The 57671-nt window shown below is 49.9% G+C and carries 38 protein-coding genes (1 of these 38 only partly in view); 20 read left to right on the top strand and 18 right to left on the bottom strand.

Annotation, left to right across the window (positions count from 1 at the left end; genetic code table 11):
* Positions 1 to 14 precede the first annotated feature (14 nt).
* Positions 15 to 1499, bottom strand: coding sequence for a neutral/alkaline non-lysosomal ceramidase N-terminal domain-containing protein (locus GmarT_RS15815; protein ID WP_002643506.1), 1485 nt, complete (start codon positions 1497 to 1499; stop codon positions 15 to 17).
* Positions 1500 to 1765: 266 nt separating this feature from the next.
* Here GmarT_RS15815 and GmarT_RS15810 point away from each other — a divergent pair, with 266 nt between their 5' ends.
* A complete protein-coding gene (locus tag GmarT_RS15810; protein WP_002643507.1) occupies positions 1766 to 5071 on the top strand; it encodes a DUF4838 domain-containing protein in 3306 nt (1101 codons plus the stop codon).
* A 125-nt stretch (positions 5072 to 5196) separates the two neighbouring features.
* Here the strand turns inward: GmarT_RS15810 and GmarT_RS15805 are convergent, their stop codons facing one another.
* Positions 5197 to 5631, bottom strand: a complete 435-nt coding sequence (locus tag GmarT_RS15805; RefSeq protein ID WP_002643508.1) for a CBS domain-containing protein — start codon at positions 5629 to 5631, stop codon at positions 5197 to 5199.
* A 122-nt stretch (positions 5632 to 5753) separates the two neighbouring features.
* Here GmarT_RS15805 and GmarT_RS29750 point away from each other — a divergent pair, with 122 nt between their 5' ends.
* The 5 genes from GmarT_RS29750 to GmarT_RS15780 all read left to right on the top strand — a co-directional run bounded on the left by GmarT_RS29750 (position 5754) and on the right by GmarT_RS15780 (position 9237).
* Positions 5754 to 6155: a hypothetical protein gene (locus GmarT_RS29750; RefSeq protein ID WP_002643509.1), complete on the top strand. Its 402-nt coding sequence runs from the start codon at positions 5754 to 5756 to the stop codon at positions 6153 to 6155.
* Positions 6156 to 6323: 168 nt separating this feature from the next.
* The gene (locus GmarT_RS15795; RefSeq protein ID WP_002643511.1) at positions 6324 to 6857 is read left to right on the top strand and encodes an Hsp20/alpha crystallin family protein; all 534 of its coding nucleotides are present in this window, start codon (positions 6324 to 6326) and stop codon (positions 6855 to 6857) included.
* 396 nt (positions 6858 to 7253) lie between these two features.
* Positions 7254 to 7742 (top strand): hemerythrin domain-containing protein, encoded by a 489-nt coding sequence (locus GmarT_RS15790; RefSeq protein ID WP_002643513.1) that lies wholly within the window; start codon positions 7254 to 7256, stop codon positions 7740 to 7742.
* A 247-nt stretch (positions 7743 to 7989) separates the two neighbouring features.
* Positions 7990 to 8655, top strand: a complete 666-nt coding sequence (locus tag GmarT_RS15785; RefSeq protein ID WP_002643514.1) for a response regulator — start codon at positions 7990 to 7992, stop codon at positions 8653 to 8655.
* A 186-nt stretch (positions 8656 to 8841) separates the two neighbouring features.
* Positions 8842 to 9237 (top strand): rhodanese-like domain-containing protein, encoded by a 396-nt coding sequence (locus tag GmarT_RS15780; RefSeq protein WP_002643515.1) that lies wholly within the window; start codon positions 8842 to 8844, stop codon positions 9235 to 9237.
* On the opposite strand, the gene GmarT_RS30415 is transcribed toward GmarT_RS15780, so the two are convergent.
* Positions 9234 to 9614, bottom strand: coding sequence for a BON domain-containing protein (locus GmarT_RS30415; RefSeq protein WP_002643516.1), 381 nt, complete (start codon positions 9612 to 9614; stop codon positions 9234 to 9236). The genes GmarT_RS15780 and GmarT_RS30415 overlap by 4 nt on opposite strands.
* A gap of 428 nt (positions 9615 to 10042) precedes the next feature.
* Here GmarT_RS30415 and GmarT_RS15770 point away from each other — a divergent pair, with 428 nt between their 5' ends.
* Entirely contained in the window at positions 10043 to 11482 is a 1440-nt protein-coding gene (locus GmarT_RS15770; RefSeq protein ID WP_002643517.1) for a PAS domain S-box protein, read from the top strand.
* Between the two features lie 273 nt (positions 11483 to 11755).
* Here the strand turns inward: GmarT_RS15770 and GmarT_RS15765 are convergent, their stop codons facing one another.
* From GmarT_RS15765 to GmarT_RS15750, 4 genes are read right to left on the bottom strand one after another with little or no spacing between them, the layout of a single operon-like run.
* Positions 11756 to 13084: a sulfatase family protein gene (locus tag GmarT_RS15765; RefSeq protein WP_002643518.1), complete on the bottom strand. Its 1329-nt coding sequence runs from the start codon at positions 13082 to 13084 to the stop codon at positions 11756 to 11758.
* 20 nt (positions 13085 to 13104) lie between these two features.
* Positions 13105 to 15024: an alpha/beta hydrolase family protein gene (locus GmarT_RS15760; RefSeq protein ID WP_002643519.1), complete on the bottom strand. Its 1920-nt coding sequence runs from the start codon at positions 15022 to 15024 to the stop codon at positions 13105 to 13107.
* 24 nt (positions 15025 to 15048) lie between these two features.
* Positions 15049 to 16500: a DUF1501 domain-containing protein gene (locus GmarT_RS15755; protein ID WP_002643520.1), complete on the bottom strand. Its 1452-nt coding sequence runs from the start codon at positions 16498 to 16500 to the stop codon at positions 15049 to 15051.
* A 5-nt stretch (positions 16501 to 16505) separates the two neighbouring features.
* Entirely contained in the window at positions 16506 to 18941 is a 2436-nt protein-coding gene (locus GmarT_RS15750) for a PSD1 and planctomycete cytochrome C domain-containing protein (RefSeq protein ID WP_002643521.1), read from the bottom strand.
* A 239-nt stretch (positions 18942 to 19180) separates the two neighbouring features.
* Here GmarT_RS15750 and GmarT_RS15745 point away from each other — a divergent pair, with 239 nt between their 5' ends.
* From GmarT_RS15745 to GmarT_RS15730, 4 genes are all read left to right on the top strand, one after another.
* Positions 19181 to 21469: a sulfatase-like hydrolase/transferase gene (locus GmarT_RS15745; RefSeq protein WP_002643522.1), complete on the top strand. Its 2289-nt coding sequence runs from the start codon at positions 19181 to 19183 to the stop codon at positions 21467 to 21469.
* A gap of 200 nt (positions 21470 to 21669) precedes the next feature.
* Positions 21670 to 23349 carry a DUF1549 domain-containing protein gene (locus tag GmarT_RS15740; protein WP_002643523.1) on the top strand — a complete coding sequence of 560 codons (1680 nt, stop codon included), beginning with the start codon at positions 21670 to 21672 and terminating at the stop codon, positions 23347 to 23349.
* 43 nt (positions 23350 to 23392) lie between these two features.
* Positions 23393 to 24652 carry a DUF1501 domain-containing protein gene (locus tag GmarT_RS15735; RefSeq protein ID WP_002643524.1) on the top strand — a complete coding sequence of 420 codons (1260 nt, stop codon included), beginning with the start codon at positions 23393 to 23395 and terminating at the stop codon, positions 24650 to 24652.
* Positions 24649 to 25746 (top strand): WD40 repeat domain-containing protein, encoded by a 1098-nt coding sequence (locus tag GmarT_RS15730; protein ID WP_002643525.1) that lies wholly within the window; start codon positions 24649 to 24651, stop codon positions 25744 to 25746. Before GmarT_RS15735 ends, GmarT_RS15730 begins: the two co-directional genes overlap by 4 nt.
* A gap of 35 nt (positions 25747 to 25781) precedes the next feature.
* On the opposite strand, the gene GmarT_RS15725 is transcribed toward GmarT_RS15730, so the two are convergent.
* The 4 genes from GmarT_RS15725 to GmarT_RS15710 form a co-directional block, all read right to left on the bottom strand.
* The gene (locus GmarT_RS15725; protein WP_002643526.1) at positions 25782 to 27263 is read right to left on the bottom strand and encodes a DUF1501 domain-containing protein; all 1482 of its coding nucleotides are present in this window, start codon (positions 27261 to 27263) and stop codon (positions 25782 to 25784) included.
* A 35-nt stretch (positions 27264 to 27298) separates the two neighbouring features.
* Positions 27299 to 29929, bottom strand: coding sequence for a DUF1549 and DUF1553 domain-containing protein (locus GmarT_RS15720; RefSeq protein WP_002643527.1), 2631 nt, complete (start codon positions 29927 to 29929; stop codon positions 27299 to 27301).
* Positions 29930 to 30228: 299 nt separating this feature from the next.
* Positions 30229 to 30513: a hypothetical protein gene (locus tag GmarT_RS15715; protein WP_002643528.1), complete on the bottom strand. Its 285-nt coding sequence runs from the start codon at positions 30511 to 30513 to the stop codon at positions 30229 to 30231.
* Entirely contained in the window at positions 30510 to 32486 is a 1977-nt protein-coding gene (locus tag GmarT_RS15710) for a sulfatase (RefSeq protein ID WP_002643529.1), read from the bottom strand. The genes GmarT_RS15715 and GmarT_RS15710 overlap by 4 nt, the downstream gene beginning before the upstream one ends.
* Positions 32487 to 32798: 312 nt before the next feature.
* On the opposite strand from GmarT_RS15710, the gene GmarT_RS15705 reads away from it, so the two are divergent.
* The 7 genes from GmarT_RS15705 (at position 32799) to GmarT_RS15680 (ending at position 39037) form a co-directional block, all read left to right on the top strand.
* Entirely contained in the window at positions 32799 to 34223 is a 1425-nt protein-coding gene (locus GmarT_RS15705; RefSeq protein ID WP_002643530.1) for a sulfatase-like hydrolase/transferase, read from the top strand.
* A 107-nt stretch (positions 34224 to 34330) separates the two neighbouring features.
* On the top strand, positions 34331 to 35314 hold the full coding sequence (locus tag GmarT_RS15700) for a homocysteine S-methyltransferase family protein (RefSeq protein WP_002643531.1): 984 nt from the start codon (positions 34331 to 34333) through the stop codon (positions 35312 to 35314).
* Positions 35315 to 35376: 62 nt separating this feature from the next.
* Entirely contained in the window at positions 35377 to 36855 is a 1479-nt protein-coding gene (locus tag GmarT_RS15695) for a neutral/alkaline non-lysosomal ceramidase N-terminal domain-containing protein (protein ID WP_044235892.1), read from the top strand.
* A gap of 20 nt (positions 36856 to 36875) precedes the next feature.
* A complete protein-coding gene (locus GmarT_RS15690) occupies positions 36876 to 37901 on the top strand; it encodes a sialidase family protein (RefSeq protein ID WP_002643533.1) in 1026 nt (341 codons plus the stop codon).
* A gap of 171 nt (positions 37902 to 38072) precedes the next feature.
* Positions 38073 to 38558 carry a T6SS immunity protein Tdi1 domain-containing protein gene (locus tag GmarT_RS15685; protein ID WP_002643534.1) on the top strand — a complete coding sequence of 162 codons (486 nt, stop codon included), beginning with the start codon at positions 38073 to 38075 and terminating at the stop codon, positions 38556 to 38558.
* Positions 38559 to 38587: 29 nt separating this feature from the next.
* On the top strand, positions 38588 to 38755 hold the full coding sequence (locus tag GmarT_RS29550) for a hypothetical protein (RefSeq protein ID WP_002643535.1): 168 nt from the start codon (positions 38588 to 38590) through the stop codon (positions 38753 to 38755).
* A 48-nt stretch (positions 38756 to 38803) separates the two neighbouring features.
* Positions 38804 to 39037, top strand: coding sequence for a hypothetical protein (locus GmarT_RS15680; RefSeq protein WP_002643536.1), 234 nt, complete (start codon positions 38804 to 38806; stop codon positions 39035 to 39037).
* Positions 39038 to 39205: 168 nt separating this feature from the next.
* On the opposite strand, the gene GmarT_RS15675 is transcribed toward GmarT_RS15680, so the two are convergent.
* From GmarT_RS15675 to GmarT_RS15665, 3 genes are all read right to left on the bottom strand, one after another.
* Positions 39206 to 42982, bottom strand: a complete 3777-nt coding sequence (locus GmarT_RS15675) for a tetratricopeptide repeat protein (protein WP_002643537.1) — start codon at positions 42980 to 42982, stop codon at positions 39206 to 39208.
* 394 nt (positions 42983 to 43376) lie between these two features.
* Positions 43377 to 45332 carry a PQQ-dependent sugar dehydrogenase gene (locus tag GmarT_RS15670; protein WP_230682486.1) on the bottom strand — a complete coding sequence of 652 codons (1956 nt, stop codon included), beginning with the start codon at positions 45330 to 45332 and terminating at the stop codon, positions 43377 to 43379.
* A gap of 700 nt (positions 45333 to 46032) precedes the next feature.
* Positions 46033 to 47754, bottom strand: coding sequence for a thioredoxin domain-containing protein (locus GmarT_RS15665; protein WP_002643540.1), 1722 nt, complete (start codon positions 47752 to 47754; stop codon positions 46033 to 46035).
* 304 nt (positions 47755 to 48058) lie between these two features.
* Here GmarT_RS15665 and GmarT_RS30235 point away from each other — a divergent pair, with 304 nt between their 5' ends.
* The gene (locus tag GmarT_RS30235; RefSeq protein ID WP_002643542.1) at positions 48059 to 48181 is read left to right on the top strand and encodes a hypothetical protein; all 123 of its coding nucleotides are present in this window, start codon (positions 48059 to 48061) and stop codon (positions 48179 to 48181) included.
* 55 nt (positions 48182 to 48236) lie between these two features.
* Here the strand turns inward: GmarT_RS30235 and GmarT_RS15660 are convergent, their stop codons facing one another.
* The 4 genes from GmarT_RS15660 to GmarT_RS15645 form a co-directional block, all read right to left on the bottom strand.
* Positions 48237 to 50252 (bottom strand): CehA/McbA family metallohydrolase, encoded by a 2016-nt coding sequence (locus GmarT_RS15660; RefSeq protein WP_002643543.1) that lies wholly within the window; start codon positions 50250 to 50252, stop codon positions 48237 to 48239.
* Positions 50253 to 50308: 56 nt separating this feature from the next.
* Positions 50309 to 50680 carry an STAS domain-containing protein gene (locus GmarT_RS15655; protein ID WP_002643544.1) on the bottom strand — a complete coding sequence of 124 codons (372 nt, stop codon included), beginning with the start codon at positions 50678 to 50680 and terminating at the stop codon, positions 50309 to 50311.
* A gap of 341 nt (positions 50681 to 51021) precedes the next feature.
* Positions 51022 to 55020 carry a serine/threonine protein kinase gene (locus tag GmarT_RS15650; RefSeq protein WP_002643546.1) on the bottom strand — a complete coding sequence of 1333 codons (3999 nt, stop codon included), beginning with the start codon at positions 55018 to 55020 and terminating at the stop codon, positions 51022 to 51024.
* 127 nt (positions 55021 to 55147) lie between these two features.
* Positions 55148 to 55756: an ECF-type sigma factor gene (locus tag GmarT_RS15645; protein ID WP_002643548.1), complete on the bottom strand. Its 609-nt coding sequence runs from the start codon at positions 55754 to 55756 to the stop codon at positions 55148 to 55150.
* A 323-nt stretch (positions 55757 to 56079) separates the two neighbouring features.
* Between GmarT_RS15645 and GmarT_RS15640 the strand changes: the two genes are divergently transcribed.
* Positions 56080 to 57671, top strand: partial view of a hypothetical protein gene (locus tag GmarT_RS15640; protein ID WP_002643549.1) — the 5' portion only. 2530 nt of this gene lie beyond the right edge of the window; 1592 of the gene's 4122 nt are visible here — the first part of the coding sequence; it begins with the start codon at positions 56080 to 56082; its stop codon lies off the right edge, out of view.

The raw sequence follows: 57671 nt of genomic DNA, 5'->3' as shown, positions 1-57671 counted from the left end.
TTGTCAATTACCAGTTACTTGACCTGTGTTGAGAGCTGCCTGTCTTTAAGCGATTGAAAAAGGTCCAGCAATGTTGATACGATTTTTGTGGATGCATCCTTTTCGACATAATTGGTTCCCAACCAGGTTTCATAACCACCCCAGCGATGTTGTTCTGGAGTTGGTAAATAACCGAAGGAGCCATTTGCCAGTTCGATCGTGAATGTTTCCGCGAAAGGACTGCGTTCTTTGAGTTCCAGACCTGTTTCCGTAAACGTTTCGAACGGAATCGCAGCGATGCCAAGATCACCAATTCGAATGACCTGCAGGGGGATCTTAATTTCATCCGGAGCATCTTTCAGGCCGGCAATTCGTTCTGCATAAATTTCTTCCCGTGAGTGTCGCGTGCGTGTCTTGTCTTTGGGAGCGGACATCACTTTGGCAAAATGTTCCTGCATTTCGGGAGTCGGTTTTCTGAGCTTCAGAGGCAAACTGGCGGTGGTTGCGGCAAGGGGCACCCAGTCATGAAATTTGATATGGGCATGTGCTTCCTGAACCCGGCTGGCCACCTTTTCAGCAACTTCCTGCATTTTTTCATACTTTTTGTAGCGACGTCCGTTTTTCTGAGTAAAGTTGATGTTGTTGACATCTCCACTGGTTCCATTGGATAAAATTCCGACAAACGGCGGGTGTTGATTTTCCGCATTCAGCTTTTTAGTGATGATCCGGGCAAAGTAACCAAAATAATCGGCTGAAACTTCTCCCGATCGCACTCCCCCCACATAATGCAGTGAATAATTGGCGAGTAAAGCGATGGGACGCTGATCCAGACTTTGAATTGAGATAAAGCTGATTTCCGGGTCTGTAGGGCCCGCTGGGCGATCCAGTGATTTATGAGCCCGCGGGGGATTCATCCTTACCCGATCGATGCCTCCAAACGGATTGGTCAGAAGGCTCGTATCATTCACAAACCAGCGGCGATTGTGAAGTTCCGATGGTTCCTCTGCCTTGCCCCAGCCAATCCGTGCCGGTTCCAGTTGAAATAGAGCGCGCCGAATACTATCGGAAATTCGGTTTGCCAGAAACTTCTGGTATTCAGTGAACTCAGTCTCTCGAATGACCTTGGAAGGCCCTCGCGCGGTGGTAGCAGAATGCGTGTGCGTTGAAGCCAGCAGTATGTGAGATTTGGGAATTCCGGTGGCTTTGTGTGCCTGATCTTTAGCCAGGTCAAAAACGGATTCCGGGATACCGACATTATCGCATAAAACGATGGCCAACCGGGTTTGACCATCATCAAGAACGATGCTTCGTGCGTGCAACTCATCATGGACCTGGGTGGCCGGGATTGGTTTCCAGCCCCCGACGATCAGTTGCCCCAGCGGAGGAGTGATATTACTGGTTGCTGCGCCTGCTTTAAAAACAGCCTGTTTTTCAGCAGCGAAACCGGATGCCGCAGTTGTCAACCAGAATAAGGAAATCAGTATGATGAATGAATTGTGTTTTAAATTAGGTCTGGTCATGAGGCGTCTTTCACAGAAACAGGAAATACTTATGAGTGGTTTTCACTCTGTGCAGGTTTACTGACTTAAGTGGGAAGGCTGGCTGCTAAATGCAATGAAAAGTATTGTAAACAACCACGCACCAGCTTGCCAGATTCAGAATGATTTAATACACGCTTTCCGGGCCAGCCTGGTATCCGAAACAAATTACTTGTGTTTTAACAGGCTGAACTACAGAATGAAAAGCAATGATTTAACCTCCCTGCAAAAAACAGATAGGAATTTCCATGATCAAAAACGGTCTCTTTTCTGTGCTCGCTTTTCTGCTGTCTTTCCCGATGCCACTTCTGGCCGCAGATGCATTTCTCATCCAGAATGGTCAGCCACAAGCGGAAATTGTGATATCAAAAAAACCTTCCCGGACCACACGTCTGGCGGCCCAGGAGATGCAGACTTACCTGAAAAAAATATCGGGTGCAGAATTAAAGATCGTTGCTGAGCCAACCGCGGAAGTTCCGGTTAAAATTTATATAGGCAGCAGTACTCACACGAAAAGACTGGGGATCACTTCAGACAATATGAAGTATGGTGCCTATCGCATAGTTTCTGGAAAGAACTGGCTGGCGCTGATCGGCGATGATACCGATTTTGTTCCCATTGAGCCCTGGCCACGAAGTAATAATGATATTGTCAGTGGCAAAATGCAGGCTGCCTGGGATGAAATTACGGGTGAGCACTGGGGGTATCCGCATTCTCAAATGCGCAAGCATTACACGGGAGCCGCCAGTCTGTTCGGCACTCCGCGTGAACAGAAAGTCGATAAAGACGGAAACGTGAATGTCTGGGGATTCGACGAACGGGGGTCTTTTAATGCTGTTTGCGGATATCTGCGAAGTCTGGGGGTGCGATGGTATCTGCCCGGAGACTCAGGTGAGATTGTTCCAAAGCTCAAAACGATCGCATTGCCCGAGATTGATCAGACGGTCGAACCTGATTTCCCCCTGCGGACATTGAATTTCCGGTTCGCTGTTTACGGGCGTGAAGCGGCGATGTGGGGCATGCGGCTGGGGCTTCGAGAGCCCTACGGCAGACAGGCAGCGCATGGTCTCGATCATATGACTCATAATGAGTATACGTTGAAAAACCATCCGAACTGGTTTGCTTTGTATGGTGATAAACGAGACACTCAGCCAGGCAAACGTCTGAACCAGTTGTGTTACTCGAATGAGGAACTCTTTCAGGAGACAGTGCGATCTGTACGTGCCCAGTTCGATCACTTCCAGATGGATGAGGTCTCGGTCATGCCTCCTGATGGATATACGGCAATCTGTCAGTGTGAACTCTGTAAAGGTAAAGATACACCCGAGCGGGGTTATCGTGGTGCCTTCTCAGACTATGTCTGGGAATTTGTAAACCGCGTCGCAAAAGAAGTTCGGAAAACGCATCCTGATAAACGGATATCCAATTGTGCGTATGGGACTTATACACAACCGCCTCTTAATATTGACAAGCTGGAACCGAACCTGCAGGTCATCATAGTCGGCGGACGCAGACCAACGGGCGAATCACGAGAGGAACTGATGCAATTGCGTCAGGACTGGGCGAAGAAAACCGATCGCCCCGTGATTATCTTTGAAAACTACCCCTTTACCGGACGAGGTTTCTATCTCCCGGCTTATATCCCGCAAGTATTAGGGGACAGTATCAATGCCACGAAAGGGACGTCGTCGGGGGAAGATATCTGGCTGACCATGGATTTTGGAGAAAATGCGATTGGATATAACCATTTCCTGATTTACTTCACTGCGAGAATGTACTGGGGCGGTAAGGATCAGAACGTTGTGGAGATGTTTGATGAATACTGTCGGCTGTTTTACGGCCCGGCCGCTCCCGCGATGCGCGAATTCTTTTCGTACTGTGAAAACCACTGGCGCGAAATGGAAAAAAAGAGGGAACAGTCAGAACATGCTCTGCTGTTGTTTGAGGCAGCGAAATCAAAGGTCGACGAAGATTCTATCTATGGGCAACGAATTCGTCTGGTTGATCTCTATCTGAATGGGCTGCGAAATAAGAGTAAGCAACTGGCTCAGAAACGGGGACCGGTTCCCACTCTGAGACTGGTGGGAGATCCACTCGGCGATATTCAGATCGACGGTAAACTTGATGATAAGCTCTGGGAGAAGCTGCCCACTGCATCAACCGGTCGGTTACGCGAGCTACAGACAGGCCGGCAGCCCATCTACGGTACGTCGATCAAGAGTTGCTGGATTGGGAGAGATCTGTATTTTGCGATTCGATGTGAAGAAGCCCCGGGACAATCGCCAGTCAGCACGACAACGAAAAAAGGAGATCAGGCGATCTGGTACGGTGATGCGGTCGAAATACTGCTGAATACGGAGTCACACAGTTATTATCAGATCGTTGTGAACCCGGCAGGAGCATTGATCGACCTGGATCGCGGAACGGACAAAAACAACTGGTTCCGCTGGGATTCCCAGGCGGAAGTTGCGACTCAGGTTGGCGATGGGTACTGGACTGTTGAGATCCGGATTCCCGTCGTGTCGGATGAAAACGATCCGCTGCATCAGGTGATCGGCCATAAACCAACCCGGAGTCTGCCTTGGTATGTTAATATCTGTCGCCAGCGGATTCGCGAAAATGGTTCTGAATATTCTGCTTTTGCTCCCACAGGTACAGCTGGTTTCCACGAACCGATGAAGTTTGCACATTTCTACCGTGGGTTATCACATCAGTTTCCGGCAGATGAGAGTGTAACCGATTATTTGATTGCGGAACGGGTGGCAAATAAATTGATGAGAAAACGTAAATATCAAGCTGCTGAAGCCGCTTATGTGGCTTTGAGCGAAAATAAAAACATCACTCCCATCCAGAAGTCGACTGCTCTGGAGAAAGCATCAGATTGTGCACGTGCGCTCAAAGCGTTTGATCGTGCCGGCCAACTTACTGATCAGATTCCGGTGGAGTCAATTCAAAAAACAGCCCGGATGGAAAATCTGTTGAGCCAGCGAAACTATCAATCCGTTATCGATCAATATGGAGATGAAGACCTGGCGCAGTGGCCCTTCTGGCAGGCAGGCGCTGGTGCATTTGTCCGGGCCCGCGCCTATTTGAGAGTAAAAGACGGGAAGAAAGCAGAAGCGGATTTGCAACAGGCGCTGGCGTTAACTTCTGAACCCCGTCTCAAGTCCAGTATTCTGGTCATGATGGGCCACAACAGGGAAATGAATCTGCAGGATGATAAATTGGCGCTGGATGCATACCAGCAGAATTATCTTTCCGCAGGGCATATCGGTTCGGCAGATCAGTTTCGTTCCGTGCAGGGAGCGATACGGATTCTGATACGACAACAGAAATACGGCGAAGCATCCAAGGTTTTGAGCCTTGTGAAGACCGGAGACCTCAAAGGATTCTGGCGCCACGAGATGATGCTGTCACAGGCAAGTCTGTTGTCTGCGACAGATCAGATCGATCAGGCGCTCAACGTCTATCGTGAACTCCTGAAAGATCCATCTGTGTCAAAAGGTCATCGCCAGGCAGCGGAGGCTGCACTGGCTGAATTAAATCAAAAATAAATATCGGCTCTAAGAATTGGCTCAGAAAGTGATCGAGAGGGCATCATCGTTAACCATAGAGTCTTTCGATCGAAAATACCCGGTCCAGATGTCTTTAGAGACGTTATTGTAAAGCTGGTCACAGTCTAACCTGCCAGACTGGTCGGGCTCTCCTTTTTTATCAACCTGCCGATTTCTGTGAATTCGGTACTGAGCAGTTCCAGAATATCATCCAGTGTCAGCACGCCAACCAGTTTTCCCTCATTATCGACTACGGGAAGTTTGCGAAATCCGCCTGCCCTCATTTTTGAAAGCGCCAGCTCAATGGTCGTCTCTTCGTTGACGTTATCAGGAAATCTGGTCATCACTTCGGACACCAGGGTTTGAATGGAATCCCGTGCCTTTCCGACAATACGCAGAGCGAGGTCGCGATCCGTAATCATACCAATGGGATGCGATTCCTCATCCAGCACAATCAGAGTCCCGACATTGCGGGAATTCATCCGATCTGCAGCGACCTGTACTGATTCATCGGCGTCAATTAAATCAACTTCTCTTGAGCAGATACGACCTACTGTCATGTTATCTCTCCTTTTCTGATTGATGAGTGTGCAACATACTGCCTGCAGAGCAGTGTTTTGAAACAGATAACCAATCTGTTTCTAACTTACATTCACCTCCAGGGGTTGTAAATCCATTCTAAATGGTGAATGAACCGACTGCTTTTATAGGGGAAATCCCTATCCATGAATCACAATCCCCCCTGATTCTTTTAGTAACTGAGACTTTATATTTTCAGTGTAAAGTGGTTGTTTTTATTTCTTCAAAAATCAATCTGAAAAAGGAGTGCATGATGACAATGATCGCCGAACAGCAAATGGAACATATTGGTGAAACAAAAGGATGTGCCGACCATGATCATGACATGATTCATGAGTTGAGTAAGAGATTGGACGCTTTGTGGCGCTGTGATCAATATATTGCCAATGCCGAAGGGCATGCGGATCTGAGACGATTTTGGAAAGAAATCAAGACTCAGGAAGAAGCGAATATCTCTCGACTGAAAAAACTATTGTCAAAACATATTCAGAACAACTGCTTCTAAGCGGTATTCCGAAGTGGTACCTGGTAAGTCGGATACGAAAAAATCCGCATCAGGATCAGAGCAATCAGTTCTGTTTGTAATGCAGTGTGATACGAGATCTTCCCGTACCAATACTGAAAATTAAGCTGTGTTTTCTGAATCAATTTATTTTTAAGGAGAAAATGAGTTATGGCAACTACAGTGTCATCAGAAAAAAAGAAACCAGAACAATCCACTAAGAATGAAGTAAAGACCAGGCCGCTGTCACGTTTTTCGCAGGATTTGTCATCTTTTATGGGGCGGGCGCCGTTTTTATCGTTCCGGAATGAGATGGATAACCTGTTGAATCGTTTTTCAGACGATTTTGGCAACGGATGGCTGACACAGGGGTATACTGCGAATCTCGATTTGTCTGAAACGAACAACCACATTGAAATCAGAATGGATGTTCCCGGAATCCAACCTGAAGAAATTGACGTGGAAGTATCCGGCAATCTCCTGCGAATCACGGGAGAACGTAAGGAAGAGCATGAGGAAAAGGGAAAGATGTTTCATCGTATGGAACGTCGTACAGGCAGTTTTTCCCGCTCAGTCACGTTGCCTTGCGATGTAGAAGAAGATCAGGTCGAAGCAAATTGTGAAAATGGTGTTCTGACAATCACACTACCGAAGTGTGAATCAATGAAGCCACATAAAATTAATGTAAAACCTGTCGCAAAATAATTCTACTGGAGTCTGTTTCAGAAATACATGAAAGGTGTGTCACTGATCATTTATTTGTGGCACACCTGCTTTGTCATTCAACCTGGGAAAAATAGAGACTTTTAAACAGTTGCTTCAGAAGAATCAGCTTAAGCACCTTATCTTCAACTCGGAGCAATTGAGAGTGTACTGTGAGTTTGACGAATCGATTTCTCATTGCAGCGTTATTACACATAGATCACCGTCTCAGATAGCTCTCAGATATTTAAACCCATACAGTGAGACGAATTTGACTCAGCGAAAGTGAACCGCATCATATTTAACCATAGCGTCTCTCAAACTATGTACTTCGGTTCAATTTACCTTTGAGACGTAATAGGAAAACTGGAGACTGTCTGGAGAAAGGAGCACACCAACATGAAACAACAAGGTAAAATGGATCGTCCGGTGGAATCCATGATCAACACACATGAGCATTTACAATATCTGCTCGATGAGCATGAACAGATTCTGTCTCATATTAAGGATTTGAATCAATGGTGGACTGAACTGGATGAGCACGGTTTGCCGAAGTATGGTGAAATGGGAATCCGGATGGAAGGATTGCGGGACCTCCTTTCCAGGCATTTCAATGATGAAGAACAGGAGGGGTATTTTACACCACTTATGGATGAGGAACCCGGGTTTTGCATCATGGTGCCTGATTTTCGGGAGCAGCATAATGAATTTCTCACCAGACTTGATGATTTCAGCGCCCGTCTCAAGCAGCCTGTGCCTCCGTTTAAAAACTGGAATGAAGCCTTAGAGGAACTTAAAAGTCTCCTGGCTCAATTACGCACCAATGAAAAGCGTGAATTTGAACAAGTTCGTGAGGCATATCAGAAATCTTCTCTCCCACCTGATTAAAGCTCGTTTTCAGTCATGGAAACGGATTGTGCGGCTGAACTATCAGTATTTCCTGCCTGAGACAATTACTTCGAGAACTGAAATAACGGCTGGTACTGAACTTCCCGAAATGGCGAGCTAATAGTTATACTCATTCATGTCGTAAGGCACGATGGGATGCAGTATGTCTGATAGTCAAGGGATTGGAAGAAATAACGACTTCGCGTCTTCCTGTATCAGTTCAGGAATTGATTTTAGAAATCAACATATGAGCCAGGTAAATCAGCAGAAGACAAAGGTGATGATCGTTGACGATCATCCGATTGTCCGGGAAGGCTATTCACGCCTGATAGAACATCAGGACGATTTACAGGTCTGCGGGGAAGCCGACAGTAAAGTAGATGCGATCAGGAAAATCATGGAGAATCCTCCGGACCTGATCATCGTCGATATTTCCCTGAAAGATGGTAGCGGTCTGGAATTGATCAAAGATGTCAAAGCACAGTTCAGCCAGATCAAAATGCTGACCGTATCCATGCATGATGAAACATTATTCGCAGAACGTTCTCTCCGTGCCGGAGCTTTGGGATATGTAAACAAGCAACAGGCCCCAGAGCAGTTGATTAAAGCGATTTACCAGGTCTTAAAAGGAAAAGTATATCTGAGTGCCGCGGTGACGGAACGCATGATCTGTCGCTCAATCGGCTCAGATAATTATTCAGACCAGTCTCCGATCGAAAGTCTGTCCGACCGAGAGCTGGAAGTGTTTGAACAGATTGGTGAAGGTGAAACGACCCGTTCAATTGCTCAGAAATTGAATTTAAGTTCTAAAACTGTGGAAACTTACCGGGAAAATATCAAACACAAGCTGAATCTGGAAAATGCGACTGCATTGACCCGACATGCAATTCAATGGGTCCTGGAGAAGAAATAAATGATTTGCTGAACTGAATGTTGAAAAGTGCCTCACTCCGAGACAGAACAGTTTCAGTAGGGTATTCCCCGATAAGGTCATTCGAATATTACCCGATAGATATCATCTGCTGCAGGTTGTTACATTCAATACTTCATCTGGGAGTCTCTTGAAGCATATGACTATTGTTGACAGGATCTGATATCGATGGTGACTATCAGTAGAAATGAATTACGGGAGCTTCTAGAGACGTGCTCGGGCCTGACGCTGGTCGAAGTTTTGCCCGCGGTTTCTTTTCTGGAATATCATCTGCCAGGTGCCATCAATGTACCTTTGAGTGATTGCTTTAATGAGCGCGCCCTGATTCTGGTTCCTGAACGGAGTCAGACAATTGTGGTTTATAGTCTGAACTTTGAATGCCGCCAGTCGGAACTGGCAACTCAGTGTCTTCTGGAACTGGGGTATCAGAGTGTCTTCGATTATGAGCCGGGAAAGATTGACTGGCGGGCTGCAAAACTCCCGATTGAATTTGGTCCGTCGATATTGGAATATTATTCGCAACCAGACACCTTCGAGTCTGTAAAAGACAATCCCCGGTCTTAAATTATCTCAGAAGAGACATCGACATTTTCTGGTCGTTCACATTGATCAGTCTGTGATACTTTCCGAGAAATGTTTTCCAATGAATGGTCCTGATCTGGGAACAATTTTACTTCAGACTGCGGCTCCGGTGCGTCCACTCTTAATAAATTATGAACTTTTCTGACTTCGTCGAATGTCAGAATCAGAACTTGCGCCATCTGCTTCATGAAATAAGAAGTAACAGTTCCCTCCAGATATACTTCTCCCTGGTGGACTTCAATTCGAATCGCGTTCAAAACTGCATATCCCTGGGCATGCAATGCTCTTCTGATCCGTGATCTGAGCTGCCGATCCGGACTGGGGTTGAAATCAATTCTTGCTTTGTTCTGCAGTTTCACAGCGTTCTCCTAAATTTGTCCTGTTGAATCTGACAAAGAAAACAGACTATCCTGATGTTGTGTGGTATATTCAGGCGAGATTGCTTTAACAGCCTTATTGTCACAACTTTTATTAAGTTCCTGTTTCGGCTGTATGAATAGCAAAGTAACGTGCGATAATGACTCCAGTAATCGCAGTGGGATGTTCTGATTACTTGGATAAAATGCTCGCGATCCTTCCGGTTTGATGCAGGATGTCAGTAGAAATCAGCTTATACGACCAGAAGCATAACAGTAATCGGAAAATCAGCTGTAGTTTCATAGGGGAAATCCCCAGAAGGGTTCCGTGTGTCCATTCGATCATTCTTATTTACAGCGTTACGGAAAATGAGTAGCTTTTCAGTGGCTGACCTGGCGGTTTCACCGTATTTGCTCTGAGGGACAGGACTATGTCAGACAGAAAAAGATTTCCAGTACTGCTGGTCGAACCTGATCCGGAATCCCGATTACAGATCATGCAGATTCTCTCGCTAGAAGGTTTCCAGGTCGATACCGTGGAGACCGTCGCGCAACTGATGGACCGCGATAACTGGTCAGATTACTTCCTGATCATTCTTGAGCATGAATTACCTGATGGTAGAACGGATGAATTACTTCCCCGGATACAGCATCTGGCGAAGGATGCCGAGTTAATCATAATTACTTCTCGAACAGAAGTTCAAAATATGATCCTCGCCTTCCGAAACGAAATTGCGGATTATTTTATCAAACCGGTTGATAACGAACTTCTCCGAAAATCGCTTCAGCGGATTCGAGCAGAGCAGGTTGTATCCAGCAAGTTACGCCAAACGCAGGCCCAGTTAAACGCGATAGTCGAGGCGGCCATCGAAGCGGTGATTACGATCAACCGCCGGGGGATGATCCATTCCTTTAACCCTGCCGCAGAAAAGATGTTTGGTTATACCGCGAGTGAAGCGATCGGTCAGAATGTCAGCATGCTTACGCCTCAGCCGATTCGGGAAAATCACGATCATTATATTGCCCAGTATCTGGAAACGGGGATTTCAAATATCGTCGGAGCACGGCGTGAACTGCAAGCCTGCCATCGCAATGGCACTTTGATTCCGATTGAACTGTCTGTCACCGATCTGCCTCAGTTTGAAATCTTCGCCGGTATTATTGTCGATATCAGCGAGCGAAAGCAGGCTGAACAGAAGCAGGCCGAACTGACGCGGGCAGTTGCTGTCGCTGCACAGCGGGAGCGTCGCCAACTGGCCAATATACTGCACGATCATCTCCAGCAGTTATTGATCGGGGTACGCATCCACCTGGGAATTGCCAGGAAGGAAGCGCACTCTGAATCAGAAAATCTGACACTGGCGCGGGCAGATGAACTGTTAAACCAGAGTCTTGAAGTCACGCGTTCACTGACCGCAGAGTTGAATCCGGTGGTTCTGCATGAGGAAGGTCTGGCGTTGGCGCTCGAATGGTTAGCGCATAATATGCTGGAACGATACAATCTGACAGTGACACTGGAACTGGATCATGCTGTCAGTCCGCAGGCAGAACTGACAAAAATCGTACTCTACGAATGTATTCGTGAGGTGCTGTTTAATGTTGTTAAACATTCTCAGGCCACACATGCCCATGTCTGTATGCATCCTGTTTCAGACCAGGATGTGGAAATCACGGTTACCGATGAGGGAGTTGGTTTTGATCCACAACACCTGGAAACACATCAGTCGGATGCAGGGGGGATGGGGTTAAGCAATATCGAGTTTCGTCTTTCGCTGATCAAAGGGAAATTTCGTCTGGAGTCGGAAATTGGTAAAGGAACCGTCGCTCATATCATTGTATCAAAAGACGCTGGCGAACCAGAATCTCAGTGACTCAAAGTAATTCAGGTATCAGCGACGAATCCCGTCTATGGCAATGGCCGTCATATCTTTAAAGTCGAAAATTAATCTGGCGGAAACGATCAGTAATCTTACGATCTCCGGCTTTACTATAGCGTCTCAAAAACTATTTGGATTGTGTCTAATAGTTCGGGAGACGCTATGGTTAAGTCTGGCGTGCTCTAACACAACTTCGTTTCAGATTCCTGAAGACAAACGCTGAATCTTCAACGCTCTGAAATACCTGTCAACTGGTCTACAGGCGATTTAAGGTTGTGTGAGGGGGCCCTGCAGTTCACGGAGAACTTTTGTTAGTTCCGCATGGTTCTGCTTTGCTTCTCCGGTCAGCAGGTCTGCTTTCAGGGACGATTTTTCTCCGGGATCCTGCTGCAGGTTGTAAAACCTCCCGTCTCGGTATAACTTCCAGTCCGGGGAACGCACGCAGCTTTTATTACGGAGCTCAATGTAAATCCATTCCCGCGTTTTTCTGTGATCAGGTTGACCGAACAGGACAGGAGCGAAACTGATACCATCGCGGGGGACGTCCGCTTCTTTTAACCCCGCGATTTCTGCGACCGTGGGCAGGTAATCGCTCATGTCAACCATATCGTCTACCTCGGTTCCGGCTTTGATGTGACCGGGCCAGTTGGCGATGAGAGGCACGCGTGTACCGGTGTCGTCAAGTTTCCCTTTTCCACCAGGGACGATTTTCCCGTTTTGTACCGAGACGACTTTGGGACGCACCATTTTTCCATTCTCATTCACAGTCAGATAACTGGCAGCAGGAGTGCCATTATCGGTGGTGAAAATGATCAGGGTGTTGTCGCGCACGCCCATCTCATTCAGGGAGGCGACGACTTTGCCGACCATATCATCCATGGAAGCAATCATCTCACCGTAGGTCATCCAGCGGCCATATTTGTAGTAGGCGACGTGTTCGTCCTTCAGGTCGTCTGTTACGTCGTGGCAAAGCGCCATCGGGTAATAGGCAAAAAATGGTTTGCCGGCGTTATGGCTGCGTTTCATGAAATCGATCAGGAAGTCAGCATAAACTTCAGGTCCGTACAGACTGGATGCGTCGTCTCGCAGTGATCCGTTCTGATAAATCAGGGGATGATGATAGCGGCCCCCTTCGTGCCACCCGAACAGACACCATTCATCAAACCCCACGCGGCTGGGGTGCTGTTTGTCGTTTTTCATCATGCAGAGTTGCCATTTACCGGTGACAGCAGTGGCATATCCGGCCTGTTGCATGCGGTTGCCGATGGTAATCCCTTCGGCGTCACGGGGAAAATCTCCCCATTTTGATCCGGCTTTTCCAAAGCGGAACGGATAACGACCGGTCATCAGACAGACGCGCGTCGGGTGGCAGACCGGCATGGCGTAAGCGTGATTGAATTTCATACCTCCCTTTGCAAGGGCGTCAATGTGTGGCGTGGGGTAACTGCGGCCTCCGTAACAGCCGATGGCATCGCTGCCTACATCATCCGCCAGAATGAGCAGTATGTTCGGTTTACTCTCAGCCGCAAACAAACAGGCTGGTATAAACAATGCAATGCCGGTTACAAAGCAGCGGGCAACGTCGATGAAATTCATGGATGTATCCTCGGAGAAAATTATTTCTTGGATCTTAAAGTATCAAGGTCAGTTAAATCATAATAAGACAGTCCATTCTGAACGGCCATGTGCAGGTGATGAAATGCGTTACGCGATGTCATCAGCTCGTGCCACGAATTCAGAGTTTCTTTCAATTTCAGTTCAGAGATCAGCGCCGGTTCGAGTGTCGCAGCATGCAGCGCAGCGGGGCCGAGCTCTCCCTCCGTCTGGAGTTCCACTGATTTGTCTTTGTTTTGTGACTGAAGCCAGCGTGCGGAAATCAGTAAATCTTCCGCCTGCATAGCCAGCCAGCAACGTCCCAGCATGTGGGCAATGTAATAATCTGCACCAGGAAAACGCCAGGTTCTGGTTTTCGTTTCTCCCGTATCGCGTACTTCGACAACCAGTACGGGATGCCCCTGGGCATTAAGTTGTTGCGCTGTTTTGAGGCTGGAATTCATTCCAGCGGAGGGAGCCATCAGAACAGGCGTCGCTTTTCCGTCAGGCCAATAGAGGGCAGGAAGTGAAATACCAGGTTCCGGAATGATGATGAGACGCTGGGGAGAGATCGACGATTCTTTGCTATCCAGAAGTCTGATACCGGGGTCTGGAAGATCTTTGAGGTTACGAATTCCTGTGACCTGGCGTATGATCTTGCGTGTGAGAGGGGGGCGATTCTCAGCCAGCTGTTGTTCGTAGTTGGTGAATAGGTCAAACAGACTGCGTTCGTTCTTCAGACTGAGCACCTGCCCCTGGGGAGTGACCTGCAGTTCCTGATCGGTCAGCACGGGAGTGTCCTCCGTTTCGAAAACTTCCAGTTGTCGTCCCTGAAGCCAGCGGGCAAAGAAGCGGACGGCACCTTCACGCAGGCGCTGGCCGAATCCATGCTTGTCATTGGCTTCGATCAGATTAACGCGTTCGGGAAAACCGAGCTGTGTATAAACGCGTTTGGCTTGACGGTACGCATCCCAAGTGCCCTCGATGGGGACGAAATCTCTGGTCGCAGCGAGGATCAGCGTTGGACTGGGAGCACGCGTCAGAATGTAATCGGGATGATCGAAGCCAGCTCCGATTTGCCCATACAGGTTCTGTTCTGCGTCGCCGGGACCGGGACTTTCGTTTTTGAAGCGATGTGTCGTCATGAAACAGCCGGGGGCTGCCGCCACGATGCGATCGTCAAACGCCATCAGGTAACTGGTCAGGTTGCCGCCACCTGAGTTCCCGGTACAGCCGATTCGCGATTGAACCACGTCGGGACGACTGCAGAGATAATCGATGCCGCGGACACCGTCCCACAGCATATAGGTTCCCAGGCTGCGTCCCAGCAGGATCGGGGCCACGCCCAACTCCTGATGCTCATGACTTCCCCGATGATGCGGCGTTCCTGTTGCATCGAGGATCTGTTTGCGTTCTCCCTGACCGATGGGATCAAAGCAGAGTACGATAAAACCATGTTGGACCAGCAGACGATTGGCTCGCTGATACGATTCGTAGGCTTTACCGTTTTCGCTGTGGCCCACCGGATGCAGAATCGCGGGGAACGGACCGGCTCCTGCGGGGCGATAAAGGTTGGCAGTCACATGAAAGCCGGGCTGACTCTCATAGAGAATCTTTTCAATGGTGAATCCGGGCTGCTGGATGGTTCCCAGCGTTTGTGCGTGGAGCGGTGTGCGTTCGGGGAGTGTTCCCAATGAATCCACTAATGCTGTGCGTCGCTTCTGCTGATATTCGAAAATCCCTTTGTCTGATTTCAACGCTGCTTCGAGTTCACTGCGTCGTTTATCCATGGCAGCATGGACCTGTTGACGCAGATAAGACCGCATCATCTGTTGTGTTTTATCAGAGTTGAAATCACGCGGCAGGACGCGGTATTCAGTCTGTGCCTGCAAGTTGGTAGCACCACTGAATAATAGAATACAGAATAGGAAGAATTCTCGCATGAAGGCGGTCCCTGCTGTCTGACACTATGCCAGGAGTTGTTCCACGATGTTCCCTGAAACATCGGTGAGTCGGAAGTCGCGACCCTGGAAGCGGTAGGTCAGTTTTTCGTGGTCCAGACCGAACAGTTTGAGGATTGTGGCATGTAAATCGTGGACATGCACGGGATCTTTCGTGACCCCCCAGCCAATTTCATCCGTTTCACCGATTACCTGTCCCCCCTTGATGCCACCGCCTGCCAGCCACATGCTGAAGGAGTAGGGATGGTGATCGCGACCGGTGACTTTCTTGAAATTGACTCGATTCTCTCCCAGCGGTGTTCTCCCGAATTCACCGCCCCAGACGACCAGTGTTTCATCAAGCAGCCCCCGCTGCTTCAGATCTTTCAGCAATGCGGCAATTGGCTGATCTGAAATCTTTGTGTACCGTTCCAGTCCACTGTTGAGGGAACTATGATGATCCCAGGTCGAGAGGAACAGGGAGACAAACCGTACGCCCCGTTCCACCATGCGCCGTGCCAGCAGGCAGTTGCGGGCATAGGAACCCATAAAGCCGGAAGTACTGCTTTTGGAAGCTTCTTCGCGTGTGACGCCGTACTCTTCTAATGTGTTTTTGGTTTCGCCTGAAAGATCGAGGAGTTCAGGCGCTGTCTGCTGCATGCGAAAGGCAAGCTCATACGCTTTGATGCGGCTGGAGATTTCCGGGTTCCCAATCTGTTCGTAACGCAGGCCGTTTAATTCGTTAATCGTCTGCAGACTGCGCATCTGGGCTGATGCTGAAATTTCGGGTGGGTTCGCCAGATTAAGGACCGGGCTGCCCTGGTTGCGAAACAGCGTGCCTGCATATTGCGAAGGTAGAAAACCACTCGACCAGCTGGAGGCGCCTCCCGGTAAGCCTCGTCCCAAAGTCGCCAGTACCACGTAGCCCGGGAGATTTTCAGATTCACTTCCCAGACCGTAGTTCAGCCAGGAGCCGAGCGTCGGACGGCCCTGCAGATCCGAGCCGGAGAGCATCATCAGTTGACCGGGCAGATGATTGAACTGTTCACAATGCATGGAGCGGATCAAGGCGATATCGTCAACACAGGTACTCAGGTGAGGCAGCAGATCGGAGAGTTCCATCCCACATTCACCATAGCGTTTGAATGTACGCGGACTGCCCATGATGCGGGCTGCTTCTTTCTGGATGAAGGCGAACTTGATGTCTTTCAACAGGGACTCGGGCATCGGCTGACCGTCGAGTTCATTCAGACGCGGTTTGGGATCAAACAGATCCATCTGGCTCGGGCCACCTTCCATGAACAGGTAGATGCAGCGTTTCGCGCGGGGGGCAAAATGGGCCAGTTGCTGTTCAGCCCCCAGCAGTCCATCCTGTTTCATCAGCGATGCCAGGGCGAGTGTACCCAGTCCGCTGGCACCGGTAGCGAAAAAGCGGCGCCGGTTCAATGCGATAAGATCATTGTGTTGCGGTAATTGCATGGTGGTCAGTCTCGCGTGATAAATTCATCCAGGTTCATGATAATTCGCGCCAGTTGAATCATCGCGGTCAGTTGCGCAGGCTCTGCTGGTTGTGTTTTCGGTTGATTATTTTCCGCCAGGTAGAGCAGGTCAGCATACGCTGCATTGAGGTATTCCTGTTCGCGGGGGGCAGGAGGGCGGGAAAAACAGCGCAGGAACATCTCTTCTGTCGCAGCCGGCAGATTATCCTGATGCTGTTCCCACATGAGTTTCCCCAGTGCCTGCGCGCTTTCGAAAAACATCGGCCCGTTGAGCAGGGTCAGTGCCTGGAGTGGTGTGTTTGAGCGTTCGCGGCGGCTGCAGGAAACTGTGGCATCCGGTGCATCAAATGTCATCAGCATCGGGTAGGGGACTGTGCGTTTAAAGACGATATACATGCCTCTGCGATAACGTGCGCTGCCTTCCGAGGCAGGCCATTTCACACTACGACCAACATCGGTGACAAAGGCGGGCAGAGGAGGACGTATTCCCCGCCTGCCAATCGTGCGGTCCAGTAATCCACTGGCGGTGAGATGTATATCCCGGACAATTTCTGCTTCGACACGATAACTGTTCTGCCGCCAGAGTAACTGGTTGTTCACATCGTGTGCCATCTGTCGAGCATTCGCTGCGGATGACATACGGTAGGTCGATGACATGACGATCAGCCGAATCATCGCTTTGCGACTCCAGTTTTGTGATTTGTATTCTGCTGCCAGCCAGTCGAGCAGCAGCGGATGTGTAGGCGGTTCTCCTTTGGTGCCGAAGTCATTGGGAGTCGCGACCAGACCGCGTCCAAACAGATGCTGCCAGATGCGATTGACGGCAACGCGGGGGGTGAGCGGATTATTCTCTTGAAACAGCCAATGTGCCAGATCCAGGCGGTTTGTTAACGGTTTCCCTGCATTGAACTCGGGGAGGACTGCGGGTGTGCCCGGGTTAACTTGTTCGCCATGCTGATTGTAGATCCCCCTGACATGCACGAACGTGTCGCGGCGGTCTTTCGTTCGTTCTTTGAAGGTGGGAGCCCTGATTGACGGCGGGGAAGGGCGGGATTTCAAAAGTTTTTCCAGCTGAGAATAAAGTTTGTCCCAGCCTGGCTGTTTTGTCTGATAGTGAGAGGTAATCTTTTTGAGGTCGGATGATTTCCTGTATTTATCCAGTATTGTGGTGATTTCTGCTTTCTGTTCCGCGGTGAGATTGGGCTTCTCAAACTCTTGCAATGAATCCAAAACTTTATCATATGCTGGCTGCCATTGTTTCTGTTTAGACTGGTATTCCGCTTTGTCCCAGTCTCGACTGACTTTCACGCTGGAATCGTCGGCGTTATTGAAGAATGAATAAAACTGGTAGAACTCTTTCTGTGAGATCGGATCGTGTTTGTGATCATGACATTCGGCACATCCCAGCGTAAATCCGAGCCAGATCATGCCAGTGGTATTCACGCGGTCGACGAGTTCTTTCGTGCGATATAATTCGAGATCGACGCCCGCTTCCGTATTGCTCAATGTGTTGCGATGAAAGCCGGTGGCGATGAGTTGGGTGTCTGTTGGTTTTTCCAGCAGATCTCCTGCCAGCTGTTCGATGGAAAACTGATCGAAGGGCATGTCTTCATTGATGGCCTGGATAACCCACTCACGATAGACCCAGGCATGGGGTCGGATACTGTCTCCGAGATACCCGTCACTGTCTGCATAGCGGGCCAGGTCCAGCCAGAAACGACCCCAGCGCTCACCAAAATGAGGAGATGCCAGCAACGTGTCAACCAGCTTTTCGTAGGCGGCAGGATCTTCGTCTGCAACAAATACAGCGACTTCTTCTGGAGTCGGCAGTAAACCGGTGAGATCGAGATAGAGACGGCGAATGAGTGTTCGTTTCGATGCCTGTGGTGCGGGTTGAACTTTGGCAGACTGATGTCGGGCAGCGACGAACGCATCGATTGGATTGCGAATCGGGAACTCTGAAGATGGTTGTGAGATGGCAGGGACTTGCGGACGCTGCAGAGATTTCAGAGACCATAATACGGGAGGCTCCAGTACCAGGTGATCCGGCCAGTGAGCACCCTGTTTGATCCAGAGTCGAAATGCCTGTACTTCGTCTTCTGTCAGAGGTGCAGCGTCCTGGGGCATCTCTGCGGCTCCGTCATGTGGAGTGATCAGGTCCATCAGGTAACTGGAATCGGGGTCACCGGGGTCAATAATCTCTCCGCTTTCGCCTCCTTTGTAGATCTCCACTGCGGAGTGCAACGCAAGTCCCCCCTGGCGAACACGGTCCTGATGACAGCCCAGGCAGTGCTTTTGCAAAATAGGGGCGATGTCCCGCTGGAAATCAATTATTTTATCAGCGGCAGAAGTGCGCGAAGAGATCAGCAGCAGGGTTATCAGAATCGTCGTCAGAAAGGTGCGATATCCCTGATCAGTCATATTGCAGGCAGGCTTTCCATCTGTGAGCACAGTGAATGTTTCGTTTGCGATTCATGTCCGTCTCAGCAACTGATGTCGTAATAACGGTACATGAACCTGCGCGAAAGTCGTGGCAGGTTTAATAAAGTAGACTTACTATTCTAATGATCTGTTCCCCCCGGTTACAAGTCTTTGATTCGGCGAGGCCTGAATTTTCAGAGAGTAGAGTCGCCTTTGCCTTTCCGGTCAGTTACAGTGTTATGCAGGCATCCGCATCAGGAAACAGCGGTTTGCATCCAATTACCGGCATGAACGGAAGAGCCGGAAGTTTCAAAACTCAATTCAGCGAATCTACAGCCATGAAATTAATCCTGCATCTGACTGTACTGTTCTTTGTTTCATTCGGTTCTCTGTATGCAGACGATAAACCGAATATCGTCTTTTTCTTCGCCGACGATCAGACAACCAGCACTTTAGGCTGTTACGGCAATCAGGTTGTCAAAACTCCTAATATTGATGAGCTGGCCGTCCGGGGAACCCGGTTTTCGAATGCCTGCGTCAGTCAGGCGATCTGCTGGGTGAGCCGCACCACAATTCTGACCGGCTTAACGGGGCGCAGTTATGGTACGCCCGCTAATCCAGAGATGACTCGTCCCGATGCTGTCGAAACCCTGTATACAGATCTGTTGCGGGAAAACGGATATCGTGTCGGTTTCTATGGAAAATGGCATGCGAAGATGCCGAAGGAGTTTCAGAGAGAAAAGCACTTTGATGAATTCGAAGCGATCAGCAGAAATCCGTATTACAAAAAACAGCCGGATGGCAGTCTGCGTCATGAGACCGAGCTGATCGTAGACCGGGGCATCGAATTTCTGAAAACACAACCAAAGGGCAAACCGTTTGCTTTGAATCTGTGGTTTAATGCCTGTCACGCGGAAGACAGTGATCGTCGCCCGGGGATTGGCCATTTTCCCTGGCCACGTGCCGTAGATGGAATGTATGAAGACGTGACGATTGCGCCGCCCCGCTTGAATGCACCAGAGATCTTTGACGGGCAACCTGATTTTCTCAAGACAACGATTAATCGGGAACGTTATTTCTGGCGGTGGAATACGGACGAGAAATACCAGACCAATATGCGGGCCTACTACCGAATGGTGAGTGGCATCGACGGAGCCATCGGTCGATTCCTGGCAGCTTTGAAAGAAGCAGGCCTGGATAAGAACACGATTATCGTCTATTCAGCAGACAACGGCTATTACATGGGGAATCGTGGCTTTGCCGGGAAATGGTCGCATTATGAAGAGGCGTTGAATGTTCCATTGATTGTCGTCGATCCCCGCGTTGCCGCAGCTCAGCGTGGTCAGGTTGCCAGCGCCCCCGCGTTAAACCTGGATCTGCCTGCGACTTTTCTTGACTGGGCGGGAGTAAAAGTTCCTGAGCGTTACCAGGGAAAGAGCCTGCAGCCGATCGTAGCGGGAAAGACACCTGACAACTGGCGAAAAGAATCATTTCACGAACACTTTGCAGTCCGCAATCGTATTCCCGCTTTTGAAGGTCTGCGGAATGACCGCTTCAAATACGTGCGGTATTTTGATCATGGTGGTCATGAGTTTCTGCACGACCTGAAACAGGATCCCGATGAACTTGTGAATCTTGCAGGGCATCCACAGTTTCAGGACACATTAAAAGAAATGCGTGAGCGGACGACATCGCGTGTGAACGAACTGGGCGGGCCTCTCGATCCCTTAAAAGGGAAATTTACTGATTCCACGGTTCCCCATCCCGCTGCCTCTGCAGCGGTGGGGGCCAGACCTGATTCCGAGGGCTTTGTCTCTGTATTTGATGGCAAGAGTCTGCGTCACTGGAGCGGTGATCCGCAATACTGGTCTGTTGAAGAGGGAGCTCTGACAGGAAAGACTGACGGTACCCTGAAGATGAACCGGTTCATCACGTGGAAGGATTCCACGATTCGCAATTTTGATCTGAGAGTTAAAGTCAAAGTGACTGCCGGCGGAAACAGTGGCCTGCAATATCGAGGAACTTCACGTCCCGATCTAGGTCTGGATATTGTGACCGGCTATCAGTGTGATGTGGTGGCGAATAACCCGAATTACAACGGCATGCTCTATGAAGAGAAAGGGCGGCGGATTCTTTCACATACCGGTGAGAAGGTCATCATCGATCCTGAAGGGCAGCCCTGGGTTGTGGGAAAAATCGCAGTGAAGCCATTCGCACCTGATCAATGGCAAGAGTTCCGGGTACTGGTAGCAGGCAATCATCATCAGCACTGGATAGACGACCATAAGACGGCAGATTTGATTGATCTGGATGAAAAAGGACGTGCTTTGGAAGGCGTACTGGCGGTGCAGGTTCATGTTGGGCCGCAGATGAAAATTCAGTACAAAGACTTCAAGATCAAGCATTTGCCCGATGATCTGCCACTGCATACAGCCAAAGAGAATCCGATTCCCGCTGACGCCTATGGCGTGCGACCACAGGGACGACTGCCCAGAGGCTGGACACCCCCCGTCTATGGCAAGCGTTGATAAAGCAGGCAGTTTAGACGTTTTTCGGGAAATCACTGATTTTCCCTGAGTTCACTGTGGTGATCGAACTTCCCGAAAAATGTCAGGTTATGCAGAAAAATATTGAATGTGCGACAGGGCTAAGGTATCATATGAATGCCAGTTGATGCATGGTGTCCACTGGTCCCTCATGTTACTTCCTGCCTGAATCGCGTGATCTTATGAGCTTACGTTCCATCCCACAACTGCTCACGTATTCTGCGATCCTGATCGCTGTATTTGCAGTACCGGTGTCTGCACAACCGCCTCTTCATGAGCGGATTGATGCCGCTCTTAATAACGGTGACCCGCAGTTTAAAAAACAGGCGGCCGCTTCCGCCGATGATGCGACGTTTTTACGGCGCATTACACTCGACCTGACCGGAACAATTCCGCCGGCAGAGAAAGTGAGGGCGTTCGTTGCTGATTCCGCCACTGACAAACGTGTTCAGGAAATCGATCGACTGCTGGCATCTCCCGAATATGCCCGTCGGATGCAATATGTGTTTGACACAATGCTGATGGAACGTCATCCCGATAAACATGTCCCGGCAAAGGACTGGCGGAATTATCTGCGCCTGTCGTTTCTGGAAAACCGGCACTGGGATGATCTGGTTCAGGAAATGCTGACCGTTGATGGCACGGATGAGAAAACCCGACCGGCTGCCAAATTTCTACTGGATCGGGAATTGAAAGCGGAGCAGGTCACTCGGGATCTGGGGCGTCTGTTCCTGGGGCGGGATTTAGAGTGTGCCCAATGTCATGACCATCCGAATGTGAATGATTATCTGCAACGCCACTACCATGGGCTGAATGCGTTTTTAAGTCGCAGCTATCTGTTCAGAGATCCGAAAACAAAAAAAACGTCGATCGGTGAAAAAGCGGAAGGGCAAGTCGCATTTACCTCAGTCTTCACGAAAGAAGAAGGCAAGACGGCGCCGCGTGTGCTGGATCTGCCTGAGATACCTGATCCCAAGATTCCTGAAGAACCTTACAAAGTCAAACCGGCCAGGAACGTGCGTTCGATACCGGTTTACAGTCGTCGGCTGCAACTGGCGGATGCGATTACCAGCACGGAAAATCAGGCGTTCCAGAATAATATCGTCAATCGACTGTGGGCGTTAATGATGGGGCGTGGCCTGGTCGAACCGCTCGATATGTGGCATTCCGATAATCCACCGACTCATCCGGAAGTCCTCAAGCTATTGACAACCGGGTTACAGGAGCAGGACTACGATTTGCAGTATCTGATTCGAGAGCTGGCGCTGACAAAAGCCTATCAGCGGAACAGCCACCAGAAAGCAGATGCGAAATCGACTGACAAACCCGATTATCGTGTCGGTCTCTTGAAACCGTTGTCACCGGAGCAGTTGGCCTGGTCGATGATGCAGGCGACGGGAATAACAGAAAGAACACTGAATGGCCTGAAAGCAAAAAAAATTAAAGATGATCCCCAAAAGGGACCCAAGTTGACAGCAGATGCACGCTGGCAGGAAGAAGCATTGCATGATGCACTGTGGAGAAATGTCGATTCCTTTACAGTTACGTTTGGCACTGTGGGAGCGCAGTCGTCCCGGTTTGATGCTTCCGCAAATCAGGCGTTATTTCTTTTGAATGGGCCCTTAATCCAATCCTGGCTGGTTCCCGGAGGAAACAATCTGACAGCGCGGCTGAAGAAACTGGAATCTGAAAAGGAAATTGCCGAAGAATTGTATCTGGCCGTCTTTTCCCGCTTTCCTGACGAGTCAGAAATAACACAGGTGGTCGAGTTTTTGAAAGTGAGTCAGCAGGAAGCTCACAAGGGAATCCCTGAACTGGTCTGGGCAGCGCTGGCTTCAGACGAATTCCGGTTTAATCATTAATCTATCAACCCCTTATCAACCTCACTCAACAGAAAGACCAACGATGCAACGAAATCAAGGCTGTCAGCAGCTTGATCACCAGGTAGCACGACGTCAGTTTCTGGCGGGAGCTGCGGGGGGAACACTGGCATTCAGTTTGTCAGGCTCACCGGCAGTTGCAAAACAGGTCGACGGGCAGCATAAACGGATTTTGCAGGTCTATTTGCAGGGAGGCGTGAGCCAGCTGGAATCGTGGGACCCCAAACCGGGGACGGAATTCGGAGGCCCCTTCCGTGCGATTTCGACTTCCGTTCCGGGAATGCATATTTCAGAACTGCTGCCTTACACGGCGCAGCGGATGCATCACCTTTCGATTGTTCGTAGCATCAATTTGAAAACCAACGATCACAGGCAAGGTCGCCTGTTTATGGAAAAAGGGAGACGGGCTGGCGAATATCCCTACGTGGGGTCCATCGCTTCGAAATATCTGGCACCTGAGAAAGCGGAGTTGCCTGGATACATTCATATTTCGACGCGGGGTTTATCTGACAGTACCTCAGCGTTTCTGGGTGCCCGACATGCTCAATTGAAATTTCAGGGCGTCACTCCACCAAAAAATCTGTCATTACCAAAAGGACTGGCGCAATCTGCGGCGACACGACGAATGGAACTGCGTCAGCAGTTCAACCAGCAGTTTCAAGCCGGCCGTGGTAAGGCGATGACAGAAACATTCGATGCCTCATTTCAGCAGGCGGAAAAGTTAATGTCGCGTAAAACCTTCTTTGAGAAAGCGCCGGCAGACATCGATCTGGAGCGTTATGGTAAGCATGATTTCGGTAGAAACTGTCTATTGGCACGAACACTGCTGGAGAATAATGCGACGTGTGTGAAAGTCACTCATCACGGTTATGATTCGCATGCTGAAAATTTCAATTTTCATTTAGAACAGCTGGGCGAGTTCGACAAGACATTCTCGATGCTGCTGGACGATCTTCATGAGCGGGGCATGCTGGAAAGTACGCTGGTCATGGTCTATTCGGAATTTGGACGCACCCCCAAAATCAATGTGCGTTATGGACGCGATCACTGGGGGACGGCCTGGTCGATTGCATTGGGCGGTTGTGGAATTCAGCCCGGTGCCATCATCGGAAAGACCAATGACAAAGGGACGGCGGTCGCAGAGCGTGAAGTCGATGCAGGGCATCTGTTCCATACCTACCTGCAGGCTTTGGGGATAGATTCGACGAGAGATCACGAGATCGCAGGTCGCTCGGTACCCATTGGGGATCCCGCCGCGTCGCCCATCAAGGAGTTGTTAGCATGAGTGTCAACAGCAGTAAAGCTGTCGCAGCCAGTAAGCCGGTTCTGGATGGGCCAGTAGAAGCACAGAAACCAGCCGTCGACTATGAAGCCCTCGATCCTGTGAAAACACACATGGTGGCCGAACTCAAGCATACGGTACCGCTGACTTCCTGCAGAGTCGATCCCACCAGCCGCTTTATTGTCGCTGGTGCGGAAGACCTGGATGTCCATGTGTGGGATTATAAAACAAAAGCCAAGCGAACCTTGACCGGTCATACAAGCTGGGGCAGGTCATTTGATTTCTCTGCGGACGGTAATACGCTGTATTCAGCCTGCTGGGGCGGAGATATTAAAGTCTGGGATCTACGTGAAGCTGAACCGAAAGCCAAAATGACAATTCCGGCCCACAAAGGGTCGGCACGCTGGGTTCGTGTTTCTCCCGATCAGACTAAACTGGCGACTTGTGGAAATGATCTGCTGGTCAAAGTCTGGGATCTGAAATCCGGAAAGCTGCTGCAGAGCTTCTCCGGTCATGAACGACACGTGTATGCGGTTGATTTTCATCCACAGGGAAAACAACTGGTGTCCCAGGATCTGATGGGGGTAATCTATATCTGGGACCTGGAGACCGGGAAACAGACACGCAATATCGATGCGAGTGTGATGACCGGTTACGACAAAAAGTTTGCCGCCGACATGGGAGGTGCGAGAGATCTGCAGTTCAGTCCTGATGGAAGTGAACTGGCAACAGCCGGGATAACCAACGTAGTGAATTCTTTCGCGGGTGTCCAGGATCCCATTATCATGTTGTTTGACTGGAAATCCGGTCAAGAGAAAACAAGGCTCAAGCCGGATAAAACGTTTCAGGGAATTGCCTGGGGCGTGCGGTACCATCCCGATGGGTTTCTGATCGGCGCCGGTGCCAACCGGAGTGGTAAAGGAGAGCTATGGTTTCGGAAGCTGGAGGAGAGTGAGTTTTTTCATACGATGAAACTGCCAACGGCTGCCCGGGGGCTGGACCTCTTGAGCGATGCCCGGCATCTGATCGTGGCACACTCTGATAAAGCCGTTCGCGTCTACCGGATGACAGAAGAAGAGAAAAAGAAACAAGTCTGAAGAAACTGGCGTCCTGGCTCTCTGCTCTGCTTGAATCAGCCGATAATATCGTGGATGACTTCGCCGTAATCCCGTTCGAGCCGTTGTCGACCCGGATAATTCAGGCGGGTCGTGTCGAGTCCCATCTGATGCAGTACCGTCGCATGCAGGTCGGTCACGTAATGCCGATTTTCGACTGCATGGAAACCAAGTTCGTCCGTAGCGCCGTGAACATGACCACCTTTGATGCCACCTCCTGCCATCGCGATACTGAATCCATGCGGGTGGTGATCGCGGCCAGAACCGGCAACGGTCTTATTGCTTTCGCGGTATTCGGCACCCGGAGTACGTCCGAATTCGGAACCAATGACGACCATCGTTTCATCCAGCAGACCACGCAGTTTCAGGTCTTTGATGAGACCGGCAATCGGCTGATCCACTTCTTTAGCAAGCTTTGAATGCAGGCGTTTAATATCACGATGGGAATCCCAGGCACCGGCGTTTCCACGATAGCCGTGGAACAGCTGGATGAAACGGACTCCCTGTTCGCTCAGACGTCGTGCTGCCAGACACTTTTCACCGAAAGCTTTTGTGGAAGAGTCGCCGAGACCATACAGGTCCTGCACGTATTGGGTTTCTTCCTGAAAATTCATGACATCAGGGACGGCGGACTGCATCTGGAACGCCAGTTCGTAAGATTTGATTCGTGCCTGCAGGTTTTTGTCATCAGGATAATGAATGCCTGTCTGGCGATTGAGTTTTCCGAGGAGGCCGAACATTTCCTGTTGTTCAGTGGGCGTCAATGATTTATCTGCAGAACGTACAAAAGAGAGTGGTGCTTTGGGATCGACTTTCAGACGAACGCCGGCATGTTCTGGTCCAAGATAAGAAGAACCGTGTGTCCAGGCGGCTCCACAGCAGTCAGCACTGGGATTTCCCAATACGACATAATGTGGCAGGTTCTGATTGGCTGTACCCAGTCCATAACTGACCCAGGATCCGACGGTTGGGAAAGCGCCTTCCGTAATCTTACGACCGGTGTGATAAGTGAGCTGCGCACCGTGGTTGTTATCGATGGTCCACATGGAGCGAACCAGAGTCAGGTCGTCGGCACAGGAACCCATGTGCGGGAACCAGTCGCTGATTTCGAGTCCACTTTCGCCGTACTTTTTAAAGCCGGTCTGCAGCGGCATCAGCGATTTATAGATCTTTCGTTTCTGTTTGGAAGGATCAAGCAGTACTTTATTGATTTTGTCTTTATTGAGAACCGTTTCCGCAAACGGAGTTTCTTCGATTGATTTTCCAGAATACTTGTTGAGCGCCGGCTTGGGATCGAAGCTTTCCAGATGGCTGAGTCCGCCAATCAGAAAAATCCAGATGACTGATTTGGCGCGGGGAGCCAGGTGGCGACCTTCTCCGGGAGCAGAAGCCTGCAGTTCGCCTTGTTGAAACAGGAGTGAGGTCATGGCCATTCCGGTCATACCCATTCCGGTGTCGGTTAGAAAGCGACGGCGATTTGTGTGAGGCATGTGTGACATATCAATGTCTTTCTGTTATCAGTCAACGTCGATCCTCAGCGGATCGTAACGAAATCATTATGGTTGAACAGGACGGTAACCAGTTGCTGAAACTGGTCTGTTGATGGTTTGATGTCGCTGGATTCAGAAGCATGAGTCAGGAATTCACGGCACATTTTCTGTTCTGCGACATCGGGATGGCGGGATAAAATGCTGAGGAACGCCTGTTGGATAAAGTCATCAAGTTTGCCTGATGTCTGTTTGAGCAATTTTTGTGTCAACGCTTCAGTCGCCTGAAAAGTCAGTCTGCTATTCGCCATGGCGAGTGCCTGATGAGGCTGAACGCTCATGTCGCGCATATAGCATTCAGTGACACTGGGACCATCAAAAATCTGTACGAATTCCACCAGCTTTTCATGGGCGTGTCTGAGATAGATACTTTTGCGAACGGAATCCTGGGCCTGGGTATTATCGATATCAGGGCCGCCAAGCTGTGGGTCCAGACGACCGGGAATATATATCAGATTGTCGCGGACGATTTCCCCTTCCATCCGCATGGCAGATTTTTTCCAGTAGTATTTATTGTCAGGATCAATTTTGTGGTTTTCCTCAGATCCTGTACCCGCCATCCGATAAGTGGAACTGGTGACAATCAAGCGGTGCATTTCTTTCATACTCCAATCCTGCTTAACCAGTTCTGCTGCCAGCCAGTCGAGCAGAGCAGGGTGGGTCGGTCCACGTCCGTTCCCGCCGAACTCGTTGACGGTGGGAACAATCGGCTGGCCGAAGTGACGCAGCCAGATATGGTTCATGGCGACACGTGCTGTCAATGGGTTTTTGCCGTCTGTCAGCCAGCGGGCGAATGCGAGCCGACGGCCTGAACTGGACCTGGGATAGACGGGCTGCTTGCGCGGTGTGTATTTGGTGGTCAGCTTGGCCTTGGAATCTGTTTCCGCTTTTTTAAGAGCCGTCTCTGCGGTTTTGTGCTGTTGCTCTGCTTTTTTCAACCGTAGTTTTGCTTTGGTAATGACGGACTTTTTCTTTTTGGCTTCCGCGTTTTCCAATGCCTGTTGGGCCGCTTGCTGTTCCTGTGTTGCGGAGATCAGATTCCATCGGGCATTTTCGAGGGCTGACTGTCTCTGCAGTTTGACCAGATTTAGAGCGGCCTCTTTCCATGTATCGGATTTCTTGTCGCCTTTCGCTACCATTTCCTCAATGGCAAACTGAGCTTCCAACACTGCCAGTTCGCTTTCCGCAGCCACACGCTGTTCTTTCGCTTTGGCTTGTTCCATCATTTTTCTGGCGTGTGACAGCAGGTCCCTTTTGACCGTTTCACGTCGTGCGGGTTGACTGGCAACCATCGGAAGCGAAACGGGGCTGACTTTAAATTCTCCGCCCAGGAAGGTAGGAACCCCGGGAGGAATGGCTTCCTCTTTGACGGGGCGGCGTTCATCCCCTTTCTCAAATAACCAGGTTTTGGCGGTTAATGATTTGTCGTAAGCACGGGGGATGCCGTTCTTGGCTGTGTCCAGCACACCTTCGACACGGTCGGTGCGCACATGGTACGTCTCAAAAATGGCCCGCATTTCATAGTATTCACGCTGTTCAATCTCGTCATACATGTGATCGTGACATTTCGCACATCCGACGGTGATTCCCAGGAATGCCTGCGAAGTATGTTTGACGACATCGTCCATCCATTGATCGCGTTTCGAGTGATAATTACGTGCCAGGTAACCGGTGGCGCGGAGGGTATCCCAGTCGTCTGGTTTGAGTTCATCGGCAGCCAGCATTTCAACCAGCATCTGATCGTAGCCTTTGTCGGCATTGAGCGATTCGATGATCCAGTCTCGCCAGTGCCAGATATGACGCTGGCTCTCTCTGAGAGCTTGTTTGTATCCTGCCCAGTCACTGTACCGCCAGACATCCATCCAGTGACGCCCCCAGCGCTCGCCATAAGCAGGGTGGTTCAGCAGGCGTGTGACAACGTCTTCGTAAGCCTGTGGATTGGTTTTCTGTTCCTTGAGGAAATCCTGAATCTCAGCAGGAGTCGGATTGAGTCCGATGAGGTCGAGATAGACGCGTCGTAACAGGATTTCCGGACTGGCTTCTTTCGCGCGTTGCAGTCCTTCCTGTTCATGACCAGCGGCGATGAATTGATCAATGGGATTGCGGGCCCAGTCCGCGTCTTTGATCAGCGGGACTTCGGGGCGATTCACTGGCTTGAATGGCTTCCAGGCATAACGGCTTTTATATTCGGTAAAATCAGCAGTCAACCGCTTCAGCTTTTCGGCTGCCTTGGCATCCGGGAATTTAGTTTTGTCGCCGGGAGCAGTGCCAAACAGAATTTCCTGCAGATTGGAAAACCCGTCGTTGTCGGCGTCTGCTTCGGACAGCAGTTTGAGCCGCAAATCAATTTCAGGATCACGCTCCGCTTTGAGTAGTTTGTCGGCTTCCAGTCGCAGCTGGTTTCCGAAAGGGTTGTGAGGGAAATCTTCGAGTGATTCGGCGCCTTCCGCATGCGCTCCCACGTGACAGACGCTGCAGGAATTCAGATTCGCAGGCAGGTACTCCCCGAAGTAGCGGACAAAGGCCTGGCGATTCGCCGGGTTGGCGCAGACGGGACTGGGGATCAGAATGCCAGTCAACAGCAGGCAGATCGAAAATAGTTTCTGAAATCCGTTCATGGTATGACCAATTAAGTTCTGCGCGATCGCAAAATGAATGAACGCTGGTGGAATCAGGATTGTAAAACATTAGATGTCGTGAGTGTTTCACACACGCATCCGGCGAGAGTTAAGGCAGGAAAAAGTACCCTCTGTAAATCGTTATCTGGTAATTCAAAAAGATACTTTATTTATTGTAGCAGAATTAGACGAGAATGCCAGAAGAATTGATGAAGTCTCGGGTTCACATCAGACAAAAATAGTATCTGCCTGTATGGTACTTTGGAGAAGTAGTCGCCGTACAAATACAGGACTGGAATTTATTTTTCAGCCTGGATTTTCAGTTTTCTGAACTCGATCGCGCCTGCTTTTTCTTCGGCAGCGCCTCCGGAATTTCCTCCGAAACCAAAGTTCTGTTTCGTTTCGTGGATGGCGGGATGTTTTACAGTCCAGGTTCCCAGTCCCCCAAACCAGTCTTTGGTGAGTGGCGTCTGGAACGTTTCCTCCAGTATGGTTTCTACAGCGGAGACAGAAGCGTTTTGTAATTCAAGCATCAGGCAGAATGAGAACAGTCGTAGAGATGAGATGAGTCGTGATTGAATCAAGGCTTGACTCTGCTGAAGTCCCAGGCACTAATGTTTTTCTTTGTTTTCGCTGTCTGGAATTGAATGGATTGAATATCGAGCGGTCCTGATTTGACAGGTAAGTAGAGTCGCACAATGCCAGTCTTCCCGGTGACGGGCAAATGGAGCTTGACCTCCTGCCAGTCTTTACTCGCAGCGAGATCGAATTTTACCGTCTGTCCCTGCCTGGGGAATTCGGTCTGTTCAGCTGTCTTCCAGGTGATGTTTCCTGCCCCCCCTTTCGAACTGCGCAAACGCATCGTCAGTGTGAGCGGACCTGTCTGTTTCACCTGTGCCGTACCAAGGAATGGCTTGCGACCATCGGCTTCCATTCTCAGTGCACCATCTATCAGTGTGATTTTCGAGAATTTAGGAACCAGACCCCGCTCTGGATCTCTCCCCTTGTTGTCAATATTGCCGGGACGCGGTTTATAAGCAGGGTTGGGTTGTGGATAGAGCGCGCCGGTCTCCTTAACGAATTCGTCGATCAACGCATCGAGTTCACGAACTTTGTCTGGCCGTTGACGGGCCAGATTGTCTGATTCAGAGATATCCGCTTTCAGATTATAAAGTTCTCGTATCTCAGGGTAGAGACGATGTGGTTCGAAGCGACGGATCAGCTTCCAGTCTCCCTGTCGCACAGAGACAGCGGGGATCAGATGCGGAAACCAGGTGAAGTAAGCGGTTCGTTCGAGTTCACCCGTCTGTTCCAGAACTGGTAAAAACGATTTCCCGTCAATAATCTGGTTTGCCGGCTGACTCAGCTTCAATGAGTCAAGGATGGTCGGATAGAGATCAATGGGACCCACAATCGCATCAGAAGTGGTACCTGGCTGGATATGGCCGGGCCAGCGGACCATGAGGGGCACGCGCTGGCCTCCTTCATAGATTCGCCCTTTGCCTTCCCGCAACGGTGCATTGTTCGTTGGTGGTTCGCCGCCCGCCCATTTGCGATAGCTATTAATGGTTTTATATAGAGGATGTTTGTCGGTGATCTTCTTTAGTTTCGGATCATCGCTGCTCCAACTGTGGGCATTGCCGCCGTTGTCGGAATAAAAAATGAAGAGGGTGTTGTCAGCCAGTTTCAGTTCATCCAGTTTCTGCAAGATGCGTCCCAGGCTTTCATCGACGTTACGCAGCATGGAGGCCATCACGGGATTACGCTGCTCCTTACGCGGGTCCTGTTTCTTTGCAAATTCGGCTGTGTATTCTGCTTTATGTTGCCAGGGGCCATGTACCGAATAGTGCCAGAGATTCAGAAAGAAGGGTTCACTGCGATGTGCTTCCATAAACTGGATGGCTTCACTCGTCAGGCGATCGGTAATGTGTTCGCCGTCTGGTCCGTCAGTGATGTTTCCTACCCGGTGTTGAGCCGTCGGTTTGCCAGTGGGAGTAACGCCATACGGAGAAAAGTAGCTCGGCGGACCAGGATCGGGTGCGCAATGCCAGACGGTTTCGAATCCCTGTTTGTCGGGACGATGCGGTGTTGTCAGACCCAGGTGCCATTTTCCGAAGTGGCCCGTGCGATAGCCGGCGTCGCGTAACGCTTCGGCAAGCGTGTATTGATTCGGTTCGAGATAGTTTTTACTGACAGGCATACGTAATTTCTGGTTCGGGGGCGCGGCTGTCGGCAGGAACTCGAAATTTTCAGCTTGCGGGGGGCGATGTCCTGTGGCGCTGGTGATACCATGTCGGGATGGGTACTGACCTGTCAGTATCGACGCCCGCGTGGGGGAACAGAGCGGCGTCGCATAAGCGTTGGTGAAACGCATCGACTGCTTAGCGAGTTTCGACATGTTGGGCGTTTCGTAATAGCGGGAACCATACGGTTCACTGTCCATCCATCCCATGTCATCGACGAGGAACAGGACGACATTGGGGGCTCTGTCAGCTGCTACGGTTTCAGCAGAACTGATTGCAATCATACAGAATAGAACAACCAGGAATTGTTTCATATTATCCCTCTGAATAGTGAGCGCTGCATGGTGGTCAACTGAGAATAACGATCTGCTGGGGACATATTCTACCAGTCTACAGAGGTGGAAACTACACTCGAGTTGAAAACTGTTTTCTCCAATAGATGATCTTCATTGATTTAGTAATTGAGGTTAAAAAAGGGGAGTATGATTCGGATCAGCTGATGTAAAGTTCGCTGGTGAGCTGTTAAAATAAACGCGTTGACTCATACTGTGAAAAACGATTAGGAAAAAAGCGTAGAGTTCTTTTTTGCCTTAACTACACGGGTTATCGACACCAGGGTAAATTTCATGCGAAATCTTTTACGAGTGCTTCTGTTTCTGCAACTGTTGACGACGCTCGTTCATGCTGAATCGTCAAAACCCAATATTATTACCGTGTTCATTGATGACATGGGCTGGAGTGATCTCTCCTGTTATGGAGGGAAGGTGACTCAAACGAAAAATATTGATCGTCTGGCGAGTGAAGGTCTGCGTTTTACTAATTTCTATGTGAACTCTCCCATTTGTTCGCCGTCGCGGGTCGCTCTGACGACGGGACAGTATCCACAACGGTGGAAGATCACTTCTTACCTGGCGCGTCGCAAAGTCAATCGGGAACGCGGTCTGGCACAGTGGCTGGATCCAGCCGCTCCTGTACTGGCACGCGAACTGAATCAGGCTGGCTATGCGACGGGGCACTTCGGCAAATGGCATATGGGAGGGCAGAGAGACGTCGGGAATGCGCCGTTGATTACGAAATACGGTTTTGATCGCAGCCTGACGAATTTTGAAGGACTCGGGCCGCGAGTACTCCCTTTAAAAGATGCCTATGATGGTAAGCCGCCGAAGAAACATGACCTGGGTTCTGCCGATCTTGGTCAAGGACCGATTTACTGGGAAGACCGTTCTGTGGTGACAGCTGCTTTTGTGAAAGAGGCGTTGACTTTTATTGATCATGCCGAGGCAACCGGTCAACCTTTCTTCCTGAATCTCTGGCCCGACGATGTGCACTCTCCCTTCTTTCCTCCCGAAATTCTGCGCGACGCCACTGATGAGAGTAAACGGGCCTTGTATTATGCTGTGCTGGATGCCATGGACCAGCAGTTGGGACTGCTGTTTGACCGGGTGCATAACGATAAGCGTCTGAAGAACAATACGCTGATTCTGATCGCATCGGATAATGGACCGGAAGAAGGCGCAGGCCTGGCCGAACCGTTACGGGGTGCAAAGACCTGGCTGTATGAAGGGGGAGTCCGTTCGCCGTTGATTGTGTGGGGACCCGGGCTGGTGGCTTCTGACGCAGTCGGCACTACGAATACGAAATCTGTTCTCTGTGCGCTCGATGTGAACCGTTCCCTTTATACGTTGACGGGAACGGAATTGCCATCCGGTATCACGCTGGACGGTGAAGACCTGTCGGAAACGTTACTGGGTAAAAGTGAAACGGGGCGTAACGCTCCCATTTTCTGGCGTCGTCCTCCAGATCGACCGGGGACGAAACAGGAACCGAATCCCGATCTGGCGGTGCGCGACGGGAAATGGAAGTTGTATGTGAACTACGATGGAAACGGCGTTCAACTGTATGATCTGGAAGCAGATGTATCCGAAACGCAGAATCGGGCAGACGATTACCCGGAAATTGTTGCGCGTCTGAAGCAGGCCGTTGTTGAATGGAACCGGAATCTGCCAGCCGACGCTGGCGATCCGACGTGGCGTCCGGAAGCGAAAAGGTAAGCATAGGAGTGTTCAATACTAAGTCCTTTGACTCGGAACTGATGTCTGCTCATAATAAGAAGGTCATTTTCCTCTAGATTCTGCCACGCCTGTAACGAGATCGAAACATGAAAATCAAATTGCGAATGCTTACCTCAATTCTGTGTCTCTGTTTCATTTCTGTTTACATGAAGTCAGATGCTGATGCTGCGGAGTCGGATCAAAAAGAGACGCTGAATGTGCTCTTTATCGGAAACAGTTACACGGCACGACACAATCTGGCGCAGGTCGTCAAAAAAATGGCAGAAGCAGGCCATCCGAAGCTGACTTTCAAGCCTACCACGGTGATTTATGGCGGGCGACGCCTGGTGGATCACTGGAATCTGGGTTCTCAAAATTATGTCAAGCTGGATGAACTGACGTCCGAGGAAGAGAAGCAGACGATTACCGGTCTGCAGAAGGATGCGAAAGATCCCCGGAATCGTTACGCGGCAGCCGCGTTGAAACGACATCAGAAGTTACTCAAGGAACTGGATGCAGAACATCCCAAGTGGGATGTCGTCGTTCTGCAATCATACCGTGATGACCTGAAAGGAGCTGACTCGCTATATGCTCAGTATGCTCCCCGATTTGCAGAACTGGCGAAAAAGCAGGGGGCCCGTGTGATTCTGTATGAAACGACGCCAAATACTCAGAACGCGAAGGCTTTAAAAAATCCCCCTGTTGCTGCTGCGGCTGTCATGCAGAAAGCAAAAGCGATTGCGGCACTGGCAAAACAAGTCGATGCGAGTGCGGCTCCGATGTCGCTGGCAGGCTTCCATTGTCAGACGGAACGTCCAGATTTGACGCTGCGGTTCATCAACGATGCTCATCTCAATCAGACGATGGCGTATCTGACGGCCTGCTGTCTGTATGCAGCTTTGTTTGATCGCAGTCCGGAAGGCTTACCCGTGGATTCAATTACCGACATCCGTTATTTCGATAATAAAGACCGGACGAAGGACCGGGATGGGAACCCGATAACCACAATGTTCTCTGCCAAAGATCGAGCCGATCTGCAGCGAATTGCCTGGAAGAGTTACCAGCAGTTCAAAACGCTGCGTGATGACTAGCGTTGACACTTTCCTTTTCTATAAACCATCACTTGGCACATATTACTAAGGGCACCTGTTCCATGTTGTCTATTGTTCGAATCTTAGTTTTGTTTAGTATTCTGTTGTCTGGCTTCGTCGTCAGCGCTGCGGATTTCAAGACTGGAATACAGGTGGGAGTCGCGGAGATCGATATCACGCCACCGGTTGGTTTTCCGATGGCCGGTTATTATCACGAGCGACTGGCTGAGGGAACCATCGATCCACTGAAAGCCAAAGCGGTGGTGTTTCGCGAAGGAGATACTGCAGCGGTGCTTGTGGTCTGCGATTTGATTGGTATCGCCACGGATCTATCAAAAGAAGTGCGCAGGATTGCGTCTGAGAAAACGGGGATTCCCGCTGAGAATATCGTGATTGCTGCTACACATTCCCATACCGCACCTGACTATATGAAGGAGCTGTATCTGTACCTGGGAAAGGAGTCGCAGGAGAAACTTCGCAAAGAATACATAGAAAAACTGATCAACGGGCCGGTAACGGCTATCGAGCAGGCGAATGAGAATGTAAAACCGGCAGCTCTGACAACCGGGAGTGCGATACAACAGACGCCGGTCTCATTCAACCGTCGCTTTGTGATGCGTGACGGGAGTGTGAAAACCTGGCAGTCATTGAAGAACCCGGAAGTGATTCGTGCTGCAGGACCCATCGATACTGAAATCGGTCTACTGGCAATTACCGATCGGGAGAGTGGGAAAAAACAGGGGGTGATCAGTAATTTTGCTTTGCACCTTGATACGGTGGGCGGAATGAAGTGGAGTGCCGACTATCCTTATTTTATCGAACAGAGTTTGCGTGAAACGCTCGGACCGGATGTAATTTCGATCTTCGGCACCGGTTGTTGTGGCGATATCAATCATTCCAATCCAGCATCACCTGTCCGAAATAAAGTCGATTTTATTGGAAAGTCACTGGGAACTTCGGTCACGGAGCAACTTGAGAAATTAACTCCACTAAAAAATACCACTTTAACAGTCGGCTCTCAGGTTGTGAATCTGCCTCTGCAGGATGCGTCACCGGAGGAGGTCGCACGATCCATCAAAATCCTGGAAATAGCACACAAAGGAGGAAAGGTCGATTTCTTTGATCATGTGACCGCTTATAAAAAAATGATCCTCGATCAGATTCGGCACAAACAACCGCATGCCAAAACAATTGAGCATATCACCTGGGGACTGAGTCGTTCATTGGCCGGCGCGGGTGAGTCGTTGCCCGTGGATGTGACGGTGATGACAATGGGAGATGAGGTGGCCATCGTCTGTCTGCCCGGCGAAGTGTTTGTCGAACTGGGACTGGCAATCAAACAGGCTTCCCCTTTTAAGACCACAATGATTGTAGAATTGTCCAATACGGTCGAAACGATTTACATTCCCCACCGGGCCGCCTATGCGGGAGGCAGTTATGAAGTGACGAACTCGAATGTGCAGCCAGGCAGTGGGGAAATGCTGGTGGAAGCAGCAGTGAAACTGTTGCGGGAAGCTGCGACCAAAAACAGGACAGATTGAACTCAGAAAAGGCTGCAGATATGGTTTCACTTCGCTTGATACTGTTGATGACGTGTCTCTTTTTTCAGCAGGGGATTGCTGCAGCGGACAAACCGGTTTCGATTCTGGCACAGCGTATCCAGGGGCACATTCATCCGTCGATCTGTAGGTCCCAGGATGGAACGTTGATTGTCGTTTATAAAGGGGCGAATGTGCTGATGTGTTCGCGATCGGACGATCAGGGCGCAACCTGGTCCACGCCCCAGGCGATTGAAACATCGGCAAAGCGACCGGCAAACATTCGCGAAGTGAAAAAGTATGAAGTCTATCCTGGAACCGCTGATTGCTTACCCGATGGTCGCATTCTGGTCACCTGGAACTATATTGCCGATGATAAAGTGAAAGACGGTTATTACGAGCGGGCCCTGCTGTATACCCTCAGTGAGGATCAGGGGCGCAGTTGGAGTGAGCAGCGACTGATCGGACCGGTTGACGGCAGGCATCTGGGAGCGGTGCGGCATAATGTGTTGCCCTGGAACAGAGGGCGCTGGCTGTTACCGCTGCGTGTGGGAGTGCCTCGATTGTATGATCCAGAGACCGGTATTCTTGAAGAATATCCATTGGAGGGGTCAGACGGAGTTCAATATGAGTTTCAGCAGATTGTGCGGACCGCCAATGGTTCCTTTCTGGCGATGGGGCCTGTGCTTTTGCGTTCGAATGATGAAGGACAGCACTGGACACCCGTCAAAAGATTTCCGGCGATTCCCGATCAACGGGACAATGCGGAAGGTCGGTATCTGACGACACTCTCTGATGGTCGCGTGCTGGTGACGTGGGGCAGGGGACAGAAGAATCAGGGACTGAGTTTCAATCTGTCGATCGATGATGGGCAAACATGGGATGCACGTCGGACTGTCGTTCTGCTGCCTGACACGCCTGTCGCAGCCCGCTATTATTCTGCGCGAACGATTCAGGTAGATGACCAGCATGTGGGCACGGTGTTCATGAACCGGGAGGGGGTTCATTTTTTGAAAGTGCCTTTGAAACGCCTGCGTGATCCTTCCTGACAGGGCATTCTTTGTAGTGATTTCTAAAATCAATAAATGACTGGATTCTGCAGAAAGAATCCCAAAAAGTCATTTGCACTCTGAAAATAGACGTGTTAACGTGACCGCACTATTCAATTCTCTGCTTTAAGAGATTTATTAATTACGATAACCTCTGATGGGAGGATGACAATGGAAATCACATTGAACGATCTGACAATCAACCCTGAAGGGGTTGACCTGGATGAACTACTTTCCGACTGGAACTGGGCGATGCCGGAACCGATGCGGCCCGTGCTGCTGACCGCGCTGGGTGATCTATTTGCGCAGGGCGAAACGGGGGTTGTCTATTTTGTCGATGTGATCGAAGGACATATCAGAGTTGTTGCCGAGGACGGATCTGTATTTGAAGATCTGCTCTCAGATATGGAATTTGTGACAGACCATTTCTTCCCTTCGCGGATAGTGGAACTCCGGGAAGCGGGAATTGAATTGGAAGCCAACCAGGTTTACAGCCATCAGCTGCCACTCGTACTGGGAGGCAATGACGAGCTGGAAAATTATGAGACGTCGGATGTCAGAGTCTACATCAGCATTCAGGGACAGATTCATGAGCAGGTAAAAGATCTGCCTGAGGGAACCGTCATTTCCGATGTGGAGATAGAAGACATCGAGTAGCGTGGTGACAATTAGCGGGAGCCCCAAACATGAACGAGAGTTCCCCTCAGTCGTTTGGTCGGTTTCTGCGTTCCCTGCCTGTAGTCCAGACGCATCTGCTGTTTGGTGGTGGAATCGTTCTGTTTTCTTATACGCTGATTGCCGGGGAGGGGCCTGAGGATACGGGACTGGGATTGTTGTTCTGTATCGTGGTTTAGCCGATTGTGCTGGCGCTGCTCTGGTATCAGTAGAAATCAGAAGTCACGATGGCGGTTGAGGAAGCGATTGAACGGGAAACCGAGCCTGAGAAAAACAGGCGCAAACGCATCCGGTATCGAAGGTTGGCGCTGTTCTTTACGTTTGTTGTTTCTGTCTCGTTTGTTGTCGCCGGCTTACCAGAGCGAGTCACATTTAACCATAGCGTCTCCCGATCTAATATACACGGTCCAAATGGTCTTGGAGACGCTACAGGAAAACTGGACACAGTCAAGGTTGGCTGATTGACGGTTTCCCGGCGTAATACCTGGGTTATCTGCTGCTGTTGTTTACGGCGGCCGGGATTGGGGGTATCAATATCTGGTACGGTGGACCCCTGGATCTCCGGAATGATCCACCAGAAGAGGACTACGATGAAAGTCAGGTATAAAACTTGTCTATCAGAGCGTTAACTAATCATTCTCTGGTGCTCGTCGATAGGGTTCTCCCTTGTTGAACAGGCTCCATCTGCGGTTAGCTTCGACTTTTTGTGATTCCGGGGCGAGCTCTGATGCCTGACGCTGCATGTCCGCAGCTTCTTTAAATTGTCCTGATTCAGCAAAGGCGACTGCTAACGCCGCATAATTAACCCAGTACTTTGTCGGAAGCAGGTCGAATGACTGTTGTGCATATTTGAGCGCCTGAGCTCCATCACGAATTTCTGCCTGTTCGCAGCCAGCCAGTAAATAGGCCAGATTGTTATAAGGCAGCCAGAAATCGGGTTCAATTTCGATCGCTTTTTTATAATCGGCGATAGCGGCCGAATAATTCTGCTGTGATTCGTGGAGCAGGCCACGGTTTACCAGGGCAATCACAAGGTCCGGTTTTAACTTTAACGCTTCGTCAAGAGTCTTGATCGCTTCATCCAGTTTCTCTCGCTTCTTCTGCTTGAGTGCCTCAAGGACCAACTGAATTGCCGGGCTGAATGAGTCATCGTATTCTGTTTTGGTACGGGGGCCTGTTTTTTTATTTTGTGAATAGAGATGATGTGATGCTAGTGCGCAGTTGTATTTCACCGTCTTGGGAGATGTCGCAGCCAGGCGCAGATAATATTCAGACAATCCTGACTTGTTTCTCTGTTCCAGGAATTTCCCGACGAAGTAATAGAAGTTTGTCGGATTACCGTCAGTCAACTGTGCGACTTCAGACTGGAACAGCACGGGATTCCAACTGACCGAATCCGGATTCTGCAGGATTCGCTGGAAAGCGTTTGCCAGATCGGCTTCTCCGAAATAGATATTAAACTGGCCGGCGACCTGTTTGAGTAAGTCATCGCGCTGCTCAGGCAGTTCCAGGTCCTCAGCGAGCAATGCGGCATGCAGTCCACAATAAGAATTGTTAAATTTTCTGAAAGCTGTTGAAAACGTTTCAAATGCCTGCGATTTTGAGCCCTGAATGATCTGATAAATGCCAAGTTGCATTCTTTGGGAAAGCGTACTGTTTTCCGTATTTCCCAGCAGTTGCTGTTCGGCAAGACGTCTGGCAGATTCCAGATCGCCGGTTTTATTACGCACACACCAGAAGTACCAGTCGGTGACACTGGTTTCGTATCGTTTTGAGCAGGCTTTCACCAAAGCCTCAGACTGTTCAAGGTCACCCAGTCCTTCATAGCAGTTCGCGGCGCAGGTCAGCCCCCAGCCGGAATAGGATGTCGCGGCTTTCACTGCGTGCGGTTTTGCCTCTTCCCATTCTCCTTTCTGCATGTGATAGTTGGCCAGTTGATAGTGAATACGCGGTATTTCGAGACCGAAGGAGGGGAGCGTAAGGGCTTTTTCTATGGTCGGTTTCCACTTCTCAGTCTCACCACGGTCATAGTAGAGATTAGCCAGAAAAGTATAGGAACTGGCATCAGGAGCAAGCTCGATACGACGCTTCAGGATTTCTTCTGTTTTTGCATCATCTTTTGCAGCATAAAAATAATTTGCCAGTGCCGTTAATACGAGCGCATTAGTATTATATTTCTTCTGCAGTTCGCCAGCATGTTCTTTTGCGTATTCCTGATTGACTCTGAGGTTCATCGCGACCGTTTCAGGCATATGGGGACTGACTCTCAACATTCTTCTGGCAGTGGTAAGGTAATGCTCGTTGTCGTTCTGAGAACTCATGCTGTTGAACCAGCGTGCTTGATGCAGCAGGTCCTGGTAAATGTAATCGACATTTTTATCGATTTCAGAATATAACTTCCTATAGGCTTCCTGATTTAATTTATAATAGCTGCTCGAAACCAGTTGATTTGAGATAATTCCCAGTTCGCGCGGATGATATGAATTCAGGAGTTTTTTATAAGCTTCCCTGGCTTCTGTCTGATCCGAAGTATAAGCGGCAATATAGAACTCGTAGGGGTGTCCTTTAACCAGAGGTAATTGCTGTTCGAGAAAATCATCCACATTGACTGCCAGGCTGCCCTTGCGCACATTCAGTTTGTGATTGAGATGCAGGAATGTGACTTCCTGCAATAATTGTCCCAGCGCATTTTCGGATGGTTCAAATTCAGTGGAGGGAGAAGACTTGAGCGCATCAATGATCCTCATGCGAGCCTGTTCTTCACCGAGTAATCTGAGGGGACTCGGCAGCATGGTTTGCAGGACAGGTCTGGCTGTGTTAGACAGATTTGCTTCCTGCAGTTTCTGATACAACGGCTGCCAGAGTTGGTCCAGACGTTGTTCCGTGACCATTCTCTGTATACCCAGCGCATTGACTTCACTGAGTCGATCCATTGCCCGGCAACATTCGGGATCTCGTTTCAACAGTTCCTCTGTCTGAGCCAGCATCTGTTTTTCGTTGCCCTTCGGGTCTGCCTGCAGCATGCGCAGGTAGAGTGCCAGGGGCTTTAACTCATCATTTTCAACGGCTTTGTCCAGAACTTCAGGCTGGTAAGCACAATAGGCCTCGATCAAGCCAGTCCATTCCGGTGGAGACTGCTGTTTCGCAGTACTTTTATTATCAGCCGCACGGATGGCTTCGATATCGTCTAAGGCGGTTTCGTGCAGCCCCGACAAAGCGCGGGCGTAAGCACGATGGGCCAGCGCCCAGGCGGAAGCGTTGGACCGAAATTTTAAACGCTCAGCGTATAAGAGTGCCCGCGCCTTGAAGACTTTGTGAGCCGGGCTCCAGTAAATTTCGGTCAGACTGCCAAGATTGGCGTAGGCCCGGATCAGCACCGAGAGCCGCTCCGGGGTTTCACCGTCCTCTCTGATCGCGGCATGTATGTCTTGAACGACCGTGTATTGAGAGATAAAGTTCCATTCGTTCAATCGCTGCAGCGTCTTTTCCGGGATGGTGGACTGCGCTTTCCACTCAGGTGCTTTGCCTGTATATCCGGCTGCCTTCATAAAATCCACGAAACCAGTGCGGGACAGGGCTTCCGTTTTTTCAACCAGAGATTCCAGTGGGGATTCACGTCTGAATTCAATCGTCTCCGATTCCCAGAAGACGGTTGGTTTTTCTTTGAAGGGACGCTCCAGTTCGATATCCATTTTTCCTGTAAAAGAGATCCGGCTTCTTAGCTTAACTGGGAACGTATCCGGATTTTCAATCAAACGAACTTCGCCACGTAATGAGGCGTCACGCGTGACCAGCTGCAGTTGATCTCTGCCACTGATGTAGACTGCCTGTCGAATAATTTCTTCTGCGAGAATTCCCTGTAATCCGAAAGCTTGTGAGTCGAACTGACTGTCTGCCAGGACGGGGATGTTTTCATAGTCCTGGCTGAGTCCTTTTTCGGGAAGTACCTGCCTCTGGACGAACGGCTTTGCAGTTAAGGGAGCGGTTTGCTCATCATCAAAAGGTTTAACATCAGTTTCGAGGGAGAGAACGACATCATCGACTCCGGTTGAAAGTTCGATCGCGAATGTGCGAAACAGACTGGGCCAGCGATATTGTAACTGCTTTCCTTTATTCGTCAGCCGCTCGTCGCCATACGGAAAACCTTTGACCAGACCTTTTGCTTCTTTGAGAATTAGTTCTTGTCCTTTGTTTTTATCAGCCTGACTGAGACGACTCTGCAGGCTTTCCAAGGTGCTCGAGTATCCATACCGGGCATTTGCTTCGAGGAGTACAACAATCAACGCGAGCGCAATCAGACCCCAGACAATGGTTCGTTCAATGGGGGATCGTTTCTTTTTTCCGGTTGCCAGTGCTTGTTGCGAAGTTGGTTCGAGTGATTCAGGATTCTGATCTGTGTCCGCCATCGTGCATACTCCGAAAGAAATGAGTGCTTCAGTTTTCTTAAGCGTCTCGCTGGCCAAGGAGACTGAGTTGACTGGAATGAGAGACGCGATGCAGAAAGGAGATACGTTCCAGATCCTCGGTTCAAATGGCAGTGCAAAACGAGTGCTCGACTGTCTACTAAGGCTTCATGGTATCGCTGAACAAAGGTCCGTTCCAGAAAATTTCAGGAAAATAACAGCGCGGACAGAAGGCGTGAGTAGTACTACCTATATAAGAAGTGTGAGGTGATAACGGTGCGCCCTCTAGGTAAAAAAACTTTTGTTCGATGGGAGACGCCAGGCTGTAAACAAAAAAAAGATCCAGGTCTCATTCAGAAAAGAGACCTGGATCTTTAAGAGATTTGTTTTTAAATATTTACTTCTTCTCAAAGCGGAAGATGCCTTCGCCCCCTTTGACGGTCTGAACGGTGTAGTACAGTTCGCCGTCTTCGTCAGTGCCGAAGGACATGACGGGGACTGTGCTGGCATCCAGGCGGAGGTTTTTGACGACTTCGTCTGACTCTACATCGTATTCGAGAGCCCAGATTTTGCCGGAGACGTAGTCGGCATAGACATACAGGCCATCGAGTTCGGGCAGTCGCTGACCCCGGTAGACGATACCGCCGGTAATGGATCGACCGACGCCGTGATCGTATTCCCAGATGGGCGCGATCGGTTTTTCTTTCGCGGTTTCAGGGCGGTTCCCAAAGTTGTGTGTCCCTTCACGGACACTCCAGCCGTAGTTGCCTCCTTTTTTGATGATGTTGACTTCTTCCCAGAGGTCCTGTCCCACATCTCCGGCGTACAGTGTTTTGGTGTTGGGATCAAAACTCAGACGCCAGACATTTCGCAGGCCGTACGCATAGATTTCGGGTTTCGCATTCGCACGATCAACAAACGGGTTGTCTGCGGGAATGGCATAATTCTTGCCGTCTGATTTTTTATCAACATCAATCCGTAAAATGGAACCGAGTAACGTTTCCAGGTTTTGTCCGTTCCCCAGGGGATCGTTTCCGGAACCGCCATCGCCGAGACCGATATAGAGATAGCCGTCCGGGCCGAATACGATGCAGCCACCGTTATGGTTCCCGTAGGGCTGGTCAATCTCCATGATCGTCGTTTCGCTGTTGGGATCGGCTTTGTTCGGATCGTCTTTCGAAACAGTAAAGCGGGAAACCTTTGATTTGCGAGGTGTTCCTTCCGCGGAATAGTAGACGAAGAACTGACCATTCTGTTTATAGTCGGGATGGAAGGCCAATCCTAGCAGGCCTTCTTCGTTATTTTTTTTCCAGGGAGCGACTTTGTCGCGGAGGTCGAGAAACAGTTTGGTTTTCTCGGGTGATTTTTTATCAATGATCTGAATCATGCCGCGCTGCGTGGTGACGAAGATGCGTCCGCTGCCATCGTTGGCGTGTGTGATTGCCATGGGGCGCAGGGGAACGACTTTTCCTGTCTCTTCATTAACTGGTTCCCAACCTTCCCATTCCAGATTGGGGAATGCAGGTACGCCTTTGAGGGCCAATTCACCATCACTGGGATCCTGTACAGAGCCATCCGCGGGAATTTCGCGGATTTTGATATTACGGAAAGAGACCAGGTCGTTGTGGTCCTGCAGGCAGATGTGTCCTTTGGTTGGTTTTCCAAAACTGGGATACTTGGAAAATTTGCTGGCGGCAACGCGTTTGTTCCAGTCGGCACTTCCTTTATCGAACTGAAAGTATTTGACGCCATTCATGATGATCTGGGATCGATCGGGGCCCACGCGGAGAAACAGGTGGTTCCAGTCTCCAGCGGGACGTGTGGCATCGACGACTGCCGGGGTCACTTTCTTACCTGCCTTTTCGGCTTCAATCATCCACTTGGGAGTGGCCGGCTTATAGAGCTGGTAAAGCCAGCCTGCTTTCTGAGGATCGTGCCCATCGACGTTATCCTGAATCTGCACTTCCGGTCCGGTCATCCAGGGGGTCTTTTCTTCTTCGGTGACATGGAACATCAGTCCGCTGTTCCCTTCAGGAGAAATGCGGTATTCCAATGAGAGTTCGAAGAAGCCGAACTGGTCGTCAGTTATGATATCTCCGGCCCCTTTGGCGGAGCGAGAGAGGACGCCGTCTTTGATTGTCCAGCCATCACTGACTCCCTCTTTTTTATAGTTGCGCCAGCCATCAGTGGTCTTGCCGTCAAACAGCAGTTTCCAGCCACTCTTCTGTTCGGCTTTGGACAGCTTGTTGAGGGAAGTGTCAGAGTCGGCCGAGATCACTGCTGTGTTGGTCATTAGCAGTGACAGGCAGGCGGGGATTAAAAACAGTGTTAGAGCTCTGGGCTTTCGAATCACAGTTGCGCTTCCTTTATGAATCAATGATCGGTGTGAGTTGGGGAGCAGATGTATTTTCTGTTAGACAGAATGCTTCTATCTTAATTCCGATCCGTATTAATTCCCAGCAGGAATCAACTAAAAACACATAATTGGATATGGGGCAAGAATGGAATCATATTCCTGCCTGGAGTTGTTATCTTTTTTTGCATAGGTCTCATAATAAAACGCGTGCACCCCGCTGAACGGTTCTGTCCTGCTGAGACATTTTGGGCTCAATGGAGAATTGTGTATGTGATAGAATATGGGGTTATGAAAAACCTCTGGTTTTAAATTGGTTTGGACCTGTCATGAGAGCCTCGAATGGTTTACCGCATTCAATATGCAGATCTCTCACACGGAGAGCTTACTTTATGAAGGGGCGTAGAGCCGTCAAGGGGAACCGAAAACATGTTGTGTCGATACCGTGACGAAAGGTGTTGATACCAGAACGATAACAGGGCGAAGCCGGTTTGAAACTGCGGTGAACTGTGTCGATACGAGAGGAATGGATGAGCAGTTGTTTTTCAAATCGTGCTGAAACCAGGGACTTTCATAGTGTTGTCTGATAATTCGTTTCTGTTATTCAGGTGAACTGATAGTGGATCGCGCGCGACTCACAATTAAGCGTATCATTCGAAGTGGCGCGCAGCTGTCAAGGCTGGTTTATTCATTGAGGTGTTTAATGAAGCAGTGATGGTTTAAAGATCAGGACCAGTCCGAGCAGGAGGATGACGACGCCGCTGAAGAGTTTGAGCCAGCGTCCCTGGTTTTCCTGTAGCTTGTGACGGCCCATGGTGACGACGACAATGGTGACCATGATCGCATCATCGAGCATATAGGCGACGATATACAGCCCCAGGTAGGCGTAGGTTTTCCAGGCAGGGTAGTTCTGCATGGTTAAGACTTCGGTGTAAAGGGCCGGGAGACCCGCGGTGCAGAGAAGTTCGATAATATTCACGAGGACCGCGAGGATAGAGGCACCCAGGATGGCTCCGGTCAGGTTTTCGGCATTCACGATCTTGCGGGCACGGGCGTAGAGGCCGGGCTTGGCCCATTCGGGGATTGAGAGCGAGATGCCTTTTTTGAACGCGAAGAAGTCTTTGATATGGATCAGGCCAATGATAACCGCAAACAGACCCAGTAGAAACTGAACCATAGGCAGATAGCCGATGAGCAGAAAGACATTGAGCCACGCCGCCATGAAAGCATAATAAGCCAGGCCACTGATGAACACGAATGTGCCGGCGACGGCGAGGACTTTGGCACGGTTCTTCAAGTTGACAAGCAACGAAAGCAGAAAGAGTAGGACCCACATCGCGCAGGGATTAAAGCCGTCCACCAGACCGATTAAAAAAGTAAAAGCCGGCATTCCTAACCGGCTTTTGCTCAGCTCTCCCAGAAAGGGAACTTCAACTGTATCCACCTCCTGTGAAGGAACAGGAGCCAAAGGCTCTCCTCCAAGTGGAGGTGGCATGTCTCCCGGTGGTGGGGGGAGGCTGGCATCCCCGCCTGGTACAGGGGGGAGCGCATCATCGTCTCCCACGGGTGGCGGTCCGAGAGTTGAATTGCTTTTGGGAACAGGAGAAAGGGGAACAGGATTGTCATTACTTTTCGGAACAGGGCTGTCTAAATCCGATTCACTCTGGTATGAAACAAACTGCAGCTCTGAATAATCGGGTGGCTGCAGAATGCTCTGTTTGTTATCGGTTTTTTCCGGTTTGGGGCAGGTGGCTGTCCAGTATTTGAGAACGTCTTCCACTTTGGATCCCGTATACTCATCGCTGATCCAGCCAATGACCAGCTGGTTACAGAAATGAAAAACAGGGACGCTGACGGCCTGTTTGCCGTAGCGATCAGCGAGTTCATAGACGCGGGTTGAAGCTGCGCTGTCAGAAACGACATCGTGGAGATTGTATTCAAATACCGGGTAGCGTTGCTTTAAGCCTTTGAGAAAGACCTTGGCTGCGGCACAGCGTGAGCATCCTGAGCGGACGTAGATATCGACCGTTAACAGCTTGTCGATGCGTTCGTCAGTGGATGTATCAGGCTTGAGCTTTCGCAGGAGGGAGTTACAGCCATAAGCAACCGGGAGTTCGGCCTCTTGAAGCTGGAAGTACTTCAGAATCTGCTGGTATCTTTTGACATGCTTTCCCGGCTCGTCCAGATTATGGACATGCAGACTGATGCGTCCCCGTTTTTGGGAGTAGGCTTCGAGCCGCTTCTGGACTTCCGTACAATCGGCACAGTTGTTGCGAATAAAAAGTTCAAGAACAGCACACTGGGAGCCCGCTGTTTCTGAGGCATCCTGTGCCAGGAGTTCCGAGGTGGAAAGAGAGAATGCCAGCAGGCTGCACGCAAATAACGCGAGCCACTGCAACGGCTTACCGGGAATGAAAGTCATGTCAGTCACTGTATCCCTCCTCATCCTGTATTGAGTTCCAGATTGCTGACCCGCGAATAATTTGATGACTTATTATGTCTAGAGAATCAGAAATGATCCACTACAAACAATGAAAAATGCGCGGGATTATTGGGGAGCGAATCAGCTTGAGGTTAAAACCACAGATTCGCTCGCAGGCTGGGCAGGACTTAAGCTTGATCAGCTGCGTTCGCATCTTCCAGAACAGTTAGACAGTCGTCTGTAGATTCTGCTGATTATTTAAACGGTCTTCTTGCCATAATCACTGAATTCCGGAACTCAGGCGATGAAATTTAACGACCAGACAGGCATGGGAGCCGGTTCTGGTTACCTGGTTGTGATTGCGAATAAGCAGGCAACAGCGGGTGCCACCGCAGCTTGTTTCTTCAAGCGAGGCTGGTTTGAGTGAACTGTAAAAACAGAATTTCAAATTGAAGCCAGTCGCACAACTGAATTTTATGTTGTTATGGTTGCTGATCTGTGCTCTGTTTGAGTAGGTCTTTGACATGCAGCAGAACGGCTGAATCTGCTTTTGTAACTACGGAATCCAGCAGGGATTGTTGCAAAGCCGGTGTAAGCTTCTCACTCTCTTTTCCATAATTTGCGATCAGCTTTTTTGCTGTAACACGCGGTGCGCTATATTTAGTATCACCATCCACATCCAGAAAGATCGGGTTTGTGATGGCCTGAGTGGCTTTGCCGTAGGTGGTCCAGCCTGGCAGGGTAATGCCGTCACCCAGAACAAATGCCACTACGTAGGCATCATGGGGCGGCAATGTCAGTGAAAATTCAAGCGTCTGATCTGTGGGTTGATTGAGGACGGAATGGATGGTTTTCTGTGCGACCTGCTTTCCATTCACATAGAGCATTGCTTCGCGGGGCCGGACCCACGAAGGGGCTGCGACTCGTAAAGTAGCAGTCATCTTTGAGGTTTGCTTTTGGCTGTTGTCTAGAAGTGATTCTGCGGGGACGAGGTCTCCCATTTCAAATTGTCCGTTTAATTTCAGGTTGGCAAAAATGCCCGCTGCCACCGCTGCGCGGCCCTCCGTGAATGCACGATAGACCTCTTTGCGATCGATTTGAGAGATCTCATCGGTATGGCTCCTAAGATACGTACGGGCCTGTCCCACGGGGGAATGGATCGTGTGAGAATCTGTGGCACCAACTGCGGTAAGCTTTAATCCACGATTCAACAGAGACATCCAGTCCTCGAGGGCGTAGAAAAAATCAGGGGTTTCATTTGCCGGCTGTGCCACTTCGAAACCGTTGAAATTAAATGCAGGTCCCTCACTCCGTTTACCGGTACTGCGATTAAAACGAAATCGTCCGAAGGGGCCTTGGGGAATGGAGGGCCAATAGGGATGATTCAAGATGATCACTTCGGCCCCTTTCTTCCGCATGTCGGCAATTAATTCACCCCAGTTATCATTTTTCAGAAACAGGGGATTACGTCCCTGCACACCGCCGGGAACTGCCTGCGCAGGGTCAAAGGGAAAAGCAGTAAAATGACCGTTGTGAGTGGTGACTTCATCTCCGGAAATCGAATGGAAATGAGACTGAGTCCCCGCGGTCTTTTGATATTTTGTGTAATCGGAAATGTGATTGTGATCGGTGGCGATTGCCACTTCAATTCCTTCGCCGGCGATCGTAATCACTCGCTCTTCAAACGTGGCATTTCCGTGACCACTGCCTGGTAAGGTATGGATATGGCTGTCACAGGCAAGAAAACCTGTCGTGTCCACTTCGCGTGAAATGACCAGCGTGAAATCGAGCGGCTGCATCTTATCAACTTCGACTGATAACCTGGCGACACCCCATTCCATGCCACGTGTTGCATAAAATGTATACTTTCCCGGAGGCAACTCAAATGAGTCACCAGTACCCAGAGTATAGAGAATACCTGGGCGCACGGCGTTCTTCGGCTGGCGGGCGTTGTAGAGTTTTACGAGTTGTCCTCGATCATTCACAACCGTAAGCCGTGCAGGTACGGGGGGCCCTGCAGGTGTCTTTACCCTCACAGTCACAGTCTCCAACTGAAGTGCCTGTTTCAGAGGGCGTGGATCCAGAACGAAGTTACGTAAGACCGCTGGTTGCCCCCGTCCCGTGATGGTCAGGCTGTTCTCACCCTCTTTGAGGACATTGGCCGGTACGGCGAAACCGATGCGGTGAAACCCGTCAGGTTTATCATCTGTACCGATTTGGGGAATGTGTGCTTCAAGGCGTCCCAGTCGTTTGTCATTGATGTGAACGTTCCAGTATCCACCCGAACTTTCTTTTTTCAGGTCCTGTTCAAAGAGCAGGGCGAACTCGGTTGGATTGATCTGCGCTGAAAATGTTTTTTGAAACGTGTTTTTTCCCTGGATTTTGTGTGGTGCACGATCAATGACGATCGACTTCTCTGCGGCTTTCAGGGGGCCGGTGAGAATGCTGGTTCCACTGGCTGCTAACAGAATCAGCGTCCGGATATGACACAGGTCCATTTGCTGGACTCCTTGAGTGATGGATTGTTTTCAATTACTGGCGGGTAATCAGGGATTTATGAATTCATGCTGATGTAATGAATGGCTTCTTCCTGGCTGTCAAGGAGTGGCCACAGGGTCCCCAGTTTGATGCTCTGGAGAATGTTTTGCATATTATCACAGGCATTACAGAAGACGGAATGTCTCCCGGTCTGTCGGGCGTGTTGCAAAAGACGAATGATCGAGTTGATAATGATCGAATCCAGGTAATCGACTTTTGAAAGGTCGATGATCACATTCTTAATTTCGGGAGACTGGAAGAGTCTTAATAGATTGTTGGATTCAGTCTGAACATTGCTGTATAGAAAATGCAGCGTCGATCCCTGAGGCGTGACAATCAGATTAGGGAGATTCAGTTCGACCTTATAAATTTCAAAATTATCTACCACGAGTCAAGCCTGCTTGCTTACGGATCGGTAAGTTCTGCCAATGTAATCCAGTTGATCGGAATAACACTTCATTTCTGCTGCAGAGTATAACCTGTTTGGACTTTTTTTGCTGGTTTGGAAAGAAGAAACTGAATGATTTTAGTGAGGTCTGTAAATTCGAAAGATGCCTGCCTGAAGACAGTTGCGAACAGATGGTGCGTGGTCTGCCAGGGTACATCGGAATGTGAATCGACTTTAGTATCGATGCGATTTGTGTATTCAGTTCCAGTGACATGGAAGGAACAGTCAGGGCTTCTACGGACGATTGCTTTGAAAGCGATGTCTTGCATTTAAGGTTCGGTTCATTCGGGTTCAGATTCTGATCTCTGTTTTTCTGCCAGCCAGCGCATTCCTGTAACATAGTCTGTATTAAAAGCGGCGAAGCGGAATTCGCGATCGACTTGGTCCGCTTTTTCTTTCGTGATCCTGGTTCCCTTGGCATGCAGATAGCCGTCCGGATGATTGCGGAAAAATGTTTCGAAACCCTGGTCCGAGAGATCGGAATCGGTCAGTTGTACGCCACTGGATAAACACAATAACGGAACCGCCGCCAGAAGGTCCGCGTTTTTCACGCCCTCAGATTCCAGTTTGATAAAAGGAGGCAGTCGTGAAAAGGCCTCGGCGATTTCGGGTGTGAATTCCAAACCGGGTGGCAGGATGACTGTGAGGGGGGTAAACAGTTCGGTTTCGGAAGGAGAGTGAGATTTGTTGAATGGTATGAAAATTTGATCGGGGCCGGGAGCTTCGATCACGCAGCCCCGGTTCAGCAGTTCAATGGCGGCTTCTCGGGCGACGGGAATTCCCAGGTAACGAGGTCGTTGCTTTGGGGCATTCACGATGATCGACATGCCCGGTTTTTCCGACTGCAATTCGTGAATCGCGGGGGAGTCGAAAACCCGACCATCTGTGTACAGATTCAGAAACCTCAGGTTCGTCTGTTTGAAACCAGAGGACTTTGCCAGATCGTTCAGGGATCGCGTGATGGGAGTCCACAGACGAAAATCTCTCAGGTTCGGCATCTGATCCAGAAATTGAAAGCGATCATTGACCTGACTGGCACTGACTTCAAACGTGTCAAGGTTCTCCAGCCCCTTCGTCTTGCTCAGGTCTGATGTTTTCGCCGGTGTGCGAGCCATGTGGAAGTGAGTCATGCTAGTGCCGAACTCGAGCCCCTGCAGTGCGCCGGGTTGCAGATTGCAATCTGAGATATTCAGTGAATGTAATGTCAACAGGCGACTCAAACGAGACAGGTTGGGAAGCGTGACTTTCTGATCTGACTTTTCGAAGGTGACTGTGAGAATCCGGAACGGTTCCGCGGGCAGTTGGTCCACGCTGAAAACCAGACTCTCGATTCCGTGTGGTTTCTTGAGACTGACTTTACCACCCAGGCCGATCACCCATTCTGCTGTATCGCGTTCGAAGGCAAGCTGTTCGTCATCAGTTAACGGCGTGGGAGACTCTTCAGGCTGGTTGACTTTTTTGTTTTCCGTTTTTTTCCGTTCATCGTACAGAATCTCCAGCCTGCGTAGTGCTTTTCCGTGTTTAGAGAAGATTGATAAATGCGGGTAGTCGTGATCCAACTGTTTGATCAGTCTCTTTGACACCTGAGTCCCATCTAAGTTGAAAAAACCATCCGGATCCTGCAGGGCCAGTTTTTCAAAGGCAGCCTCTGAAATATCGGATTTAAACAAATGGACTCCACTACACATTCTGAGGACGGGAATGTTTGCGAGCAAGTCGGCGTTTTTGATATTGCTCGTATGGATCCCGTAACATTGAGGGAGCGCGGCCAGGTGTTCGGCAATTTCGGGAGTGAGTTCCAGTCTTTGAGGGAGTGTGACCTTAGACAATGCGAAGGGGACCGTATCGGGAGGAAGATTCTCTTTGGTAAAGATCTGCACTCCCTGTCCGCGCACTTCACCTTTCATGGTACTTCCCAGTTTCAGTAGTTGGTCGGCTGCCAGTTTGGCCACGGGGATTCCCAGGTACTGGTTCTTGATTTCAGGACCTTTTGCAGTGATTGTCATGCCAGGCCGCGCCGTTTGCAGTTGTTGAATCAAAGTGTCATCGAACTTTCTCGCATAACGTAATCTGAGAAAACGTAACTTTGACTTTGACAGCAGGGGCGATTGACTGAGTTCCTGTAGCGCAGCTTGTGAGATGTCCCCAATTTCCAGGGCTCTCAGGTTTGGCATCAGTTTGAGAAACTCGAAGTGGTCGTCGATCTGGGAGCCGCTTAATTCTAAGGTGTCAACGAATTCCAGACCTTGAATTGATATCAGGTTTGATACTTTTAAAGGAGTACGCACGATTCGTAAGGTTTGGAACGCTTTTTTAAAATGAACATTCTCAAGTGCAGGGGGAGTGACTCCCGAATTCTCCAGAATCAGTTCCTCAAGAGTCATTAACTGATTGAGCCGACTGAGATCTGTTAGCGGCATTTTTCGATTTTCATGAAAAGCGATGGATTTTAACCGGAATGGCTCATCAGGAAGGGCTTCGATATCTTTGACATTGAATTTAAAATCGTGTGCCATATTGAAACGGACAATGCCTCCCCGCTTTATCAGCCATTCGGTGACTTCTCGCTCATAGGCGAAGGGATTGGCGTTTGTCGTCTGTGAAACAGGTGGCTCGGTCTGGCTGGTGACCAGATTCGTGACCTCATTCTTTTTGTCTGCTGTATTCATCGGCAGCCAGTTCAGTCTGATTTCGGCTGACTTGATATCTTCAGGACTGATTTCAAAGCGACCGTTTTTAATGTGAATACCATTGACTGACGCCAGGACCCTGCGTTCACTCCCATTGGATTTGACTGTCGTCAGTTCTCCCCAGGGAAGCCGCTGATCTCCAATTTGCAGACTGAGTTCATGTGAGCCAGCTTTTTGTTTTCCGGACCAGGTACCTGATTTTACATCCAGAGGCTGTCCATCAAGCAATATCTGGGCCCGATGATCGTTGAGGATCACATGCAAAGTTCCCTGGGATGTGGAGGGCTTGAGAAACGTGAATCCCAGCAGCAGTACTGCTGCCAGTGTCATTCCCATGAGGAGCTTTCCCGGGCTGACTCGTTTGCGGGATGAGGCTGCCTGTTTGGTTTCCAGCCAGTTTGTGAGGACCTGGGAAACATCGAGCATCGTGGTATAGCGTTTCTCAGGCAAGCGCGCCATCATTTTGCGACAGATTTGATCCAGTCTGGAATCGATGTCTGGTTGAATATTTCGTACCGGTCGGGGATCTTTTGTCATGATCTGTGACAGAATGGAAGCCGTCGATCCCTGGAAGGGACGCTGCCCGGCGAGAAGCTCGTACATGATGACGCCCAGCGAATAGACATCGCTGGCCGATCCGATTATCTCCAGGTCACCATCCACCTGTTCGGGGGACATGTAGGAAGGGCTGCCCATGATTTGACCATGTTGCGTGATCTGCGTGGCTTCTTCGTTCTGGATCATGAGTGCCAGTCCGAAATCGGTGATGATGGGCGTTCCATCCTGACGGATCATGATGTTGGCCGGCTTGAGATCGCGATGTACGATTCCCTGCTGGTGTGCCAGTTCCAGGGCTTGTGACAACTGCTGAATTAACAAAGCGATTTCGTGCTGGCTGAACCGTTGACCGGACTGAATCAACGCCGCCAGCGATTTTCCCTCGATGAACTCCATCGTGATGTAATGTACGCCGTCAATTTCATCGACGTCATATACCGAGCAAAGATTGGGGTGATTCAGGTTGGCGGCCGCACGGGCTTCGCGATAGAAACGGGAAATGAATTGAGGATCGGCGTGTTTGTCAATCTGCGGTAGTTTCAACGCAACTTTGCGTTCCAACTGTGTGTCCCGGGCCAGGTAGACACAGCCCATGCCCCCCTCTCCCAGACGCGACAGAATCTGGTAGCGTCCAAACCGGGCGGGGAACTGTTCGAAGTGCGGACGAGTTTCCTGGATTGTGATGCTACCTGAGTTGTCGATAGAGCCGGAACCAGATTGATCTGCAATCCGGGTTCTGGCAGAATGCGAGGCGGTAAAGAGCTGTGAAAGTTCCTCTGCGAGTTCGGGATGTTCGTTAAGCAGATCCTGTTCGCTGACGATTTTACCTGATTCTCGCAAACGATAGTAACGTTCGATCAGGATCAGTTCTTTCAGTAACACGCTGCGCGTGGGAGGCGTGAAATCAAAGAGTGTCTGTTCCAGCGACGGACTGTCCCCGTTCTGCCAGGACTGTTCAAAATCTTCGCAGCATTCTTCAATACGGCCCTGTAACTCGGCCGGCAGGTTTTCCAGATCAATCGGTTGATTCATTTTATCTTATCCTAAACTCGAGAACCCCGAGTTATGTACAAGATCGCAATGGAGCGTATCACTCCGACGCAGTTCTTATCAGATTTTGCAAAAAAAAACGGAAATATGCCCAAATGATGACATGATTTCAATTGAGTTCCGCTTCGATATGCTCTGTCCAGGTTTGTCGAATCAGAACAAGACGGCGTTCAATACTGCGTTCCATCACCCCCACTTTGGTGGCAATCTCCGCATTAGTATAGCCTTCCAGCTTCAGTCGGGCGACTTCACGCAGAGAGTCTTTCCCGAGTACGGCCAGTAGTCGATTGGCCTCCTCGGCGGCTTCGACAGCCAGTTCCGGACTGGGGGATTCCTGTGCCAGTTGTTCCAGCCAGTTCTCTTCATCCTCGTTTGAAGTTCCGGAAACAGTGCGCCTGATATCGCGTTTCTGGGCACTTTGTCGTCGGTACAGATTCCGGGTTTTACAGAGTGTGATATTGACGAGCAAAGGCCAGAGGCTGGTTCGGTCATTGAGATTCGGAAACTGTCCCGCTTCCAGTCGCACGAAAAAACTGTTTAACGCACTGAGGACGGCATCTTCTTCATCTTCCACCCGACAGAGGTCTTTCTGCAGATGGGAGCGAGCGAGTTGCACCAGTTGTTCGAAATAGCGGTTCCAGAGTTGCTGCTGCAAATCATCAGCTTCTCCCTGTTTGAGTTGATCCAGCCAGTTGGTGACTGATCCCTGATGTTCCATGCCTGCTGCCGTTATCTATTAAAAATGAATCCAATCTCATCAGGCATCAAATCAATCAGGCGGTCCGCGGGTCCGCCTTTTGGAATACTGACAAGGTTGAATGAGTACAAAATCAATTCTCAGAAGGTTTTACAGCCAGTCTTTCAGCACGATCGACTCAATTCAAAAAAATCGGTGGAACCTGTGTCGGGATAACTGCTGCCACTGCGATTGTACTTGAGGAGCAGGGACCACACAACATTTTGATAGACAAAAACTCAGGGAATCCATGCGTAACCTGCTGACGCAACAATCGAAACCAAATTCGAACGGGAGCAGAGACAATGATCAGGGCACAACTCACTCAACGTCCAAAACAACTGCGATTCGGAGGCTTAATTCGAATCTTTTTCCTCATTATGTTGTGTTTGATTCCGAGTCTGGTTCAGGCAGAGCAGCGTGTCTGGACCAGTGCCGACGGAAAAAACCAGGTCGAAGGCGAATTGCTGGGAACAACAGACAAGGTGGTCATTCTCAAAAAACGGTCGGATGAAACCCTGCATACGGTCCCTTTTTCCATGTTGAGTGTAAAGGATCAGGAATATGTGCGGGAAAAGTATCCCAAAATCTTTCCTGCTGATCAAAACAGGCCGACAGGGTCGACTACCATGGATGAGACGAAATCCGCATCACCTGAGATGCAGGGAGTCAAGACTTCACAGGCTGAGAAAGCTCTGCAGGATAACCGGTTCCAGTGGGAGCAGGTTTCAAAGGTACTGCCTCAGTTTCAACCGATGCTGATCGACGGAGCAGCCGTCATCAGTCCCCGGACACAACTTATTTCCCGTAAACAGCAGGCGAACCTGCAAATTTCTGCCGATTATATCGGAGCGATTCTGTGTTACCTGGCAGACCGCGAAGGTTATGAACTTCTGGCTCAGAAGCTGAAAGAGAAGGGGGTAGTGGGGGCATTTAATACTACCACTGGTGAAGACCGGGAGCGAATTGATCAATGTTTTAATTTGTTTGGAAAGCTCTACAAGCTCTTTTACTCGAAAGAGGCGAACAAGCAATACTCCGATCTGCGTTATTCCGAGATCAACGATTTCGATAAGGGAATTCATATCTCCAAACTGGTTCGTAAGTTCGATCAGAATTTTCAAAAAATTAATTATCAGGGGGAAGAGATTCCCGTGGCTGTGTTCACGGGAGCCGATCTGGATCACTATCGCGAAGGCATTGGTGAATTTCCATTGAGTATCAGAGGGAGCTATCGCCCGCTTGTGATTGGTGGCAGGAATTCTCTCAAGTTGAATTATCTGAATTCGCCAGACGTTCCAACAGGAATTCAAAAGACGCCTGCAGAAGCGCGGGAGTTCGCCCGTCAGGTTGAGGGTAAAGAGTTTGCCTTCCGGACGGATCTGGTTTTGAAATATCCCCGATATGAGAAGAATCCTGATGTTCTGGAATCATACAATGATTTACTCATGAACGCGAAGATTATCGGACTTTCTCTCGTGAATATCGCAGACCCGTCCCAGGTGATTCAGAAATGGGAGATGGAACAACCTGTGGTAATCGCGGGTGAGCAGGCTGACGCCGACAAGCAGGACCTGGCTCAGAAAATGCAACGTCTGGCTAAGGAACATCAGCTGGTATTATGGGGCGACTACCCGGCAGTTCGGGTCGACTTGTCGTATAATTCTAATGGTCCGATAGTGGGGAGTGATCCTGTTCGATTCACGCACATGCTGGATCGGGTGGCGCTGGGACTTGATCCAAACCATTTGAGTCCGGTGTTCATTGCCACTCATTTTCCGGAAACGATCGGGCGTCTCATTACTGTCAGCACGAATCGAGTGGGGGGGATTCGTACTGCGAAGTGGTTTGGCGACAATGAATTTGACAAGCGGGCCAGCCAACAGCAGTTTCAGCA

The sequence above is a fragment of the Gimesia maris genome (assembly GCF_008298035.1).
Lineage (GTDB): Bacteria > Planctomycetota > Planctomycetia > Planctomycetales > Planctomycetaceae > Gimesia > Gimesia maris.
The sequence above is the reverse complement of the archived record's forward strand: the minus strand, read 5'-3'. Positions and strand labels throughout refer to the sequence as shown.

Bases quoted from the DNA above. Each gene is read 5' to 3' on its own strand.
- GmarT_RS29750 (WP_002643509.1), top strand. From the start codon at position 5,754: ATGGTGAATGAACCGACTGCTTTTATAGGGGAAATCCCTATCCATGAA.
- GmarT_RS15725 (WP_002643526.1), bottom strand. From the start codon at position 27,263: ATGTCACACATGCCTCACACAAATCGCCGTCGCTTTCTAACCGACACC.
- GmarT_RS15745 (WP_002643522.1), top strand. From the start codon at position 19,181: ATGCAGGCATCCGCATCAGGAAACAGCGGTTTGCATCCAATTACCGGC.
- GmarT_RS15730 (WP_002643525.1), top strand. From the start codon at position 24,649: ATGAGTGTCAACAGCAGTAAAGCTGTCGCAGCCAGTAAGCCGGTTCTG.
- GmarT_RS15680 (WP_002643536.1), top strand. From the start codon at position 38,804: ATGGCGGTTGAGGAAGCGATTGAACGGGAAACCGAGCCTGAGAAAAAC.
- GmarT_RS15685 (WP_002643534.1), top strand. From the start codon at position 38,073: ATGGAAATCACATTGAACGATCTGACAATCAACCCTGAAGGGGTTGAC.
- GmarT_RS15705 (WP_002643530.1), top strand. From the start codon at position 32,799: ATGCGAAATCTTTTACGAGTGCTTCTGTTTCTGCAACTGTTGACGACG.
- GmarT_RS15780 (WP_002643515.1), top strand. From the start codon at position 8,842: ATGGTGACTATCAGTAGAAATGAATTACGGGAGCTTCTAGAGACGTGC.
- GmarT_RS15665 (WP_002643540.1), bottom strand. From the start codon at position 47,754: ATGACTTTCATTCCCGGTAAGCCGTTGCAGTGGCTCGCGTTATTTGCG.
- GmarT_RS15660 (WP_002643543.1), bottom strand. From the start codon at position 50,252: ATGGACCTGTGTCATATCCGGACGCTGATTCTGTTAGCAGCCAGTGGA.
- GmarT_RS30235 (WP_002643542.1), top strand. From the start codon at position 48,059: ATGAAATTTAACGACCAGACAGGCATGGGAGCCGGTTCTGGTTACCTG.
- GmarT_RS15750 (WP_002643521.1), bottom strand. From the start codon at position 18,941: ATGACTGATCAGGGATATCGCACCTTTCTGACGACGATTCTGATAACC.
- GmarT_RS29550 (WP_002643535.1), top strand. From the start codon at position 38,588: ATGAACGAGAGTTCCCCTCAGTCGTTTGGTCGGTTTCTGCGTTCCCTG.
- GmarT_RS15735 (WP_002643524.1), top strand. From the start codon at position 23,393: ATGCAACGAAATCAAGGCTGTCAGCAGCTTGATCACCAGGTAGCACGA.
- GmarT_RS15645 (WP_002643548.1), bottom strand. From the start codon at position 55,756: ATGGAACATCAGGGATCAGTCACCAACTGGCTGGATCAACTCAAACAG.
- GmarT_RS15695 (WP_044235892.1), top strand. From the start codon at position 35,377: ATGTTGTCTATTGTTCGAATCTTAGTTTTGTTTAGTATTCTGTTGTCT.
- GmarT_RS15790 (WP_002643513.1), top strand. From the start codon at position 7,254: ATGAAACAACAAGGTAAAATGGATCGTCCGGTGGAATCCATGATCAAC.
- GmarT_RS15755 (WP_002643520.1), bottom strand. From the start codon at position 16,500: ATGCAATTACCGCAACACAATGATCTTATCGCATTGAACCGGCGCCGC.
- GmarT_RS15710 (WP_002643529.1), bottom strand. From the start codon at position 32,486: ATGAAACAATTCCTGGTTGTTCTATTCTGTATGATTGCAATCAGTTCT.
- GmarT_RS15760 (WP_002643519.1), bottom strand. From the start codon at position 15,024: ATGCGAGAATTCTTCCTATTCTGTATTCTATTATTCAGTGGTGCTACC.
- GmarT_RS15700 (WP_002643531.1), top strand. From the start codon at position 34,331: ATGAAAATCAAATTGCGAATGCTTACCTCAATTCTGTGTCTCTGTTTC.
- GmarT_RS15765 (WP_002643518.1), bottom strand. From the start codon at position 13,084: ATGAATTTCATCGACGTTGCCCGCTGCTTTGTAACCGGCATTGCATTG.
- GmarT_RS15675 (WP_002643537.1), bottom strand. From the start codon at position 42,982: ATGGCGGACACAGATCAGAATCCTGAATCACTCGAACCAACTTCGCAA.
- GmarT_RS15770 (WP_002643517.1), top strand. From the start codon at position 10,043: ATGTCAGACAGAAAAAGATTTCCAGTACTGCTGGTCGAACCTGATCCG.
- GmarT_RS15785 (WP_002643514.1), top strand. From the start codon at position 7,990: ATGAGCCAGGTAAATCAGCAGAAGACAAAGGTGATGATCGTTGACGAT.
- GmarT_RS15650 (WP_002643546.1), bottom strand. From the start codon at position 55,020: ATGAATCAACCGATTGATCTGGAAAACCTGCCGGCCGAGTTACAGGGC.
- GmarT_RS15815 (WP_002643506.1), bottom strand. From the start codon at position 1,499: ATGACCAGACCTAATTTAAAACACAATTCATTCATCATACTGATTTCC.
- GmarT_RS15690 (WP_002643533.1), top strand. From the start codon at position 36,876: ATGGTTTCACTTCGCTTGATACTGTTGATGACGTGTCTCTTTTTTCAG.
- GmarT_RS15720 (WP_002643527.1), bottom strand. From the start codon at position 29,929: ATGAACGGATTTCAGAAACTATTTTCGATCTGCCTGCTGTTGACTGGC.
- GmarT_RS15810 (WP_002643507.1), top strand. From the start codon at position 1,766: ATGATCAAAAACGGTCTCTTTTCTGTGCTCGCTTTTCTGCTGTCTTTC.
- GmarT_RS15805 (WP_002643508.1), bottom strand. From the start codon at position 5,631: ATGACAGTAGGTCGTATCTGCTCAAGAGAAGTTGATTTAATTGACGCC.
- GmarT_RS15740 (WP_002643523.1), top strand. From the start codon at position 21,670: ATGAGCTTACGTTCCATCCCACAACTGCTCACGTATTCTGCGATCCTG.
- GmarT_RS15795 (WP_002643511.1), top strand. From the start codon at position 6,324: ATGGCAACTACAGTGTCATCAGAAAAAAAGAAACCAGAACAATCCACT.